This window comes from Stenotrophomonas maltophilia group sp. msm4 (assembly GCF_032025605.1).
GTDB lineage: Bacteria > Pseudomonadota > Gammaproteobacteria > Xanthomonadales > Xanthomonadaceae > Stenotrophomonas > Stenotrophomonas sepilia.
Genome location: NZ_JAVSKK010000001.1, coordinates 622,556 through 676,897, shown reverse-complemented (window position 1 = coordinate 676,897; position 54,342 = coordinate 622,556). Strand labels below are relative to the sequence as shown.

Sequence of the window (54,342 nt, the reverse complement as noted above, 5' to 3'; positions counted from 1 at the left end):
CCGCGGCCTGGCAGGCACTGGTCGATGAATCGCTGGCGTTGTCGCAACAGGGCGACGTCAGTGACCGGATCGGCTTCCTGGAGCACCAGCTGCGCGAACTGGACCGCGAGGACCTTGAACCGGAATCGATTGCCGCGCTTGGCGCCAGCCACCGTCGCCAGGCCCACGCCAGCGCCCTGCTGAGCGCCTGCCAGGCGGCCAGCAACCAGCTCAACGGCGACGACGGCAGCTCTGCGCTGGACCTGCTGCAGCAGGTGCGCCACGAGCTGTCGCGGCTGGTCGAGCACGACCCGCGCCTGGGCGAGGTGGACGGCCTGATCGAGAACGCCTCGATCCAGCTGCACGAAGCCCTGTCGCTGCTGGACCGGGTGCATGACGACCTCGACGCCGACCCGGAACAGTTCGAGGAGAACGAGCGCCGCCTCGGCCGCCTGCACGACCTGGCCCGCAAGCACCGCGTGCCGATGGACGAACTGGGCGCGCAGCGCGAGCGCATGCATGCCGAAGTGGAGCAGCTGCGTGGCGCCGACGAGCGCCTGCAGCGCCTGGCCGGCGAGATCGACAAGGCCGCCGCCGCCTGGCGCGTACAGGCTGAAGTGCTGACCGCCAGCCGCCGCAGCGCCGCCGCCGAACTGTCGGCCACCACCACCAGCATCATCGCCGAGCTGGGCATGGGCGGCGGCCAGTTCCTGATCGAACTGGAGCCACAGGACAGCGGCAAGCCCGACCCGCAGGGTGCCGAGCGCGTCGAGTTCCTGGTGGCGGCCAACGCCGGCCAGCCGCCGCGCGCCCTGCGCAAGGTGGCCTCGGGCGGTGAACTGTCACGTATCTCGCTGGCCATCGAAGTGGCCGCGCTGGACCTGGATGCCGTGCCGACCATGGTGTTTGACGAGGTCGACTCCGGCATCGGCGGCGCGGTGGCTGACATCGTCGGCCAGAAGCTGCGCGCGCTCGGCGAGAAGCGCCAGGTACTGTGCGTGACCCACCTGCCGCAGGTCGCTTCCAAGGGCCATGCCCATTACCGGGTCAGCAAGGCCCCGGTGGAAGGCATGACCCAGAGCGCAGTGGAAAAGCTGGACAACAAGGCGCGCGAGGAAGAGCTGGCGCGCATGCTCGGCGGCGTGGAAGTGAGCAAGGAAGCGCGCGCCGCCGCCCGCAAGCTGCTGCAGGCCTGAGGCCTGTTCACGGTTATCCACGCATGGCGTGGATCTACAACCCACCCGCACGGTAGTGCCGGCCGCTGGCCGGCAACCCAACACCGGTGGACGATGATCGTGAGGTTGCCGGCCAGCGACCGGCATTACCCCCGTGGCCGCGCCAGATCCACGTTCTCCACCAGGAAATCGAGGAACGCGCGCACCCGCAGCGGCAGGTAACCGCCCTGCCCCAGGAACACCGCGTGCACCTCTTCCAGGTCACCGGGATTGGCCTCTTCCAGCACCGGCAGCAAGCGCCCGGCAGCAATGTCCTCCTGCACCTGGAATGCCGCCAGCCGCGCCATGCCCAGCCCGCCCAGCACCAGCTGGCGCAGCGCATCGCCGTTGCTGGCGCGGGCATTGCCACTGGGCAGCAGCATCCGCTCGCGCCCCTCCTGCAGCAACGGCCACCCCTGCATCGCACGCGCGTGGCCGATGTCCAGCCGGTTGTGCGACTGCAGTTCCTCGGCAGTGCGTGGCAGCCCGTGCCGCTGCGCGTAGGCCGGTGCAGCCACGATCATCATCCGCGTCGCGCCCAGCCGTCGCGCCACCAGACTGGAGCTCTTCAGCGGCCCGGCCCGCACTGCCACGTCGGTGCGCTGCTCAAGCAGGTCGATCACCTCGTCGTTGAGGGTCAGGTCCACGCCCACCTGCGGGTTACGCTCAAGGAACGCCGGCAGCAGCGGCAACAGGAAATGGCGGCCAAACGGCACGTTGGAGTTGACCCGCAGCCGCCCGCGCGGCTCGGCATGGGCGCTGGCACAACGCTCGGCCTCCTCCAGGTCGGCCAGCACGCGCAGGCCACGCTCATAGAACGCGCAGCCTTCCGGGGTCAGCTGCAGCTGGCGGGTGGAGCGTTGCAGCAGGCGCGTGCCCAGCCGATGCTCCAGCCGCGCCACCAGCTTGCTGACCGCCGACGGCGTCATGTCCAGCGTGCGAGCCGCAGCGGAAAAGCCACCGGTCTCGATCACGCGCACGAACACTTCCAGTTCGCCGGATCGGTTGATGTCAGGTCGCGCCACGGCAATGAATCCAGTTCACAGATGATTGTCCATGCGCAGTCTAGTTCACAGATAAGCACGGAATCACCATGGCGGTCCCTCCACTCGGGACTGCCCGATGAACCGCTTGAGCCAGCTCACCGCCACCGCCCTGCTCGCCGTGTCCGGCGCCGCCAGTGCCGCATCCGCCCCGCACTGGGTGGCCAGCTGGCAGGCCAGCCCGCAGCCGGTCTGGAACGCGGATTTCCTGTTCCCGACCCTGGTCCCGGCCACACTGCAGGACCAGACCTTCCGCCAGACGGCGCGCATCAGCCTGGGCGGCCCGCGGCTGCGGGTGCGGCTGAGCAATGCCTACGGCACCCAGCCGCTGCGGATCGGAGCAGCCAGCGTGGCCGCACGCGCGGGCGCCATCCCGCAACCGCTCAGCTTCGGCGGCCAGCCCGGGGTGTTGATCGGGCCCGGTGAGGAACAGCTGAGCGATCCGCTCCCGCTGGCCACGGATGACCGCCAGGCAGTGCAGGTCAGCGTCTTTGTGCCGGGGCCGGCAACCGTTCAGACGTTCCATTGGGCAGGCCGCCAGACCAGTTGGATCGCCCCCGGCGACCAGAGCCGGGCCCAGGCCCTGAACGCAGCCAGCAGCACCACCGCCCGCCTGCTGCTGACCGGAATTGACGTCGAGGCCGGCGCCGACGCGCGCAGCGTGGTGGTGATCGGGGATTCGATAACCGACGGTGCCACCGCCAGCCTCGACCAGGACCAGCGCTGGACCGATCATCTGGCCGCGCGCCTGGCAGCGCGGGGCATAGCCGTGGTGAACGCCGGCATTTCCGGGGGGCGGCTGCTGCGCGACGGCATGGGTGAATCCGCCCTGGTCCGCTTCCGGCGCGACGCGCTGGACCAGCCTGCGGTATCCAGTGTGATCGTGCTGATCGGCATCAATGACATCAGCTGGCCTGGCACTGCATTCGCCCGGAACCAGGCCCGGCCCACGCTGGCCGAACTGCAGGCGGGGTATCGCACGCTGGCAGAACAGGCCCGCCGCCGTGGCGTGCGGATCATTGGCGCCACCCTGCCGCCGTTTGCCGACGCCCTGCCCGGCACGCCACTGGACGACTACTACCACCCGGACAAGGATGCCCTGCGCCAGCGGATCAATGCCTGGCTGCGCACGGACAGCCCGTTCGACGCAGTGATCGACCTGGACGCGGCGCTGCGCGACCCGGCCGATCCCTCACGGATGGCCGCCGCCTACGACTCCGGCGACCACCTCCACCCGGGTGATGCCGGCAACCGGGCCATGGCCGAGGCGGTCGATCTTGAGGTGCTCATGGGGCCATCCACGCATGGCGTGGATCTACCGTAAGCAACGAAAAACCCCGGCCAGGCCCGGGGTTTCGTCGCATCCAGCTGGCCGGAACGGCTTACTTGCGCTTCTTGCGCACGTACAGCACCAGCGAGTGCTCTTCCAGCTCGTAGCCATGGTCTGCGGCGATCTTGCGCTGCAGCTCCTCGATCTCGTGGCTTTCGAACTCGATGATCTTGCCACTGTCCACGTCGACCATGTGGTCGTGGTGGCCGCCACGGTCCAGTTCGTAGACCGCCTGGCCGCCCTCGAAATTGTGCTTGAGCACGAGGCCGGCGGCCTCGAACTGGGTCAGCACCCGGTACACCGTGGCCAGGCCGATCTCGTCGCCGTGCTCCAGCAGCTGGCGGTAGATGTCTTCGGCGGTCATGTGATGCTGGTGGTGCTGGGCATTGCGCTGCTCGAGCAGCGCCAGGATCCGCATCCGCGGATGGGTCACCTTCAGGCCGACTTTACGCAGGTCGTGGGTTTCCATAGGTCTCCGTTCATTGGCGATTTAGCGCCAGCTGCCTCGGATTGGGTCGCGGTGGCACGCCGGGAGTGTATCATCGGTTTGATTTCCCCAACCGCCAGTCCCGATGCGCAATCTCCTGTTGGTCGCCGCCGTCGCCCTGTCCACCACCGGGTGCGGCATCATCTACAAGCAACCCATCTATCAGGGCAACCTGATCCGGGAAGATGCCGTGGCCAAGCTGCAGGTCGGGCAGAGCAAGCAGCAGGTCACCGCGCTGCTGGGCACCCCGTCCATTCCCGACCCGTTCCACGCCCAGCGCTGGGACTACACCTCCAGCCAGCGCGTGAACCGCCTGGGCCGTACCGAAGTGAAGAACTTTGTGGTGTTCTTCGAGAATGACACCGTGACCCGCTGGGAAGGCGATTACTTCCCGGGCAACGACAAGGCCCTGGCCCAGCAGACCGTGCGCCAGTTCGGCCGCAATCTGCCGAAGGACAAGAAGAAGAAGGGCCGCTGAGCCCCCTGCCCGTCCGCAGGTACGGCTGCCGGAATCAACCGCCGAGCGCGCGACGCCGGCGGTTATCCTTCGGATCTGCCAGCAGCGGGCGCAGCAGTTCGATGCGGTCGCCGTCCAGCAGAACCTGGTGCGGGCGTGCCACTACGCCATGCACGGCGACGGCGGGACAATCGGCACTGCCTTCCAGTGCGGCCGCCGCGACAGCATCGGCGACGGTGGCCCCCTCTTCCAGCTGCAGGCGGCACGACAGCACCCGCTGCGGCCAGGCCAGTACCACCTCGACCTCGATCATCGCTCAGCCCTCGTCGGCGACGCGGACGAAATCGTTGACCATGCGATCGGCCAGCCCCTGGAAGCCGATTGCCAGCGCCGGACCGAGCAGGCGCGAGCTGGGTTCGAACTCCAGGGTCAGGGTGACCTTGCAGGCATCCTCGGCCAGCGCATGGAATTCCCAGCGGCCGTGCAGCTGCTTGAACGGGCCATCGCGCAGCTGCATATCAATGCTGTGCGGTCGCCGCAGCGTGTTTTCGGTCTGGAACCAGGTGCTGAAAGAGCCCAGGCCGAGGTCCAGGCGCGCCACCAGGCGGTCCTCGCCCTGCTCCATGATCTGGGCAGCCGAGCACCAGCGGAAACGGCTCGGATAGGCCTGGACATCATTGACCAGGTCGAACATGCGCGCGGCCGAATGTTCGACCAGGGCGCTGCGGCGGATAGTAGGCATGAATACAGGACGTTTCGGCAATCGACCGGGCGGGCCCGAATCGGAGACAATACGGAAATGAGCAAGAACAGCGGCAAGGATAAAGCAAAGAGCGCGACGGCCAACAAAACCATCGCGTTGAACAAGCGTGCCCGCCACGAGTACCACATCGAAGAGCGCTTCGAGGCCGGCCTCGCCCTGCAGGGCTGGGAGGTCAAGTCGATCCGCGCAGGCCGCGGCAACATCATCGACGCCTACGCCTATGTGAAGCGCGGCGAGATCTACCTGATCGGCGCACAGATCACCCCGTTGATCCAGGCCTCCACCCACGTGGTGGCCAATGACCGGCGCGAGCGCAAGTTGCTGCTGCACCGGAACGAGATCGACAAGCTGATCGGCAAGGTCGAGCGCGATGGCTACACGATCGTGCCCACTGCGATGTACTGGAGCAAGAACAAGATCAAGCTCGAAGTCGCGCTGGCCAAGGGCAAGCAGACCCATGACAAGCGCGATGCCGCCAAGGACCGCGACTGGGCGATCGAGAAGCAGCGTGTGATGCGTCGCGGCAACCGCGACGCGTAAGGCTGTAGCGCCGAGCCATGCTCGGCTTCGGCAAGAAGGGCAGCCGAGCGCAGGCTCGGCTCTACAAAAGGCGGGTCACCCCGCCAGCATGCCCTGCCCGCGCATGCGCGGTGCCAGCGCCGCGTGCATCACGGCCAGGTGCATCACCACTGCCAGTTCCGGGGCATGCCGGTCATCGCCCGCGCGCCACTGCTGTGCCATCTGGGCCGCATCGGCCGGCAACAGGGCCAGCAACTGGGCGTCATCCAGCGAATCGGCAGCGCCCTGCAACTGGCGCGCCAGCTGCCGCGACTGCCACACATGCACGCCGATGCTGAGGCTGGCCAGCGACATCAGGACCACGGCCAGCCCGTGCTCGAACCACTGCGACAGCACTTCCGGCCCCCACAGCAGGGCCGCCAACACCGCCATGCCGGGCAGACGCCAGCCCAGCCAATGGATGCGACCGCGTTGCGACCAATGCACCACCACCGCACTGGCGACCAGTGCTGCGGCCGCTGTGGCCGGCAGTTCGGTCAGCGCGGTGGCCGCAAGCAACGCCGCCAGTACCGCCCAGACCCAGCCGGGCGGCAGCGCGCGCCGCTGGTAGTCGGCCCCGACGGGCCCGACCAGCTGTCGCAGGCTGCGTTGTTGGCTTGCCTCGGTCACCCACAGTCTCCGTGTTTGTCCTGGCCCGGATGGTCGCCGCCAGTGTGTCGCAAATTCGTGCCCATGACGTTACCAATCCGCTATGACGGAGGCTCTACAACTTGTTGTGGATTGCCAAGGTGACTGTTCAGCTGTTTTGCCGTAGCATTGCCACTGTTGGGCAGGCACTGACCGTGGCGACACGAAACAGGCCTTGTACCTTGCAGAACTTGAAGAAACCGGGGGTGCATTGGTTTCGACGGGGGTTGTGAAGTCGCCTGGCGCATGCCGAGGGGGTAGCTTTCCTCGTAAATCCAGCTGCAAAACTCTAGTTGCCAACGACGACAACTACGCTCTGGCCGCTTAAGGCCTAAGCCTCGAAACCGCTTGTGTCCATGCTCGCGGTGTAGAGTCACTATCATGGAATCGCGCTGGACGGCTGCCTGTCAGTCCGGCACTAGAACACAACAGGCTGGTTCCCGGATGCGCTTTGCGCACCGTGCTGTTCGGGGACGAGATCCAACGGTGAGCTAAGCATGTAGTGCTGGGGATGGAGTGCCTTCGGACGGCGGTTCAATTCCGCCCACCTCCACCATCTGTAAGGCCTGTCGAGGCCGCAAGAAGCCGGATCTCCCGTCAACTGGGGTTCCGGCTTTTTTGTGCCTGCACGTCGCGCAGGAGGTGTGGCGCATAATCGGGATGACACCTCCAACACAGCAGTCCCTCCATCCGCGACCGCCAGAAGGATCTGCCATGAAAGCCCCCCTCGCGATGTCCCTGCTCCTCACCGCGCTCGCCGCAGCCCCAGCCACGCACGCCGCAGCCCCGGCCATCGCGCCGCCCGGCATCGCCACGCTGGAGGCGCTGCTGGCCTGCAAGGCAGGCTCGGATTTCAGTGCGGCCGACGCCATCGATGCGCTGCAGGCGGCCGGCCTGGCCAAGAAGCCGGGCGGCACGTTCGAGCCGGAGGACAAGCCGGTCGCGCTGTTTGGTGGCACGGTCACCAGTGCCGATGTGAACGTGGCCGAAGGCGAGAGGAGCCTCTTCGTGTACTTGAACGGCGTCGATCCCAAGCGCCTGGCCAGGGCCTGGTCGATGACCGAGGTCAACGAGCATGCCAATACCGAGGAACCTTCCTACGTGAAGCGCATCGACAAGCGCCACACCCTGCACGTGATCGCGGGTGACGACTACGAGGGCTATTCGGCGGCGGTGAAGTGCCAGATCAGCCGCTGATGGCGTAGCCGACGCTACAGCCAGCGTGGCACGCGATGACGGTACTGCGCGTACGCCTCGGGAAAGCGGACCATCAGTGCCCGCTCCTCCGGCAGGATCTGCAGCCAAGTGATGTACGCCAGGAACAGCGGCACCACCAGCAGCGCGATCAGGTTCTGCAGGTACACCATGGCACCAAACAGGACCAGCGCCTGGCCGAGATACATCGGGTTTCGGGTGCGGCGATAGATTCCGCTGGTAACCAGCGCGCTCGACGCCGAAGGTCGCAGAGGATTGACGGTGGTACCGGCGCGTCGGAAAGAGATCTTGGGCAGCAAGTTGAGCACGACACCCAGCGTCACCGTCACCCCTGCCAGCAGAACCGGCACCGGCACCCGAAGGTGCAAACCCGGCCACAGCCAGCGTGCTGCAAAGCCCATAGCGGCGAACAGCAGCATTACCACGGGCGGGGGAATACGGGTTTCCAGCCAGACCATCGCGATCACCGTGTCCTTTCCATTGGCCGCAGTGTCACACGGGAATGGCTGAATCACCCAAGGCGGCCAGGCCCAAACCGACCGTCCGGTCTATTCCGCTTTGACAGGCCCACCGCTAGAGTGGCGCCACCGCGCAGGAGCATCGCATGGCTACCACGGGCTTGGGCTTCATCGGCCGCACGACACTCATCATCACCGTGCTGCTCACCTTGGGCGGCTGCGCGACGCTTCGCCAGTTCGGGCCGTCGGTGCAGGTTGCCTCAGTCACGCCCGGCCAGTACATCGCGCTCAAGCGCGGTGACATCCTGACCTCCGGCAAGCTCAGCGCGGCGACCATCGAGACCCTGCGCGTGGCCGGGCTCGACGAGGGCGTCTGTGCCAAGCCCGGCCTGCCCTGCATCGAGGCGATGGAAGGCAGCATCGTGGTGCGCGAGGAAGACAAGCGCTCCAGCCTGGCCGAGTTGTGGCTGCAGTATGCGATGACCCTGCCGGCGCCAAAGCGCGAGTACTCGGCATCCGGCCGTGCCAAGACCGCCGTCACCGAGCTGGATGCCGACTTCCAGCCACGCCTCGATGCGTGGATGCAGGTCGCGCGCCAGGCCTATGCCTATCTGTTCTTCACCGAGCGCACGGCGAACCAGCGCGGCTTCGAAGACCGCCAGACCCAGGTGCGCGACTACTACAACCTGGCTGTGCAGGAAGCCTCGGTGCAGCTTTACAACGCCTATGCCACCGGGCGCGTGCACGGCCAGGCCAGCCATTTCCAACTGGGCCGCTGGACCTTCGTGCTGGCCCCTTCAGACGAAGCATCGGCGCTGGACCAGCGTACCCCCAGCGAGCTGGTACCCGCCGCCTCGCTCTCGTTCACCGGCACGCTGCGAAGCGTGCATCGCCGCGATGGCTTCGGTGCCGAACTGGTGGCAGTGATGGATGACCCGGCCGGCAGCACGGCCACCACGCCTCCGGCAGCGGCGCAGGCAACGCAGGCCAGCACTTCGGCCACGCAGAGCTGGAGCGAGATGCCCTCGCCATCGATGACGGTGCTATTGCGCTTCTCGGGGAAAAACCTGTGGGAGGTGCTGCACGATGACGAGCCGGAGCTGGAGATCCACGATCCCTACCAGGTTTCGGAAGTGACCCTGCACGGCCAGCAGGTGCCACTGGCGGCCAACTTCACTGCCGGCTATGCGCTGTGGCTGGCCCGCTCCAACTTCAGCCGACAGTCGCTGCGCACGCTGTTCGGCGGCAAGGGCGGCATCGACACGCCGCATCTGTACATGATGCAGCCCTATGACCCGAACCGCCGCGTGCTGCTGATGATCCATGGCCTGGCCAGCAGTCCGGAAGCGTGGGTCAACGTGGCCAACGAACTGCTGCGCGACGACGAGATCCGCCGGGACTTCCAGGTCTGGCAGTTCTATTACCCGACCAACATGCCCATCGCGATGAGCCACGATGCGATGCGCCACACGCTGGCTGAAGTGTTCAAGCACTTCGACCCCAGCGGCAAGGCGCAGGCCTCGCATGACATGGTGCTGGTGGGGCACAGCATGGGCGGGGTGATCGCACGGTTGATGATCTCCTCCTCCGGCGACCACCTGGTCGACACCCTGCTGGCCACCGCGCAGATGACGCCCGCCCAGCGCGAACTGCTGCGCACCAAAGGCGCACCGGTGCTGACCTTCCTGCCGGAGCCGGAAGTGTCCCGCGTGGTGTTCATCGCCACGCCGCATCGCGGCACCGACGTGGCGGGCACCCGCCTCGGCCGGTGGATCGGCCGGCTGGTGCGGTTGCCACTGACCGTGCTGGAAGACGTCGCCACCATCGCCAACGACGGCCAGATCGACCGCAATGACGGCAAGCACGGCTACCAGATGAACAGCATCCAGAACCTGGACAAGGACGACCCGTTCGTCCGCGCCGTGGCTGACCTGCCGATGTCACCGAAGGTGCACTACCACTCGATCATCGCCCGCGCCAAGGCCGATGGCCCACTTGAGAAGACCGATGACGGGCTGGTGCCCTACTGGAGTTCGCACCTGCCGCACGCGGATTCGGAGAAGGTGATCGTGTCCGGACACAGCGTGCAGGAAGCTACGCCGGCCATCGTCGAGCTGCGGCGGATCCTGCATGAGGACATGCAGGCACACGGGCGAACGGGAAAGTAAGCCGCCGTCCCGACAGATCAGGCACCGGCCGTACGCCGCGAGAACGTGCCATGCAGCGCCGCCGGAATCGCAAAGCCCTCCATGCGCACCTCGGGCCGATAGTCGGCGCTGGGGGTGAAGCGGAACTCGCGTGCCAGCAGCGCGCACAGCAGTACCAGCTGTGCATTGCCGACCGCCGACCCCACGCAGGAACGCGTTGGGAAGCCGTAAGGCACATAGATGCCGGCGGTACGCTTGCGCCGTTCGGGCAACCAGCGATCAGGATCGAACTGCAGCGGGTCATCCCAGTACTTCGCCGAGCGGTGCTGGATGAACGAACTCAACTCGAACACTGTGCCTTCGGCGATGGCCTCCCCTTCCACCTGCAGATCGCAGGCGGCCACCCGGCGGTTGTTGAAGGGCGTGGAGTACAGCCGCATCACTTCCTTCAGGAAGCGCATCGTGCAGGGAATCCTGGCGATCGGCAGCGCATGGATCTCCGCATCCGAGAGCGGCGCGAATTCCTCCTCGATGCGCTGGCGCCAGTGTGGATGCATCTGCATCGCCAACAGCAGGCAGGCGGCCATCATGCCGGGCACGCCGGAAATGGCGATCAGCTGCACGGTGACCAGGTAGGTGACCTTGTCCAGGCCGATGCGCTCTCGCAGGCTCAGCAATGACTGCGCGTAGTCCAGCGCCGAACGTCCGCTGCGGACCCGGCGCTTGAGTTCGGCGGCGATCGCCCGTGATTCGGCACGGCCGATGAGGAAGTTGCGCAGCAGGTGGCGCCGATGGATGACCTGCTCGACCTGGGTGGTGTAGCGCAGATGCAGGGCGCGTTCGATGGCTGCGGTGCCGCGTGCGTCGAGCCCATCGATCACCAGTGGCACCAGCGGATGCGCCATCACCTTCCACACGGCTGGCGTGGCATCCAGCTCGCGCCCGCACAGTGCGTCCAATGCCTGCCGCATGCGCGACTGCAACGCCTCCAGAGTCTGTGCACTGGTGAGTTCAGCACTGCGCGTGGCAATCAGGCTGCGCACTTCGCTCCAGCGCACGCGTTCGTGCCGGCGGAACAGGTCGGCCAGCGACTCGACCACGAACAGGTGCTCGGAATTCTCCTTATCGACCTTGCCGGCCAGTTCCGGGCAGAAAACCCCGATACCGCCGGTTTCCAGTTTCAGCACCGGCCCTTCGCGCTCCACGCGCGCAGCCAGGCGCTCGGCAGCAATGGCGCTGCCTTCATTCGACATCCCTTGCATGCAGTGCGTCTCCGGCAGGAAGGGACTCGAAAGACGAGTCCCTTCGTCTTGCTACCGCTAGATCGCGGGTTTGGCCCGCAGGATCAGAATTCGACCCACAGAGGCCAGGTATTCCACACGCTGCTCTTTTCGTTCGGATGAATATTCAGAGTGACGCGCAATGCTCGGGCGAATCTTTTCATTTTCATTCCTTTGCTTGCTGTGTGGTTATGCCGGGATTATCCCGGCACCGGCTAGATAACACGACATAATCCCGCTGTCCAACCGGCCGGGTGGCGCACTGCAGCATCCTGGTTGCGGCCGATTGAGGGGAATCCCTCATCGCGCCTGCGCGTCCGGCCTCCTATGCTGGGCTCACTTTCCCCCAACGGAGGTCTGCATGAACACGCAAGAGCCCAGCCGCCAGCCCAGCCCCGATCCGGCCGAGCGCGATGCCTTCTTCCCGTCGCCGTATTCGCTCTCGCAGTTCACCTCGCCCAAGAGCGACCTGTCCGGCGCCGACTATCCGGATGCGCGCCGCGATGGTCGCTGGAAGGTGCTGATGATCGCCGCCGACGAGCGCTATCTGCCGACCGCCAATGGCCACCTGTTCTCCACCGGCAACCATCCGGTGGAAACCCTGCTGCCGATGTACCACCTGGACAAGGCCGGCTTCGACATCGACGTGGCGACGCTGTCCGGCAACCCGGTCAAGTTCGAATGGTGGGCCTTCCCACACAAGGACAGCGAGATCGGCGCCCTGTACGAACGCTACCAGGCACGCTTCCGCCAGCCGTTGCAGCTGGACCAGGTGTTGGCCGGCCTGGGCACCGATTCGGACTACGCCGCTGTCTTCATTCCCGGTGGGCACGGCGCGTTGATCGGCCTCCCGGAAAGCCGCGCTGTGAAGGCCACCTTGCAGTGGGCCATGGCCGAGCAGCGCCACATCATCACCCTCTGCCATGGCCCGGCGGCGCTGCTGGCAGCGGGCGTCGACGAAGCCGAGGGTGACTCGTTGTTCCGTGGCTACCGCATCTGCGCCTTCCCCGACGCAATGGACCGGCAGACACCGGAGATCGGCTACATGCCCGGGCAGCTGCGTTGGTTCTTCGGCGAACGACTGGCCCAGCAGGGCGTGCAGATCGTCAATGAGGGCATCGATGGCAGCGTGCTGCAGGATCGCCTGCTGCTGACCGGCGACAGCCCGCTGGCCGGCAATGCGTTGGGCAAGCTGGCCGCGCGTACGCTGCTCGATGCACTGGCGGGGCGCTGAGCCCATGCCTGCGCTGGTGCCCGCGCTGCTGGAACTGGAACAGGCTCGGTCATTGCCTGCGGTGGGCGGCGTGCTGCGCGCCGCCGCCTCACCCTTGGGCTACGACCGCCTGCTGGTGTTTGCCACCGGAACCGGGCTGGAGCGCGGCGCACAGCGCGTGTACTGGATCGAAGGTGACTGGTTCGGTGACGGCAGCGATACCGCACTCGCCCGCTACCTGCATGCCTGCCCGGTCAACCGTCATGTGCTGGACAGCACTGCGCCGTTCTTCTGGAGCAAGCGCCAGGGCGTGCGCGGCGAACGCTATCAGGTGGTGAAGCAGCCGCGCGGCGATGGCCTGCATGGGCTGCAGGTTCCGGTGTTCGGCCCGACCGGTCTGGAGGGTGCGGTCAGTTTCGCCGGCACCTCGATTGATGCATCCGCCAGCGCGCGTGTGCTGCTGGACATGGTCGGCACCTCCGCCTTCCGTGCGGCGCGGCGTCTGGCCGAAGCGCCGGCCGACATCCGCGCGGGCGCGCTGAGCGCACGCGAACGCGAGGTGCTGCGCTGGGTCGCCGCTGGACGGCGCCAGGCAGAGATAGCGGCCACGCTGGGGCTGTCTGCGCGCACCGTTGAGAACCACCTGCGGCGAGCACGGCAACGACTTGGCGTGGCCACCACCGCTCAGGCAGTGCGCGCGGCAGGCCGCCGTGGCGAGATTGAAGACTGATCAGGATGGAGACACTTCCTGCTGCCTGATCAGCGTGCTGCATACGCGCTGGGCATCTGCGCGATTGCAGAAGGCAGGCGACGGGATGAGCTACGACCCGTGATCGCCGGTGCGCGGTCCACCGGGTGGGACGTTCATCGCCCGCCCGGCATCCGCGAGCCACCCATCCCTGCATAACGCTGTCCGCGCATTCGTGGCATGCTCTGTGAAACCGTTTTCATGGAATGGAGGGATTCCACGATGTTGTCGCGTTTCCGTCGCCCCGTACTCTGTGCCCTGCTGGCGCTTGCCCTGCCTGCGACCAGCGCCTGGGCCGCAGCCCCTGCGCCGTTGAAGGTGATGTCGTTCAATGTGCGCACCCCGGCCGATACCGAGCCCGGCAAGCGCTGGCCCGATCGTCGCGATGCGATGGTGAAGGTCATCCTCGATGCGCACCCGGCGGTGATCGGTACCCAGGAGCTGGTGCAGGAGCAGGCCGATTACCTTGCCCAGCACCTGCCCGGCTACCGCTGGTTCGGCGAGGGCCGCCGCGGCGGCAGCGGCGACGAGCACATGGGCGTGTTCTACGACAGCAAGGTGCTGGCGATCGAGGAATCAGGCAACTTCTGGCTGTCTGATACGCCCGATGTGCCCGGCAGCATCACCTGGGGCAACCTGTATCCACGCATGGTCACCTGGGCGCTGTTCCGCCGCATCGATGACGGCCGCCGCTTCTATTTCATGGATACCCACCTGCCCTACCGCGACGAGGACGAACCACGACGGGTGAAAGGTGCCGAGCTGATCGGCAGGCGCGTGGCCGGCCTGCCGGCCGACCTGCCGGTGGTGCTGACCGGTGACTTCAACAGCGAACCCGGCGGCGACACCTACAAGGCATTCACCCGCGTATTGCACGACACCCGTACCCAGGTGAAGACACCGCAGGGCCCGCGACTGACCTTCCACGATTTCACTGGCAAGGCCACCGCGCAGCTGGACTGGGTGCTGGTGCGCGGTTTCCACGCGCGCAGCTTCCTGACCGATGACCGCCGCATCGATGGCGTGCTGCCATCGGATCATTTCCCGCTGGTGGTCGAACTGGACTGGCCACAGCACTGACCCCGCACGGCAGCCGCAGCTACAGCGGCGGCTGCCGCGACAGCAGGCGATACAGGGCCTGATGCTGATCGCGCGCCTGGCAGATGCGGGCCCCTATCGCCAGGAACACCGCCACGCCGATCAGGCCCAGTCCCAGCATCGAATCCTGCAGGCGCAGGAAACCGACCGCTGCGGCCATCGTCGCCAGCACCAGCAGTACCACGACTGCCACTGACAGCCCCGCACCCGGTGGACCCGGATCGCCGAACAACATCCGTTGGGTATCCCGCCTTCCGTCCGCCATCGCCTTCCTCCCGAGTGCCTGACCCACTAGTTACACGGCGGGCCCGAAATCCGGCAGAGTCAGAAACGTCACGAAGGTGAAGACGTACGCGGAATGCACCGCGCTACCCTGCCGCGTACCCCTCGAAGTGCGGAGCAGCACATGGCACACCAGAGCCGGCTGGCTGGATTCATCATCGACTGCCAGGACCTTCCCGCCGACGAAGGCGCCCGTTTCTGGGCCGCCGCGCTCGGCCTGCAGGCACAGGCGGCGCGTGCCGAAGGGGGCGCCGAGTATGCCGACCTGCTGGGCGCACCGGCGGGCCTGGACGTTGAGGTCCAGCGGGTCGATCACCCGTCACGGGTGCATCTGGACATCGAGAGCGACGACATCGATGCCGAAGCCGACCGCCTGGAGAAGCTCGGCGCGCGACGGATAGGCTTCGTCAAGCGCTGGTGGGTGATGGAAGCACCGACCGGCCATCGCTTCTGCATCGTGCGCATGCGCGAGCGCGAGGTGCCGGCCAATCAGTGGCCCTGAAAGAGCAAAGGGACGGAAGCCACGGCCTCCGTCCCCCCTGGAGTCATTGCACCTGCGCCACGCTCGGTTGCTGCGGTGATTGCCCCCAGCCGCCCAGCGCCTTGTACACGCCCACCACGCTGACGTTGACCTCGGACTCGGCCGCCGCCAACGCATCATCGGCTGCCAGCTGCGTGCGCTGCGCATCCAGCAGGGTCAGGAAGTCCTCGGAGCCCTCGCGATAGCGAATCTGCGCCAGCGATTCGGCACGCCGTGCCGCCTGCGCCTGCTCGACCACGATCGCCAACCGTGCCTGCTGCTTGGAATAGCGGGTCAGCGCGTTCTCGGTGTCTTCCAGGGCCAGCAGTACCGCCTGCTCATACTGCGCGGCCACGCCTTCGGCTTCAGCCTTGCTGGCGCGCAGGCGTGCACGCACGGTGCCGAAGTCGAATGCCGCCCAGCTCAGCGACGGGGTCAGCGACCAGGCCTTGTTGCTGCCATTGACCAGGCCGCTGGCATCGCCGCCGAGGAACCCGACGAAGCCGGACAGCGACAACCGCGGGAACAGGTCCGCCGTGGCTACGCCCACGCGTGCGGTCGCAGCCGCCAGGCGACGCTCGGCCACGCGCACGTCGGCACGCTGGCGCAGTAGTTCGCGGGTATCGCCCAGCGGCAGTGCCTTGGCGAAGGCCGGTACGTCGTGCGGCGCGAGCATGTCAGTCAGCACTTCCGGGCGCTGGCCGAGCAGCACGGCCAGCCGGTTGCGCGACTGCGCCTCGGCCACTTCCAGCAACGGGATGTCAGCCTCGATCGCCTTCAGGCGGGCACGGCTGCTCTGCACATCCAGCTCGCTGCCTGCGCCCAGCTCCCAGCGCGCCTCAGTCAGCTTCTGCGTATCGCGCAGGTTTTCCAGCGTGTGCTGGGCCACCGCGATGCGCTTCTGCGTACCACGCAGCTCGAAGTAATTGCGTGCCACTTCAGCGGCGACCAGGACCTGCGCATCGGCCAGGTTGGCCTGCTCGGCACCGAGGTCGGCGCGCGCGGCTTCAGCAGCACGGCGCTTGCGGCCGAACAGATCCAGCTCCCAGCCGGCGTCGAAGCCGAGCTGGTAGCTTTCACTGAACACCCGCTGCCCACCCAGCTGCGGATCGGGTTGCTTGCGGCGGTCGTAGCTGCCGCCAGCGGTGACGTGCGGAGCCTGGTCGAGGCGGCTTTCCACGAACACCGCGCGGGCCTGGCTGACGCGGGCCACGGCCACGCGAAGGTCCAGGTTGTCCGACAGTGCGCCGTGCACCAGCTGTTCCAGCACCGGATCATCGAACTGCGCCCACCAGCTGGCGACCGGCGAAGCGGTACTGAACACCGGCTGCTGTGCACCCTGCAGGACCACCGGTTCCTGCACCGGGGCCTTGTAGTTCGGGCCGACGCTGACACAGCCCGCCAGCACCAGGCTGGAGACGGCCATCGCCAACGTGCGGATCACCATGGCAGCACCTCGCCCAGGTAGGTGAAGCTGCCGTTCGGGCCTTCATGGCCGATCAGCGCCATCTGCACGCTGGAGCGCGCGCCTTCGGCGATTTCGATTTCGCCGTGGCCGCCGTTCATGTCGGTCTTCACGTAGCCCGGGTGCACGGTGTTGACCTTGATCGGCGTGTTGCGCAGTTCGTGCGCCAGTGCCAGGGTCCAGCTGTTCACAGCGGCCTTGGAGGCGTTGTAGGCCGGAACCTTCATGTCGTAGATGCCCGACGCCGGATCGGCATGCAGGGTCTGCGAACCGAGGATGCTCGAGACATTGACGATGCGGCCTGCCTTGGCCTGCTGCAGCAGCGGCAGGAAGGCCTGGGTCACCGCGACCAGTGCGTAGACGTTGGTCTCGAAGGTGCGGCGCCAGGTGTCCAACGACTGCTCCGACGGCCGCTGCGCCGGATTTTCCAGCAACACGCCCGCATTGTTGACCAGGATGTCGAGGCGGCCGTGGCGCTCGCGCACCTGCTGCACCGCCTCGGCGATGCTGGCGCTGTCGGTGACGTCCAGCTGCAGTGCTTCCACCGGCAGGCCCTCGGCCTGCAGCTTCAGCGCCTGCTCCACGGCGGCCTCACGCTTGCGCCCGGCCAGCAGCGTATGCACGCCGTTGCTGGCCAGCTGGCGTACCGTTTCGGCGCCGATGCCACGGGTGGCGCCGGTAACCAGTGCGATCTTGTTCTGATGGGAGTTCATGGAGTCATGCCTTGATGAGGGGGAAAACCGACACCGACCGGGCGGCCAGTGTCAGCAACGTTCCCTGTCAGTGATGGATGGTCGGTTCGCCGTGCTGCACCAGCTGGCCACCACCGTTGCGGGTGACGAACTTGCGCAGGGCCACGTAGAACACGGGGGTGAGGAACAGGCCGAACAGCGTCACACCCAGCATGCCAGCAAACACGGTGATGCCGGTCACCGAGCGCACTTCGGCGCCTGCACCGTGAGACAGCACCAGCGGCACCGTGCCGGCGATGAAGGCGATGGAGGTCATCACAATCGGGCGCAGGCGCAGGCGGCAGGCTTCCAGCGCGGCTTCAACGATACCCTTGCCGCCCATCTCCAGCTCTCTGGCGAATTCGACGATCAGGATCGCGTTCTTGCACGCCAGGCCCATCAGCACCACCAGGCCGACCTGCACGAACACGTTGTTGTCACCGCCGGTCAGCCACACGCCGAACAACGCGGACAGCAGGGTCATCGGCACGATCAGGATCACCGCCAGCGGCAGCGACCAGCTCTCGTACAGCGCGGCCAGCACCAGGAAGGCCAGCATGATCGCCACCGGGAACACGATGAAGGCGGCCTTGCCCTGGGTTGCCTGCTGGTAGCTCAGGTCGGTCCATTCGGTGGTCATGCCCACCGGCAGCACCTTGCCGGCGATCTCGGTCAGCTTGGTCATCGCTTCGGCCGAGGACAGAAGGCGCGGGTCGGCTTCACCGGCCAGGTCCGCTGCCGGATAGCCATTGAAGCGCAGCACCGGGTCCGGGCCGAAGGTCTGCTTGATGGTGACCATCGAACCGATCGGCACCATCTCGCCGCGGTCGTTGCGGGTACGCAGCTTGCCGATGTCCTCGACCGTCTCGCGGTACGGACCATCTGCCTGGGCGATCACCTGCCAGGTGCGGCCGAACTGGTTGAAGTCGTTGACGTAGGCCGAACCCAGGTAGGTCTGCAACGTGTCGAACAGCTCGGTGAGCTGCACGCCCTGTGCCTTGGCCTTGACGCGGTCGACCTCGGCATCGAGCTGCGGCACGTTGGCCTGGTAGCTGGAAATCGGGAAGGCCATGCCCGGCGTCTGCGCAACGGTGCCCTGCATGGCCTGCACCGCATTCTGCAGCGCGCCGTAACCCAGGTTGCCACGGTCCTCGATGAACATCTGGTAGCCATTGCCATTGCCCAGGCCGAGGATCGGCGGCGGCATCATCGCGAACGCGAAGCCTTCCTGCAGACCGGCGATCTTCTGGTTGATCTCGGCATTGATCTGCGCGGCGGTGCGGCCATGGCGCTCGGCGAACGGCTTGAGCGGGATGAACGCCACACCGGTGTTCGGCGTATTGGTGAACTGCAGCGCGTTCAGACCGGGGAACGAGATGGTGTGAGCGACGCCATCGGTTTCCTGGGCGATCTTGGCGACCTTGCGCAGCATTTCATCGGTGCGGGCGATCGACGAACCTTCCGGCAGCTTCACACCGGCAATCAGGTACAGCTTGTCCTGGGTCGGAATGAAGCCCGGAGGCACCAGCTTGAAGATCACGCCGGTACCGACCAGCAGGATCGCGTAGACCACGAACACCGCACCGCGGCGGCCGAGGATGCGGGCCACGCCACGCTCGTACTTCTCCGAGCTGGACTTGAAGAAGCGGTTGAACGGACGGAACACCCAGCCGAACAGGCGGTCGATCAGGCGGCTCGGGCCGTCCTTCGGAGCGCCATGGGCCTTCAGCAGGCGCGCGGCCAGGGCTGGCGACAGGGTCAACGAATTGATCGCCGAGATCACCGTGGAAATGGCAATGGTGACCGCGAACTGCTTGTAGAACTGGCCGGTGACACCGGACAGGAAGGCCATCGGCACGAACACGGCACACAGCACCAGCGCGATCGCCACGATCGGGCCGGACACTTCGCGCATGGCCTGGTGGGCCGCGGCGGTGGGTGACAGGCCTTCCTCGATGTTGCGTTCAACGTTCTCCACCACCACGATCGCGTCGTCGACCACGATGCCGATCGCCAGCACCAGGCCGAACAGGCTCAGCGTATTGATCGAGAAGCCCAGCAGGTACAGCGCGGCGAACGTACCCACCACCGACACCGGCACCGCGATCAACGGAATGATCGACGCACGCCAGGTCTGCAGGAACAGGATCACGACCAGCACCACCAGGGCGATCGCTTCCAGCAGCGTGGAGACCACGGCCTTGATCGAGTCGCGCACGAAGATGGTGGTGTCATACACCGCTTCGTACTTCACATCGGCCGGCATGGTCTTCTGCATCTCGTCCATCGTCGAGATGACCTGATCGCGGATTTCCAGCGCGTTGGCACCCGGCGACTGGAAGATACCGATACCCACCGCGTTCTTGCCGTCCAGCTGCGAGCGCAGGGTGTAGTCGCCCGCACCCAGTTCCAGGCGGGCCACGTCGGACAGGCGCACGATCTCGCCATCGGTGCCGCTCTTGAGCACGATGTCGCCGAATTCCTTTTCGGTCTTCAGACGGCCCTGGGCATTGATCAGGGTCAGGAACTTGCTGTCCGGCAGCGGTTCGGCGCCGAGCTGGCCGGCCGAAACCTGCACGTTCTGCTCGCGCATGGCACGCACCACGTCGCTCGCGGTCAGGCCGCGCGAGGCCACCTTGTCCGGGTCCAGCCAGGCACGCATGGCGTAGTCGCCGCCACCGAAGATCTGCGCGTCACCCACGCCCGGAATACGCGCCAGCGCATCCTTGACGTGCAGGCGCGCGTAGTTGCGCAGGTACAGGGTGTCGTACTTGCCTTGCGGCGAGGTCAGGTGCACCACCATCAGGAAGGTCGGCGACTGCTTCTGCGTAGTCACGCCCTGCCGGCGCACGTCCTCGGGCAGGCGCGCCTGCGCCTGCGCCACGCGGTTCTGCACCTTCACCGCCGCTGCGTCCGGGTCCGTGCCCGGGCGGAAGGTGACGGTCATCTGCAGCACGCCGTCCGAGCCGGCCACCGACTTCAAGTACATCATGCCTTCGACGCCGTTGATGGCCTCTTCAAGCGGCGTGGCGACGGTCTCGGCAATGACCTTGGGGTTGGCGCCCGGATACACCGTGCGTACGACCACCGACGGCGGCACCACTTCGGGGTACTCACTGATCGGCAGGATTGGAATCGTGATCAGGCCTGCGGCGAAGATCACGATCGACAGCACCGCCGCGAAGATCGGCCTGTCGATGAAGAAGCGGGAAAAGTCCATGGAGGAATTCCTGGGAAAGGCATTCGGCGGGCAACAGCCACCCCGCCCCTCGCCGGGATGACGAAGGCAGGGAAGGCTGCCGCTGGCGCCGGCAGCTAAGCGGAAACGCGGATCAGGAGACGGCGGATCAGTGCTTCAGGGCAGCGGTGGCATCGCGGCCCGGTGCCGGCGCCGGCTGTGGCTGCATCGCCACCGCCTTGGCCTGCACCGGCATGCCCGGCATGAAGACCTTCTGCACGCCATCGATGATCACCTTGTCACCGGCGGCCAGGCCGTGCTCGACGATACGCAGGCCGTCGGCGGTGCGGCCGAGCTGGATGTCACGGCGCTGGGCCTTGCCATCCTTGTCGACCACGTACACGTACTTGCGGTCCTGGTCGGTCAGCACGGCCTTGTCGTCGATCAGCAGCGCCTGGAACTGGCCGCTGCCAAGCAGCTGCACGCGGGCGAACAAGCCCGGCGTGAACTGGCGATCGGCGTTGTCCAGCAGCGCGCGGACGCGGATGGTCCCGGTACTGCGGGCGACCTGGTTGTCGAGGAAGTCGACCTTGCCCGTGTGCGGGTAGCCTTCTTCACCGGACAGGCCGACCTTCACCGGCAGCGCGCTGTCACGCTCGCTCGAGCGCTCACCCTTGCGTGCCATCTGGGCGTAGCGCAGGAAGGTGCTTTCGTCGGCATCGAAGTAGACGAACACCGTGTCCAGCGAGACCAGCGTGGTCAGCACGCTGGCGCTGTCGCCGGCGGTGACCAGGTTGCCGGCGGTGACCATCGCGCGGCCGGCACGGCCGTCGATCGGTGCCCGCACCTTGGTGAACTCAAGATTGAGGCGGGCGGCATCCAATGCTGCCTGCGCGGCCTGCACGGCGGCGCCGGACTGGTCGGCAGCCGCACGGCGCTGCTCGGCGGTCTCGGTGGAGATCGCCTGCTGCTCGGACAGCCGCTTGGCGCGCTCGGACTCGCTGCGGGCCAGCGTGGCCTGGGTACGGGCGCGGGCCAGTTCGGCGGCTGCCCGATCGTACTCGGCCTGGTAACTGCGCGCGTCGATGGTGAAGAGCACTTCGCCCTTCTTCACTTCCTGGCCTTCAACGTAGTTGACCTTGTCGATGTAGCCGGACACGCGCGGACGCAGTTCAACGCTCTGCACCGCTTCGACGCGGCCACTGAACTCGTCCCACTGGCTGACCTGCTTGACCAGCACCGGCGCGGCGCTGACCTGCGGCGGCGGCGGTGCACCGCCTTCTTCGGCATGGCCGCCGCTGCAGGCTGCAAGCACGGCCGCGGCGAGGATCGACACGCCGGCCATCGCAATGCGATGGCCGAAACGATGTGGGGTGGTATTGGGGGAAGTCATGGCATGCATCCGTACGGAGGGGTGGTACAGCGATATGAGAACGTGTTGCAAAAATCGGCGGCGAATACTGCGACCTCAACCATGGTCGAGGTCAAGCGATGCCTGCGGTGTCGCGCCACAGCGGAGGAACTTCCAGGTGCAGCAGGCCACGCGGCAATTCGGCATCGCTGCTGTCGCAGCGGACGATGGCGCGGTTGTCGCGGCACCCATCAAGCAGGGAGACCACACGACGACCGACCAGCAGCGAGCTGGGCCACTCGATGCAGGCATTGGCCGCGTTGGCCGGGGTACACACCGGGCTGCAGACTTCCAGCATCTGCGCGCGCACGCCCAGCGCCTGCGCTTCCTGGTGCACCACCTGCGCGTACATGCGCAGTGCGGCGGTGGTGATCGAGGTCTCGCCGTAGCCCGCCCAGGGCTTGGCGTTGGCCGGGCTGCCGATCATCACGTAGCGGCGCGCATGCACGTTGTCCTGCAGCAGCGGCAGCAGGTGGCGCACGGCGTGCACGTGCGGCATCAGGTCGGCCTGCATCGCGCCCAGCAGCTCATCGCCCTTGCGGTCGATCACCCGGCCGCGACGGTAGGGGCCACCCATGGCCGCGATCACGGCGGCCAACGGACGCGGGCGCTGCGCGATGCGTTCGGCCAGCGCGCGTGCCGAGCCGTCATCGCTGAGCGAACCCAGCAGCGTCTCCAGTCCGGGCTCATCCGCGAACTGCTCATGCAGCGCGGCCAGCCGGCCCGGATCGCGGCCAACCACCAGCACCGGGCTGCCGGCTTCCAGCAACGCGCCGACCACGCCCTGGCCGACGGCACCGGTACCGCCAAGGACCAGGACTTCGGGCGTCAGTATCCCATTCACGGGACATTTCCTCCCAAATCCGGGATAGTCCCGATTCGACGCAGCCGGTCGCCCTTGTGCGGGACCAGGCGGATGGCACCGCCACGCTGCTGACGCATGGGCGCGGTAAACTCACGAAAGTCCTTGTGTACCAAGGAACTCGGACGGGCTTCGACGGTCATCGCCAGGTCCAGGGTGTTCTGGCCGGCGTTCCGGAGTCGGGCAAGAATGTTGCGCAGGCTCATGGCGGACGGGCTCCAATTAACGAATGGCGCCACGATAGACCTCAAACCTTTACTTGATTAGTCCTGATTAAGGGGAATAATCATCCCGCACCCGGTCCAATCGTTCTGTCACGATTGTCCCATCCCCGACGTCCAGGACCCCCGACCATGTCCCACGATCTCAACGAGACGCTGATCTTCGTCAAAGTGGTCGAGCAAGGCAGCTTCATTGCTGCTGCCAAATCGCTCGGCCTGCCCAAGACCACGGTCAGCCGCAAAGTGCAGGAGCTGGAAACGCGCCTGGGCGCGCGCCTGCTGCACCGGACCACGCGCCGCCTCGGCCTGACCGAAGCCGGTTCGATCTATCACGAGCACTGCCAGCGCATCGCGCGCGAGCTGGAAGAAGCGGAGAGCGCGGTGAGCCAGCTGCAGTCCGGCCCGCGCGGCTGGCTGCGCTTCACTGTGCCCTACTCGATCGGCATCACCTGGATTGCGCCGCTGCTGGGCCAGTTCCATGCGCAGTATCCAGAGATCCGCCTGGACATGCACATGGGCAACGAGAAGCTGGACCTGATCGCCGGTGAAGCGGACCTGGCACTGCGCGTGGGTGCCCTGCCCGATTCCAATCTGGTCGCGCGCAAGCTGGGCAGCCTGCGCACGCAGGTGTTCGCCAGTCCGGCCTACATTGAGCGCTATGGCGAACCGCTGCATCCGGAAGAGCTGCAGTTCCATCGCATCCTGGCGATGCGCAAGCCGTACCATACCGGCAACTCGCCGCGCTTCACCTGGCAGCTGGGCGAGAACGGGGGCGAACTGCGCGACTTCCCGGTCACCCCGCTGATGACCGCCAACGACATGTCTGCGTTGAATGGTGCATTGGTCTGTGGCGAAGGCCTGCTGCTGACCGGTGATGTGATGGCCAAGCCGTTCGTCGAATCGGGCATGGTGCGCCGCGTGCTGGCCGGCTGGACCGGCCCGGAAGTGGATTTCAATGCCGTATTCGCCGGCGGCCGCCTGGTCTCGCCGAAGGTGCGTGCATTTGTCGACTTCCTGGTCGAGAAGCTCAACTTCGATGCCAACTACATGCTGGCGCAGTGCCCCGGCGCGAAGCTGGCACAGCAGCAGAAGGCACAGGAAGATGCCGCGCTGGAGAACAGTGGCAAGCGGATCCTGGAGAAGGTGGCCGCTTCGGCGGCGTAACCTGCAACAAGAGCGCCTATCCATCTCCTGGTAGATGCCGACCTTGGTCGGCATGGCTTACAGAGGGAGTCGAGCGCGGCTCGACTCTGCATGCGCTGTCGGCGTGCCGAGCAACGCTCGGCACCCACAAAAATGCCGCCTGCAAGGGCGGCATTTTCGTTCCGGCCGATGGCCGGACCGGCTCAAGCAGCAACGCTACGCGTTATTGCTTGAGCGGAATCACCCGAATCTCGACGCGGCGGTTCTTGGCGCGGCCGGCGTCGGTGCTGTTGTCGGCAATCGGGTACGCCTTGCCGGCGCCCAGCGTTTCGATACGCACGCTCTGCACGCCCTGGCCGATCAGGTACTGCGCGACCGAGTCGGCGCGTTCCTTCGACAGGCGGTTGTTGACCGCGTCGCTGCCGATGCTGTCGGTGTGGCCAACCACCTCGATCATGGTCTGGTTGTACTCACGCAGCGTACCGGCCACGCCGTTGAGCGAGCCATAGAACTGCGGCTTCAGGGTCGCCTTGCCGAAGTCAAAGGTAATGCCGTCCGGGAGGTTCAGCATGATGTTGTCGCCCTGGCGCTGCACATCGATGCCGGTGTTGGCGGTGCGCTCGCGCAGTGCGCGTTCCTGGCGATCCTGGTACTGGCCGACGGCGGCACCGCTGAGTGCGCCGATACCGGCACCGATCAGCGCGTGCTGGCGCCGCTCGGTAGCACTGTCGCCGGTCAGCAGGCCGGCCGCCACGCCGATGGCGGTACCGATCAGCGCGTTGCGGCCGGTCCGGTTCTGCTGTTCGGTCGGGTTGCCGTACTGGTCACTCTGCACATAGGAGCCGCCGGTGGCGCAGGCCGACAGGACGGCCGCACTCATCAGGGCCAGTGCGACGTTGCGGGTGGTGTTGCGGATCATGAGGTTCTCCTTGGTTTCCGGTCGGCCGGCGGCTTGCGGGCGCAGAGAGGATAAACAGCCGAATGCGATGTCGGGATGATGATCCGGTGCGCCGACAGGGCCGCGTTCAGCTAACTGACCGGATCGCTCGGGTCACCCTTTACCCCGCCCCCGACTGGCGGTATGCCGCCAGCGCAGCATCGCGGCCCTCTGCCAGGTCCACCATCGGCGTGCGTGGGTAGTCAGGCGCGTGTGCGGCCAGGAGCAGAGGATGCTGCCACGGCGCAAACCGCGCCTTCACCGGCAGCGCCGCCAGCTCGGGCACCCAGCGGCTGATGTAGCGGGCCTGCGGATCGAACTTCTCGGCCTGGGTGACCGGGTTGAACACCCGGAAGTACGGCGCGGCATCGGCGCCGGTCCCGGCCACCCATTGCCAGCCCATCGTGTTGTTGGCCAGATCGGCATCGACCAGGGTGTCCCAGAACCAGCGCGCGCCATGCAGCCAGTGCGCGCGAAGGTGCTTGCACAGGTAACTGGCCACGATCATCCGAACCCGGTTATGCATGTAGCCGGTGTGCCTCAGCTCGCGCAGTCCGGCATCAACGATCGGCACGCCGGTGTTGCCGCGCTGCCAGTCGTGCAGTTGCGCTGCAGTCGGCGCCGCCCAGGGGAAGCGGTCAAAACGCGGATTGAGGTTGTCCGTGGGCGTCTTCGGAAAGTGATGCAACAGGTGGTAGGCGAAATCACGCCAGCCCAGTTGCCGCAGATAGCCGTCGATGTCGGCATCGGTGCCGGCACTGCGCCGTCTTTCCAGCGCATGCGCGATGCGCCACGGTGCGATCTCACCGAAATGCAGGTGCGGCGACATCCGCGAGGTGCCCACGCGATCGGGCAGGTCTCGCTGCTCGCGGTAACCGCGCAAGGCGCCGTCCTCGAACACCGACAGCGCCTCCAGCGCACCGGCTTCGCCCGGCTGCCAGTGCTCCCAGAAGCCGGTATCCCAATCCAGCGTCGGTGCAAGCTGTAGATCATCAATTGCGAGGCTGTCGACCGCGTGCGTCGCCAGTGCCTGCGGTGCGGCCTGCAGTGTCGGCAGGCGCCAATGACTGAGCACGTTGCGCCAGTACGGCGTGAACACCTTGTACGGCTGTCCCTGCTGGGTGGCGATGTCCCAGGGCTCGAACAACAGGCTGCCATTGCAGCTCTGCGCGTCGACGCCCTGCTCGCGCAGCGTGCGCTTGATGGTGGCGTCGCGAGGCTGGGTGGCCGGCTCGTACTTGCGGTTCCAGTACACCGCCTCGGCGCCGGTCTGCTCGATCAGCAACTGCAGGGCCGGCAGGCTGTCACCACTGCGCAGCACCAGCGACGAGCCGCGCGTGCGCAGGTCGGCATCCAAGGCACCCAGTGAACGGTGGCGCCACGCATCGGAGGCGGCACCCGGCGTCCACTCCCCCTCTTCATGCGGCGCGTGGATGTAGACCGGCACCACATGGTGACCGGCATCCAGCGCGGCCTGCAGGGCCGGATTGTCCTGCAGCCGCAGATCACGGCGGAACCATACCAACGCTACCGACACAGGCAATGCCTTCGTTGTGGAAGGCGCACATGATAGCCAGCGGTGGTGAAGGCGATGCGCGCAGACGCCGTCTGCTAGGCTGCACGGCCGCTACCCGATGGACTCTGACATGGATGATCTTCACGCCTCATTCGCCCGCTTCGGGCTGCTGCATGCCCAGCACGAGAGCGACTGGCAGGGCCCGTTCCCGCTGCCCCCGGTACTGGCACGCTTCTACGCGCAGGTCGGGCCGCTGGGCGAAGTGATCAATGCCCGGGTAGGCACCGCCGGCATCACCGTTCCCGGCCTTGATGTCTGGATACCGCCGCTGCAACGCCTGTGGAGCCATCAGGCCGGCTATCGATGGCATGGCATCAGCGGCGAACGGATCAACGACTGGCCCTCGAACTGGCTGGTGATTGCCGATCGCAGCGCTGATCCGTTCATCCTCGATCTGGACGACGGCCGTGTGCTGTTCAGCCATCACGGTGCCGGCCTGCTGGATGCCGACGAAATGGCTGCCGACGTGCCGACCCTGATGGCAGCTCTGGCTGCAGCAGGCACGGTGTACCTCGATGCCGGCGATGACCTTTACAACGACGATGACGATGGCGGCATCCGCCCTGAACACCAGGACGCAGCCGTACAGGCGGTGGCCCGGGTACTGGGCGACCGCCTGCAGGCCGAATCGTTCATCGAGACGTTGCTGGACTGAATCCACGCATGGCGCGGATCTACCTTTCGAAGCGCTTCATCGCTTCGCTGATCAGCGCCCGCGCCTCGGCGGCGTTGCCCCAACCGTTGAGCTGCACCGCGTTGCGCCCGGCCGGCAGGTCCTTGTAGACCCGGAAGAACGCTTCGATGCGCTGTCTTTCGATCTCCGGCAGATCGGCCAGGTCGCGGATGTTGGCGTAGGTCGGGTCAACCTTGTCGGTCGGCACGCCGATGATCTTCTCGTCGTGCTCGCCGCTGTCGATCATCTTCAGGTAGCCGATCGGCCGGAAGCGTACGATCACGCCCGGATGCAGGGGTTCACGGGTCAGCACCAGCGCGTCCAGCGGATCGTTGTCGCCAGCCAACGTGCGCGGCATCGAACCGTAGTTGGCCGGATAGGCGACCGGCATCGACTGGAAGCGGTCCACATGCACCAGGCCGTCTTCCTTGATCTCGTACTTGGTCACGCTGCCGGCGGGAATCTCCACCGCCAGATTCACCTCCTGCGGGGCTTCCCTTGGCTGGGCCACCAGGAACGGATGCAGCACGGTATCGGCAGCGGTCACCGCACTGGTCAGCAACAGCAGAGCGGCGCCGATGGCAGCGAGAGGAAGGATGCGACGGGGCGTGGTCATCGGCGTGTCCTCATTCCCAGCAGCGATCGGCGCGACCCTTGGCGGTCTGCGCACGCGGGCAATCACGCGGCGTGATGCGGCCTTCGGTCAGCTCCATGCGCTGTTTTCCCCCCTTGGCATCGCGGCGCAGTTCGAAGGCATCGTAGAGACGGCCGGTCACGGTGCGCGCTTCATAGCGCAGGCGCTGCGGGTCGATGTTCAACACCTGGAACAACTGGGTGTCTTCGGCCACTGGGTTCATCGTCCTGCGCGCTTCATCGGACAGGCGGTACTGCTTCGGTCCGGCTACAGTCACCACGTACTGCGGCGTCGCGGCCTGCCCCTCGCCACGACGGCCATAGGTGTGGTCGTGGCCCTGCAGCACCAGATCGACGTTGTGGCGGCGTACCACCGGCAACAGCACCTCACGCAGCGCGGCGTTCTCGCGCCCTTCGCGCGGCGAGTAGAACGGCTGGTGCAGCAACACGATGGTCCACGGCTGCGGATTGCCGGTCAACACCTTGTCCAGCCATTGCGCCTGTGCCTTGGCCGTGCCAAGGTCGAGTGCCGAAGTGCCATCGACCACCGCCACGCGCACGCCCTGCGCATCGAACCAGTAGCTGCTCTGCTGCGCAGCGCTGGCACCATTGCCCGGCAACGCGAACGTGACCGGCCAGTGGCGGCCCAGCACCCGGCGCTCCTGCGGGGTGTCCTCGAATTCCTCGAAGTACTCGTGATTGCCTATGGCCGGCGCCACCAGCATTTCCTGCGCCAGCCAGCCGACGGCGGCAAACCATTCGCCCCACTCGCTGTCATCCATGTTGTCGCCGCCGCTGACCAGGTCGCCGGCAAACAGGCTCATGCGTGCCTGCGGTGCGGCCTTCTGCGCGGCACGCACCACGCGGCTGACATGGCTGACGTTCTTGTTCTGGGTATCGCCGAAGTACAGCAGGGTCAGCGGCTGGTCGGCGGCAGCCAGCGTGCGCAGCTGGTTCCATGCACTCCAACTGCCGTTGCCCTGCACACGGTAGACGTACTGGGTATCCGGCTGCAGGCCATCGATATCTGCACGATGGTGGTGCGACAGGCCGTTCTCGGTCTGCAGCGCGCGGGTCGTCGCACGAACCTGGCGGATGCCTTCGATGGCCGGCGAATCTGCGGCCATTGCGATCTCCAGCAGCGGCGCCTGCACGCTGCCATCGGTGCGCCAGGCCACTGCGAACCCATGGCTGGAATCGGCCGCCGGCGAGGCGACGATGCGGTCCGGCACCGTCGTCGCTGCGTAGTGGCGGCTACCTGCCGGCACCTGGGTATTCGGTTCGGCCGCCGCGATCGACAGCGACGGCAGCGCCAGCAGCAGGCCCAGGGCCAGCGTGCGCATCACGAGCTGCCGGCTCATGCACCACACTCCAGCGGCAGCGCCAGTTGCTTGGCGATGCTTTCCCAGTCGAAGGCCACCACACCCTGATCGTCGTGTACGGCATACAGCGCGCCGTGCGGGAAGCGCGTGCTGGCTTGCTGCATCATCCAGATGCCGTCGGTGTTGGCCACGGTATTGCCCTGGAACGCGCCGACCGGCTTCAGCGTGTGCCGGTCGAACAGATGGAACACGCTGCGCTGCTTGCCCTGTTCGGTGGTGATCCACCAGCCATCCTTGCCGCAGGTGCGCAGGGTCACGCCTTCGGCCTGCGCCTTGAACACGTCGCGGCCGAAGGTGGTGCCGGTGAAGCGGCCCGCCAGGGTGTAGACCTTGAACTCGCTGGCGTAGCTCTCGTCTTCTTCGGCAATCAACAGGCGGTCGTTCTCGGGATCGCCCCAGATCGACTCGACCACGCGCAGCGCTCCCGCCTCGGTGGTATCGCCGATGCTGGCCACCCGCTTCGCGTCGACCTTCTCACCATTGCGGGTCACGTGATACTGGCGCACGCGCTTGTCCAGCTCGGCCAGCGGCGGCAGGACGTCACGCCCCTGTGCATCCTCGCCGTTGTCCCAGGAGTCGGTGACGTAGACGCTGTAGCCATCGGCACGACGGTCGACCCACAGTCCGTAAGGCTTGCGCAGGTCGTCCGCAGCGAACGTCGCCAGCGGCGTGAAGTCCGGCAGGCGCAGTACCTGCACGCGGTGATTGTCGCGCTCCACGATCCACAGCAGGTCGTCGATCACCGCGATACCGTTTGGGCGATCGAACTGCCCCGGTGCGGTGCCGCTGCTGCCGACGTCACGCAGGTGCTGGCCGGTGCTGCCGTCGTAGACCACCAGCTTGTCGGTGGCCTTGGCGGTGGCGATCAGCCACAGTGCGCCGTCCGGCGCGCGCCAGGCCGCCGGCGAGTCGATGTTGTCGGCCGGGGTCATCGGTGACAGGAAGGCTTCGGCGATGGTGGTCACCGCGCGCTCGCCCGCGGCGGCCGGCGCGGCCGCTCCCGCAACCGGATCGCTGCCGGTGGCCTGCATGCAGCCGGCGACCAGCGTAGCCGCCAGCGCGGCGGCCAGGACAGTGACGCCACGCCCCATCACAGCGCCACCTTCAGGCCCAGCGCATAGGTGCGGCCGTACTCTTCCAGCTGCAGGGTGCGCGAACGTGTGCCCTGGTACAGCTCCAACGGCTTGTCCAGCAGGTTCTGCGCTTCGAAGTACACGCTCACGCGCGGGGTGAACCTGTAGTCAAGCGAGAAATCGAGCTGGGTATTCGGCGCAACGTAGATATCGAACGCGCGGCCCTTGCCGATGCTGTCCAGGTACTCGCTGCGGTACACGGCCGCCAGGCGCGTGCTCAAGCCGTACTTCTCATAGCCGATGTGCGCGCTGTAGACGTGCTTGGAGGCGCGTGGCAGGGTGAAGTCCTCGCCCGCACGGTCCTTGATGCCGGCATCGAACTTCGTATCCAGCCAGGTGCCACTGGCGCCGACCAGCAGGCCATCCAGGCCGTCCGGCAGGAAGGCCAGCTGCTGCTGCCAGTTGAACTCCGCACCACGCACGGTGGCCTTGCGACCATTGATCGGCTGCGTCACATCGAATCCACCGTAGGCCGGATCATTGGTGCGCACGGTTTCGACGATGTAGCCATCGATCGACTTGTGGAACAGGCCCAGCGAAACGATGCCGCTGCTGCCGATGTACTTCTCCACCGACAGGTCGATGTTCTTCGACTCGTACGGATCCAGTTCCGGGTTGCCCAGGCGCACTTCCTCGTCACCGCGGCTGTAACCCACGCGCGGCGAGACGTCGCCGAAGGACGGGCGCGATACGGTCTTGTTGGCCGAGGCGCGCAGCACCCAGTCATCAGCCGCGTCATAGCGCAGGTGCAGGCCCGGCAGCACGTTGGTGTAGCTGCTGTTGGCCACGCGCGGGGTGACGGTGAAGCTGCGGCCGTTGGCGGCCACGTCCACCTGGTTGCCGATCGCCTTGAAGCGGGTGTTCTCCACGCGCACGCCGCCGATGATGCGCAGCGCACCCACGTCCCAGGTACCCATGGCATAGCTGGCGAAGATGTCCTCGCTGGCCACGTAATCCTCTTCCAGCGACGTCATCGCATTGCCGCCGACGTCCTGCGGGCGGGCGCTGTACTGGCTGCCGTTGGCTGCCCAGAAGGCACGCATCGCAGCCGAATCCATACCGTCGCCGAAGTTGCCGTGGCGATGTTCGGGCGAGGAGGTGGTCCAGCCCGCCAGCGTCACCTTCGGGCCGACGCGCAGTTCGCGCTCATCCACATTCACGTCGCGGTCGCGCCAGCGGCCCAGCAGACCGAACTTGATGCTGCTGCTGTCGCCGTCGAAGCGCACGTTGACCTGCGCGCTGTGCTCCTTGTCGTTCACCTGCTTGGGCGAAAGCACGAAGCGGTCGAACGCGTAGTTGCTGTTGTCCAGCCACTGCGGGTTGTCGAAGCTGTAGCTGGGCAGCCGGCTGCTCTGGTCCAGGCTGCCGTTGAACGCCTTGCCGTTGAGCTTGAAACGCGCCTCCATCTCGTCGTTCACGCGCTCTTCGGTACGGGTGTAGCCGATCCGGTAATCGACCACGGCGTTGGTCAACTTGTTCTCGCCGCCCAGGCTGGCCGCGAAGGTGTTTTCCTTCTTGGTGCGGTAGCGCATGCGCTTGTCGATCGAATCCTTCGGCATGCCATCCAGGCGGTACTGGTCGGTGCCGGTCTTGACCATCTTCGCGTCGTCGAAGTTGAAGATCACGCGCTGGCGGGTCTCCGCATCGTCGAACTGGCTGTACAGCGTGCGCAGGTAGTACCGGCTGTCTTCGTCCGGCCGCCAGTCGAGGTTGAGGTTGGCGCCGATGCGCTTGCGCTCGATCTCGTACTTGCGGTGCTGCAGGTTGATCGCGGTCACGTCACCGGGGGCGGCATCGTCCTCGCCGTCGTACTCCACTTCGGTGTTGTCCGACTCGAACCTGCGCTTCTGGTAGTTCACGCCCAGCGCCACGCCGAAGGTGTCGTTGAACACTTCGCTGTAGTTGAAGGCCGCCTTCGGGCTGGTCTCGCCGGACAGCTGCTGGTGACTGCCCTCGATCTTGCCACGCAGGCTGCGACCGTCGCGGTCGAAGGCCGAGGCCGATTCCACCAGCACGGCACCACCGATGGCATCACCGGGCATGTCCGGGGTCGGCGACTTCACCACGCGAAGGCGTTCGGTGGAATCGGACGGGATCACGTCCAGCGGCGCGGCACGGCTGGAATCCTCCGGCGTGCCCACGGCGATGCCATCCACGCTGACGCTGTTGAGATTGGCGTCCAGGCCACGGATGACCACGAAACGGCCCTCGCCCTGGTCACGGGTCACGCTGATGCCCGGCAGGCGCTGCAGTGATTCGGCCACGTTCTTGTCCGGGTACTGGCCCAGGGCATCGGAGGACACCGCGTCTTCGATGGCGTCGCTGCCGCGCTTGAGGTCGACCGCGCGGATCTGCGATTCGAGCTGGGCGCGCACCTCGATACGGTCCAGGTCGACCGCGTCGGCCGCCACGGCGCCGGTAGCGGCTACCGCCTGCTGCCCGGCGGCCTGCAGCGGTGCCGCAGCCCCCATCGCCAGGGTCAGGGTGATGGCAACGGCCAACGGAGTCTTGATATGCACTGGGAATCCCCATTCCTGTTAAGAATGGGTCTGCACGGTATGTCCGCAAGGTTGCATGGCCGTGACATGCCTCTGCACATTTCATGTACACCGGCCCCGGGCCCGGTTTGGGCTTCGCCCCGCCAATCCGGCAAAATGGCGGCCTCTCTCCCTATTCCCCTTCCCGACCATGAAGATCGTCGAAGTGCGCCACCCGCTGGTGCAGCACAAGATCGGCCTGATGCGCAACGCTGCGCTCAGCACCAAGGATTTCCGCGAACTGGCCAACGAGCTGGGTACGCTGCTGGCCTACGAGGCCACCGCCGACCTGGATACCGAGCCGCACACCCTGGCCGGCTGGGCCGGCCCGGTGACGGTACAGCGCATTGCCGGCGCCAAGATCACCGTGGTGCCGATCCTGCGTGCCGGCCTGGGCATGCTCAGCGGCGTGCTGTCGCTGATCCCGGCAGCCCGTGTCAGCGTGGTCGGCCTGCAGCGCGATGAAGAAACCCTGCAGCCGGTGCCCTACTTCGAGCGCCTGACCGGCCGCCTGGAAGAGCGCGACGCACTGATCCTCGACCCGATGCTGGCCACCGGCGGCACGCTGATCGCCACCATCGACATGCTCAAGCGCGCCGGCGCCCGTCGCATCAAGGGCATCTTCCTGGTGGCCGCGCCCGAAGGCATCGAAGCAGTGAAGGCCGTGCACCCGGACGTGGAAATCTACACTGCGGCCATCGATGCCCAGCTCAACGACAAGGGCTACATCCTGCCCGGACTGGGCGACGCAGGTGACCGCATCTTCGGCACCCGCGTCGGCTGATCCGGCAAACCGCGGTCGGATCCCTCTCCGCAGGAGAGGGCTCTGACCCGACAACCGTTCGCGGGCGCGCTTCGCCGCGGCACGTGAACGCCCGTGGACGCGGGTGTGGCCGACGCGTGATTCTTCACGTGGCCTTGCCGGCCGGAGGCGAATGCTCCGCGCACCCGCCACCCTTGGAGCTCGCGATGAAGGCCTCATTCCTGCTGGCCGCCGTCCTGCTGGCCGGCCTGCCCCTGGCTGCCAACGCCACCACCCCGCAGCAGCAACGCATGGCCGAATGCTCGGCCAAGAACAAGGGCTTGAAGGGGGATGCCTACAAGACCGCGCAGAGCTCCTGCCTCAGTGGCCAGGCTGCCGAAACCAAGCCGGTCAATACGCAGCAGGAACGCATGCGCAAGTGCAACGCTGACGCGGGCGCGAAGAAACTGGCAGGCGATGCGCGCAAGACCTTCATAAGCAGCTGCCTGAAGGCGTCGTAACGACGAGTGATGCAGAGCCGAGCCCACGCTCGGCTCTGCCATTACCCCAGGGCGCGCGCCTTCAGCTCGCCCTGTTCGTGCAGGGTCACGAAACGTCCCTTGTCATCACGGCCCAGCTGCGCCAGCGCCACCTGCGGGTCGTGGGTGAAGAACAGCCGCACGTTGCGCGCCAGCTTGTCCTCAAGGAACTGCCGTTTCTCGTCGATCAGCAATTCGGCATTGCGGTCATAGCCCATGGTGATCGGCACGTGCACCCATGAACGACCTGGGATGAGGTCGGCACAGAACACCACGCCACCGTGCGCATCTTCACCGGCATGCGCGTGGCCAACGATCTCGGCCAGCATCAGCCCCGGCGTATGCCCATCGCTGTAGCTGAAGCGCACGCTGCGGCCGAGCGCCTTCGAGTACTCGCCATCCACCACTTCCAGGCGGCCACTGGCCTGCAGCAGGCCGGGCAGCTCAGGTATGAAACTGGCCCGATCGCGCGGGTGTGGCTGCACGGCGCGCTGCCAATGCTGCGCACCAACCACATAGGTTGCGTTGGGGAACAGCAGCTCGGGCTCACGCCCTTCGCTCCATGCGGCAAGCAGGCCACCGGCATGATCGAAGTGCAGGTGGCTGAGCACCACCACGTCGATGTCCTCGTGCTCGAAACCCGCTTCGCGCAGTGAATCGATCAGCACGTGCTGGCTTTCCTGCACGCCGTAGCGCTCTCGCATGCGCGGGTCGAAGAACGCACCGATACCGGTTTCAAACAGTACCGTCTTGCCTTCCAGCGGACTGGCAAGCAACGCACGGCAGGCCAGCTCGATGCGATTGAGCTCGTCCGGAGCCGCCCATTTTTCCCACAACGCACGCGGCGCGTTGCCGAACATCGCGCCGCCGTCCAGGCGCTGCGAGTTTCCACGAATAGACCAGAGTTTCATGCGTCGATTATCGGCGCCGGACCGTTAAATAATCGCTAGAAAGGAAACAGGAAACCCCGCCGGTTGGCGGGGTCCTGGTGATCTGCGGATTGCCGGCCAGTGGCCGGCACCACCACATCAGTGGGCCGGCACGACCTGGGCACTGCCCACCGGATTGCGCGGGTCGCTGCCACCGAACAGCTTGTTCGCCTTGCGGTCCCATTCCACGGTCTGCAGGTTGCCCCACACGTGGCTGGAACCGCGACCGCCGGCGGCGACATCGCCCGGCAGGTCGATCCTGTGGCCCATCGCCTGCAGCTGCTTCACCGTCGCCGCGTCGAACGCATCATCCTCGGCTTCGATCAGGTCCGGCAGCCACTGGTGGTGGTAGCGCGGCAGCGCGGCAACCTGCTGCGCGTCCAGGCCAGCGTCGTAGCCGAGGATGCCCAGCAGCACCATGGTGATGATGCGGCTGCCACCCGGGGTGCCCAGCACGATCACCTTGTCGCTGTTTTCCATGAAGGTCGGCGTCATCGAGCTGAGCATGCGCTTGCCCGGCTTCGGCGCATTGGCCTCGTAGCCCATCACGCCGAAGGCATTGGGCGTACCCGGCTTCAGCGCGAAATCGTCCATCTCGTTGTTCAGCAGCACACCGGTGCCCTTGGGAATGAGCCCCGAGCCGTACAGCAGGTTGACGGTCTGGGTGGCGCCGACGCGGTTGCCGTCGCGGTCGATGATCGAGAAGTGCGTGGTCTCGTCGTCTTCCAGCGGCGTCGGGTTGCCCGACAGCAGGTCGCTGGGCGTGGCCTTCTCTGGATGGATGGTCGCACGCAGGCCCTGTGCGTAGTCCTTGCTGGTCAGCACCTTCTGCGGGATCTGCACGAAGTCCGGATCGCCGAGGAAGAACGTACGGTCGCGGTAGGCACGACGCATCGACTCCACCACCAGGTGGGTACGGTGCGCCGGATCCATCTTCCTGATGTCCCAGCCTTCCAGGATCTGCAGCATGCTGGCCAGCGCAATGCCACCGGACGACGGCGGCGGCGCGGTGGTGATCTTCCAGCCGTTGTAGTTGAACACGATCGGCTCGCGCTGCTTCACGCGATAGCCGGCCAGCTCTTCGGCGGTCCACTTGCCACCGGCCTGCTTGACGCCCGCCAGCAACAGCTTTCCGGTCTGGCCCTTGTAGAAGCCGTCGAAACCTCCAGCGGCCAGGCGCTCCAGCGTCTGCGCCAGCTCCGGCTGCTTGAATAGGTCACCGCTGGCGATCGGCTTGTCGTTGCGCAGATAGACTTCACGCGTGCCGGGATAGCGCTCCATCACTTCACGGCGCGACGCGTAGCCCTTGGCCATGCGGTCGTACACCGGGAAGCCTTCGCGTGCGATGCGGATCGCCGGCTGCAGCGAGGCCGACAACGGCAGCTTGCCGTGCCGGGCCGACAGTTCGACCAGCGCTGCGGGCAGGCCGGGAATACCCGCCGACCACGCACCGTTGACCGAGCGGTCGCGGTCCAGGTTGCCCTGCTTGTCGAGGAAGGCCTGCGGCGTAGCCGCCGCCGGTGCGGTCTCGCGTGCATCCAGCATCACGTCCTTGCCGGTGGCCGCGTCGTGCAGAAGGAAGAAGCCGCCGCCGCCGAGTCCGGAACTGATCGGCTCGACCACCGCCAGCGTGGACGAGACCGCCACCGCAGCGTCGAAGGCGTTGCCGCCCTGCGCCAGGATGTCGATGCCGGCCTGGGTGGCCAGCGCATGGCCGCTGGCAATGGCTGCGCCGTCGGGGCGCTCGGCACGGGCCGGGCTGTCGGCCCAGGCCATCGGGCTCAGCAGCAGGCCGAGCAGCAACAGGGGGCGGACGATCAGCGTCTTCATTCGGATGGGGGCTCCGCATAGAGTTCGGGGTGATCGTGCTGCAGCTGGCGCAGCTTGGCCAGCAGCTGGTCTTCCGTTTCCACGATCTCCGGATCCGGGTCGATGCACTCGACCGGGCAGACGACCACGCACTGTGGCTCGTCGAAATGACCCACGCATTCGGTGCAGCGCGCAGGGTCGATCACGTAGATGGTTTCACCCATCGCAATGGCCTGGTTCGGGCAGGCCGGCTCGCAGACGTCGCAGTTGACGCAGAGCTCGTTGATTTTCAGCGACATGGCGATACTCCTCGCCCGCGCCTTGGGACAAAGGACCGGCCAGCGCGGGCGCGCGGGCCGGTCAGGTCATCAGCGGCGCCCTGGCAGGACGCCGCCCGGGCCATGCCGGAGCATGGCCGCCATGGCTCGGTATTACTTGGCTTCGACGAAAATGTACTCGGCACCGGTCGGCTGGATCGCAGCCTGCACGCGGGCGTTGTCGGCCGACTGGCCGATGAAGACGACGCGCACGCCCTTCATCGAATCCGGCGACACGTCCTTGAACACGGCCTGGATCATGTCAGCCATCTTGCCCGAGGCCGACGAACCGAAGGCCAGCATGTTGCCCGGCTGCACGCCACGGGCCACGGCCTGGGTCGCGCTCTCGGTCTGGCGCTCGTACTTGGCCTGGAAGTCCGGATCCGATTCCGGCGAGAGGTAGTACAGGAACGGGCTGTTGGTGATGTTGCCCATGTTCTGGATGGCCACTTCCTGCAGGTACTTCTTCCAGCCTGCATCGTCGTCCTTGGCCGGGGCGACCAGGGCCTGCTTGGCCTCGTCGACCGGAGCGGCCTCTTCCTTCTTGCAGGCGGTGAAGGCCAGGGCCAACGAAGCGATCAGCATCGCGCGCATGGTGGTGTTCATGGATTTCCTCCCGGAATGGTGCGTGGTGTTGTACGTAATGGGGTGCAGGTACGGCGGGCTTACGACTGTGCCGCCTTCGCTTCGCGGACCTTGCGGAGGGCTTCGAGCACCGCGGCCGGCACGAAACCGGACACGTCGCCGCCCAGGCGCGCGATCTCGCGGACCAGCGAGGACGAAATGAAGCTGTGCTGCTCGGCCGGGGTCAGGAACAGGGTCTCGACCTCGGGAATCAGGTGGCGGTTCATGCTGGCCATCTGGAACTCGTACTCGAAGTCGGACACCGCGCGCAGGCCGCGCAGCAGCACCCCGCCCTGGACCGAACGTACGAAATGGGCCAGCAGGGTATCGAAGCCGATGACTTCGACATTGCCATGGTGGGCCAGGGCGCCACGCGCCAGCTGCACGCGCTGTTCCAGCGGCAGCGCCGGGCCCTTCGACGGGCTCTGCGCCACGCCGACCACGACCTTTTCGAACAGCGGCGCGGCCCGGCTCACAAGGTCGATGTGACCGTTGGTGATCGGGTCGAACGTGCCGGGATAGACGGCGATGCGGCGGTTGGCCACGGTCATGGGCGGTAGCAGATGTTCAGATGAGGTCAAAGTGTAGCAGTGGCACGGCGGTACAGGGCAAAGCGCACCTCACGGGTGCCGCCCTCGCGGTGCAGCAGCCAGCCCTGCGGCAGCACCGGCACGTGGCCGGCCGGCGACTCCAGGTACAGCCAGGCGTCGGCGGCCAGGTGCCGCGGCAGCTGGGCCAGCACGTCCTGCCACAGGCCATCGGCGAACGGCGGGTCGATGAACACCAGATCGGCCTGCTGCGCGGGCGCACCCTGCAGCCAGCGCAGGGCATCGGCCTGCACGACGCTGATCTGGTCGCTGGCCTGCAGCTTGGCGACGGCGGCGGTCAGGTTGCGTCCCAGCTGCGCATCGCGCTCGACCAGGGTGGCGTGGGCGGCACCGCGCGAGACCGCTTCCAGGCCCAATGCGCCGCTGCCGGCGAACAGGTCCAGCACACGGGCCCCGCCGAGCTTGGGCATCAGCCAGTTGAACAGGGTTTCGCGCACACGATCGCTGCTGGGCCGCAGTCCCGGCAGGGTCGGCACCGGCAGGCGGGTATTGCGCCAGCGACCGCCGATGATGCGGACCTGCCCGTCGTTGCCCCCACGGCCGCTCATTGGCGCCCCCGGCGGGAGGTATTCAAGAATTTCAGCATGAGTGGGATTGTAGTTCGGCCGGGCTTTGCCCGGCACCCGCAGAGTCCGAAGCAACGGCCGAAGCAACTTCAAAAGCTGGTTTCCTGTGGGTTGGCGGGGCGGGTCAGGTTGTGGGGGACGCCGTAAACCCGTCCATGGGGGCTTGGCCGCGGCATCCATGCCGCGGACACCCCCACAACCTGACCCACCCCGCCTTCGACAGTTTCCTGCGATCTGTCGGAACGGCTTTCTGCTCTCGTGGGTGCCGACCGTTGGTCGGCACAAATGAATTCATTCGATATCTGACAGATGTACCGACCAACGGTCGGCACCTACCAACAGCCGAGTGAACCTGTCAGAGGCGGGGCGGCGTGGGTTGGCAGGACCGTTGGCGCCATGGATGGCGCCATCGAGCCCCCATGGACGGGTTTACGGCGTGTCCTGCCAACCCACACCACCCCGCCATCCCAAGGATAGCCCGCTGTTGCTATTGCTGTTGCTGTTGCTTCGGCCCCGGCGGGTGCAGGGCTGCAAGCCCGGCCGAACAACCCCTTGATTTCGGGACAATCACCCCTACCCCTTGGCGAGGCCGCACGCGCTGGCGCGGCATTGCACATGGAGCCCTATCGATGACCGAGACCACCCAGACCGAAACCCTTGGCTTCCAGACCGAAGTCAAGCAGCTGCTGCAGCTGATGATCCACTCGCTGTACTCCAACAAGGAAATCTTCCTGCGCGAGCTGGTCTCCAACGCTGCCGACGCCGCCGACAAGCTGCGCTTCGAGGCCCTGACCCAGCCGGCGCTGCTGGAAGGCGACAGCGAGCTGCGCGTGCGCGTCAGCTTCGACGCCGCCGCCCACACCATCACCATCGAAGACAACGGCATTGGCATGAGCCGCGCCGAAGCCATCGCCCACCTCGGCACCATCGCCAAGTCCGGCACCGGCGACTTCCTGCGGCAGCTGTCCGGCGACCAGAAGAAGGATTCGCAGCTGATCGGCCAGTTCGGCGTCGGCTTCTACAGCGCTTTCATCGTCGCTGACGAAGTGGAAGTGACCTCGCGCCGCGCCGGCCTGGCTGCAGCCGAAGGCGTGCGCTGGAGCTCGCGTGGCGAAGGCGATTTCGAAGTGGCCACCGTCGACAAGGCCGAGCGCGGTACCCGCATCGTGCTGCACCTGAAGGACGGCGAGCACGACTTCGCCGATGGCTGGCGCCTGCGCAGCATCCTCAAGAAGTACTCGGACCATATCGGTCTGCCGATCCAGATGCCGAAGGAAGGTGGCGAAGAAGGCACCGCCGTCGAGTGGGAGACCGTCAACCGCGCCAGCGCGCTGTGGACCCGCCCGCGCACCGAGATCAGCGACGCCGAGTACACCGAGTTCTACAAGCACGTAGCGCACGACCATAGCGACCCGCTGGGGTGGAGCCACAACAAGGTCGAGGGCAAGCTGGAGTACACCTCGCTGCTGTACGTGCCCGGCCGCGCGCCGTTCGACCTGTACCACCGCGATGCGCCCAAGGGCCTGAAACTGTACGTGCAGCGCGTGTTCGTGATGGACCAGGCCGAGCAGTTCCTGCCGCTGTACCTGCGCTTCATCAAGGGCGTGGTCGATTCCAACGACCTGTCGCTGAACGTCTCGCGCGAGATCCTGCAGTCCGGCCCGGTCATCGATTCGATGAAATCGGCGCTGACCAAGCGTTCGCTGGACATGCTGGAGAAGCTGGCCACCGACAAGCCCGAGCAGTACGCCACGTTCTGGAAGGAGTTCGGCCAGGTGCTGAAGGAAGGCCCGGCCGAGGACTACAACAACCGCGAGAAGGTGGCCGGCCTGCTGCGCTTCGCCTCCACCCGCGGCGACGGCGATGCGCAGAGCGTGTCGCTGGCCGATTACATCGGCCGCATGACCGAAGGCCAGGACAAGATCTACTACCTCACCGGCGAGAGCTACAGCCAGGTACGCAACAGCCCGCACCTGGAAGTGTTCCGCAAGAAGGGCGTGGAAGTGCTGCTGCTGACCGACCGCATCGACGAGTGGCTGATGGGCTACCTGACCGATTTCGACGGTAAGGGCTTCGTCGACATCGCCCGTGGCGATCTCGACCTGGGCGCACTGGAAACCGATGCGGACAAGCAGGCACAGGAAGCGGCAGCAAAGGACAAGCAGGGCCTGGTCGAGCGGCTCAAGACGGTCCTGGGTGACGAAGTGGCCGAGGTGCGCGTGTCGCACCGCCTGACCGATTCGCCGGCGGTGCTGGCCATCGGCGAGCAGGACCTGGGCCTGCAGATGCGCCAGATCCTGGAAGCCAGCGGGCAGAAGGTGCCGGACAGCAAGCCGGTGCTGGAGATCAACCCGGGCCATCCGCTGATCGCCAAGCTCGACGCCGAAGCCGATGGCGCGCGCTTCGACGACCTCGGCCGGGTGCTGTTCGACCAGGCCGCACTGGCCGCCGGTGACAGCCTGAAGGACCCGGGTGCCTATGTGGCGCGCCTGAACAAGCTGCTGCTGGAGTTGTCGGCCTGATCGACAGATCGGGTGCCGGGCAGCGTCCCGATGGAGGCCAACCCTGGTTCACGCGCATTTGTAGAGTCGAGCCATGCTCGACTGCTCCATGAGTGCCGACCAAGGTTGGCACCTGCCAGGGGCAGCGGTTGGCACCGGCCAAAGCGGTGCTGCTCAGGTCTCCCGATCCAGCAGCGAGCCCAGCATCTGATCGTGTCGGCGGATCACCGAGGCATTGGCGGCGAAGGCCACTACCTCGGCTTTCGCCGCCAGCAGATCTCCGAGCGGTGCACCGACATCGGCGCCGGCGGCAGTCACCGAGGCCTGCACCCCGCCCTGTCCAGTGGCACCGCGCTGCAACTGCAGGCGCTGCGCATCGGGGGTCGCCAGATTGGCCACGTTGTGCGCGGCCACCTGCACGCCCTGCTGGGCCGCACGCATGCCGCCTAGGGCGATTCCCATCACGTTGTTCATGGCGGTCTCCGGGCCGCTCCGCGCAACCCTCCGGACCGGTTAGCGGCCGGCCGGCCGCGATCTTGAGTCCACATCGGCCCGACAGGCCCGAGTGGTAGCATATCCCTCTGATTTCAGCGCCTTTTGCCAATGCTCAGTTTTTTCCGCCGCAAGAAGCCCCAGGATGCCCCCACCACGGAGGCGCCCAAGACCCAGCACTACTCGGCTGAAGAGCTGGCGGCGGCGTTCCCGTCGGCCGCCCCGGCCGAAGACGCACCCACCGCCGCGGTGGTCGAAGCCAAGGCACCGGAACCGGCCACCGTCGCCGTACAGGCCCCCGTCGCCGAAGTGCCTGCCGTGCCAGCTGCGCAGCCGGCCATTGCGCCCGAGGACGTCCAGGCTGAAACGCTCGCCGCGGCCGCTGTGCTGGCTCCTCTGGCTCCGGTCATTCCGGTCGAGGAACCAACCGCCCCGGCCACCGATCTGCCGGCGCTGGTGGATGCCCTTCCGGCGCCCGCCGGCAAGCCCGGCTGGCGCGAACGCCTGCGCAACAGCGTCATCGCGCGCAGCTTCGGCGGCCTGTTCTCGCGCAACCCCAAGCTCGACGACGATCTGCTGGACGAGCTGGAAACCGCCCTGATCACCGCCGACGTCGGCGTGGGCGCTACCACCGATCTGGTTGAGGGCCTGCGCAAGCGCATGAAGTCGCGCGAGTTCGCCGACGCCAATGCGCTGCTGGCCGCGCTGCGCGCCGAGCTGATCGCAATCCTGCAGCCGGTGGCCAAGCCGCTGGTGATCGACCGCAACGCCAAGCCCTTCGTGGTGCTCACCGTCGGCGTCAACGGCGTCGGCAAAACCACCACCATCGGCAAGCTGGCCAAGCGCTTCAAGGATGACGGCCACAGCCTGATGCTGGCTGCCGGCGATACCTTCCGCGCCGCCGCCGTGGCCCAGCTGCAGGCCTGGGGCGAGCGCAACGGCGTGGCCGTGGTCGCGCAGGGGCAGAACGCCGATGCCGCTTCGGTGGCATTCGACGCACTGCAGGCCGGCAAGGCCCGCGGCACCTCGGTGCTGATCGCCGATACCGCCGGCCGCCTGCACACCCAGTCAGGCCTGATGAACGAGCTGGGCAAGATCCGCCGCGTGCTCGGCAAGATCGATCCCACCGCCCCGCACGAAGTGCTGATGGTGATCGACGGCACCACAGGCCAGAACGCGCTGTCGCAGCTGCGCCAGTTCAATGCCGCAGTGAACGTGACCGGCCTGGTGGTGACCAAGCTGGACGGCACCGCCAAGGGCGGCGTGGTATTCGCACTGGCCCGCGAGTTCGGCATTCCGATCCGCTTCGCCGGCATTGGCGAGCGCCCGGAAGACCTGCGCGTGTTCGACCCGGAAGCCTTCGTCGACGCCCTGCTGCCCGAAGCATTGGGCGCCTGATAGACCGCGCAGCCACCGCAATCTGGTGGAGCCACCCATGGGTGGCTCCACCAGGGCGAAGCAGAGCCACCCCATGGGTGGCTGCCTCCTTCCGGAACACTCATGCCCCGCCAGCCGCACGCCAGCGCCGACACTGCCCAGGAAGACGACTTCGTCGCCCGCCTCCTGCACTGGTTCGACGACCACGGTCGCCATGATCTGCCCTGGCAGCATCCGCGCAGCCCCTATCGGGTCTGGCTGTCGGAAATCATGCTGCAGCAGACCCAGGTGGCCACGGTCATCCCGTACTTCCAGCGGTTCCTGCAACACTTCCCGACCCTGCCCGACCTCGCTGCCGCCAGCAATGACGCAGTGATGGCGCAGTGGGCCGGGCTCGGCTACTACGCCCGTGCACGCAACCTGCATGCCGCGGCAAAGCGCTGCGTGGAACTGCACGACGGCGACCTGCCGCGCGATTTCGATGCATTGCATGCCCTGCCCGGCATCGGCCGCAGCACCGCTGGCGCGATCCTCAGCCAAGCCTGGAACGACCCGCTCGCGATCCTTGACGGCAACGTCAAGCGCGTACTCAGCCGCTATCACGGCATCGACGGCTTCCCCGGCCTGCCGGCCATCGAGAAACAACTGTGGGCGATTGCCGACGCGCACGTCGCGCAGGTGCCGGCCGGGCGCATGGCCGATTACACCCAGGCGCAGATGGACCTGGGCGCGACGGTATGCAGCCGGGCCAAGCCGGCCTGCGTGATCTGCCCGCTGCAGGACGCATGCGTGGCGCGGCGCGAAGGCCGCACCGCTGAACTGCCCACGCCCAAGCCCAGCAAGACCCTGCCCGAACGCGAAGCTGTTGCACTGCTGCTGCGCGACGCCCAGCAGCGCGTGCTGCTGCAGAAGCGGCCGGACACCGGCATCTGGGCGCAGCTGTGGACGCTGCCGCAGGCCGAGGCCGGCAGCGACCTGCAGGACTGGTTCGACGCACATGTCGACGGCTCGCTGGAAGATGCAGAGGAACTGCCGGTGCTGCAGCACACCTTCAGCCACTACAGGCTGCACCTGCAGGTACTGTCACGGAAGGTGCGCGGCCTGCGCGTGGAAGAACCCACGCTGCGCTGGGTCGCCAACGACGAGCTACCCGCATTGGGCCTGCCGGCACCGATCCGCAAACTGCTCGACGGCGCCACGATCAAGACGCCGAAACGAAATTCCAGCAAACCCCGCAACCACGAGTGAGTTCCATGCCCCGAACCGTCTTCTGCCAGTACGAACAACGCGATGCCGAGGGCCTGGACTTCGTGCCCTACCCCGGCGAGCTGGGCCAGCGCATCTTCAACAACATCGGCAAGCAGGCCTGGGCCGCGTGGCTGGCCCACCAGACCATGCTGATCAACGAGAACCGGCTGTCGCCGCGCACGCCGGAACATCGTGCGTTCCTTGAAGGCGAACTGGTCAAGTTCCTGTTCGAGAAGGACGCGGAAAAGCCGGCCGGCTTCACCCCGGAAACCTGACAGACAGGCAGGTCGTGCAGGCCGCTGGCCGGCAATCTGGCATCTGCGCGATGCCGGCCAGCGGCCGGCACTACCACGCTATTTCGCGTTTTCCTCGCGCTCCTGCACCTGCGCCTGTCGCAGCTCCTGCTCGGACGCACGTAGGGCCTTCACGTCCAGCTTGCGGATGCTGTTGATGAAGCACGGCAGGCGCGGGCCGCCGGTGGGGTCGCGCACCAGCACCTTGTCGAAGCGCGACGACACGCGGCCCATGCTGCTGGTCAGGCCGATGGCGGTCGCATACGGCAGGTCCTGGCAGGGACCATTCAACTCCAGCAGATAGGCTTCGCTGGGACGGGTCCACACCGCCAGCGCACTGTCGCCCAGCTCGGTCCAGCCATTGAGGCTGCCAAAGAACTGCATGTCATTCTGCGGCGCGCCGGCGTGGGCACGGTACAGATCCAGTTTCTCGGTACTGCTGAGCCGGCCGGTGGTCGCACAGGCGGCCAGTGCCAGGCAGAGTCCGGCCATCAGGATCGGGGTCTTCATGGCGATCTCCTCGGGGAACTGTCGCCATCATGCGCCTGGGCTGGCAACGCCGGCGCGACGGCTCGCGCCCCATTCAGCCGACCAAGGCCGGCCTCTACCAAAGCGGTCCCAGCGCTCAGACGTCGGCGTGGGCCAATGCGTGCAGGCGCCCTTCGCGCAGCTCCAGCACCCGGTCCAGGCGCCGTGCCAGGCTGCGGTCGTGGGTCACCAGCACCAGGCTGGTATGACGCGCGCGGTTGAGCTCCAGCATCAGCTCGAACACGGTGCCGGCGGTGCGGTCATCCAGGTTACCGGTCGGCTCGTCGCCGAGTACGCAGGCCGGATGATTGACCAGCGCGCGCGCCACTGCAGCACGTTGGCGTTCGCCGCCGGACAGCTCGCCCGGCTTGTGGTCCAGGCGATGGCCGAGGCCGACCGCTTCCAGCAGCGTGGTGGCCCGGCTGCTCGCCTCGGCCACGGCGGTGCCGGCCAGCAGCACCGGCATCATCACGTTTTCCAGCGCGGTGAACTCCGGCAGCAGGTGATGGAACTGGTAGACGAAGCCCAGCGCCTGGTTGCGCAGCAGGCCGCGCGCGGTATCCGACAGCGCCGACATGCGCTGGCCGGTCACATACACTTCGCCGGCAGTCGGAATGTCCAGGCCGCCCAGCAGGTGCAGCAGCGTGCTCTTGCCGGCACCGGAGGCACCGATGATCGCCACCGTCTCGCCAGCAGTCACGGTCAGGTCCAGCCCATCGAACACCGGGGTCTGCATGCGCCCTTCGGCATAGGTCTTGCCCAGCGCTTCGGCGCGGATCACTTCATCGCCGCGGTTGACGACCTTATTCATAACGCAGGGCCTCCGCCGGCTGGGTGCGTGCTGCCCGCCAGGCGGGATACAGGGTGGCCAGGAAGCTCATCAGCAGCGCGACCACGGTGATCGCCACCACGTCGCCGGTCTGCATGTCGGTCGGCAGGCCGGTGATGTAATAGACATCCTCCGGCAGCAGCTTGACGTTGAACACGCTCTCGATGGCGCCGAGGATGCGTTCCAGGTTGAGGGTCAGGGTGATGCCGCCGATCAGGCCGGCCAGCGTGCCGAAGATGCCGATCAACGAGCCCTGCACCATGAACACCTGCATCACCCCGCCCGGGGTCAGGCCCAGGGTGCGCAGGATGGCAATGTCGGCCTGCTTGTCGGTCACCAGCATCACCTGCGAGGACACCAGGTTGAAGGCCCCCATGGCGATGATCAGCGACAGCAGGATGCCCATCACCACCTTCTCCATGCGCAGCGAGTGGTAGAGGTTGGCGTTCTGCTGCGTCCAGTCACTCACGCGGTAGGCACCGCCGAGGCTCTGCGCCAGGTCCACGCCCACTTCCAGCGAACGGTCCATGTCGTGCAGCTTCAGCCGCACGCCGGTGGCGCCGTCACTGCGCAGAACACGCTCCAGGTCCTGCATGTTGGCGAAGCCGACGCCGCGATCGACCTCGTTGTACCCGGCCTCGAAGATGCCGCTGACGGTGAAGCGCTTCATCCGTGGCACCGCACCGGCCGGCGTGCCCTGCACTTCGGCAAAGGTCACCAGCACCTGGTCGCCAACGTCCACGCCCAGCCAGATCGCCAGCTCCTTGCCCAGCAGCAGGTTGAAGCTGCCCGGCTTGAGGCTGTCATAGCTGCCCTTGGTGACCTTCCTGTCGATCACCGAGACGTTCGGCTCCAGCGCCGGATCGATGCCCTGGATGATCGCGCCCTGCACGCGCGGGCCGCTGATCATCGATTGGATCTCGATGTACGGCGCGGCACCCGCCACGCGCGGATCCTTGCGGGCGACATCAACCACCCGCATCCAGTCCGGCATCGGCTCGCCATCGCGGCTGATGGTGGTATGGGCGGTCATCTGCAGCAGGCGGCTGCGGATTTCCTTCTGGAAACCGCTCATCACCGCCAGGGTGGTGATCAGCACCGTAACGCCGAGCGCGATGCCCAGGATCGATGCCATCGAGATGAAGGAGATGAAGCCGTTGCGGCGCTTGGCGCGCAGGTAGCGCAGGCCGATGGCCACGGGAATGGGTTTGAACATGCAGGCACGCCGGTCAATTCAGCTTATGGTGCCATTGACCGGGGCCGACGGGAAACGCTGCGTGTGGCCACGGCCAGTCGCAGTTCACGTCGCTGCCCTGAATCGAGCACATCCGGCCAGAACAGCAGGCGCCGGCGGCGCCGATCCTCCCGCCACAGCAACAACAACCATGGGCCACGCACCACCAGCCGTGGCGTATCGACATCCCGTCCGGCCACCTGCAATGCCTCGGGAAGCGGAGGCAGAAGCACCTGCACGCGCGGCCTGCGCTGGCGCCAGGCCAGTTCGGCCAAGCCGACGCCCCAGGCCAGCAGCAGCGCGGGCATCAGCAACCGCGCAGGCAGATCCGAGGCGCGCAACAACCAGGGCGCGGCCAGCAGCACCGCCAACTGGGCGGCAGCCTGCAGCCGCGAGGGGCGCCACTCAAGGCTTGAGGGCGAGGATCTTCTGCATGAGGGGGATCGCGTGCGCATGCGGGCAGGCCTCATAGCCCATGAACCAGCGCCACAACTTATCGTCCTCGCAGTCGAGCAGGAACAGGAAAACCTCGCGCTCTCCGGTCGGTGCAGTGCTCCACTCACGGTCCAGGTAGCGGCCGAACAGCTGGTCCAGTTCGCGCATGCCGCGGCGGCAGCGCCAGCGCAGCTTCTTCAGCAGGACATCGTCTTCCATCGTGCTTCTCCAGATACAGCAAAGCCACGCATGGCGTGGCTCTACTGGGTGGTGCAGCCTCACGTGACGTGGCTCCACCGGGTACTGCCAGGCCTGTATCAGGCGCGGCGCTCCATCATCAGCTTCTTGATCTCGGCGATCGCCAGCGCCGGGTTCAGGCCCTTCGGGCAGGTCCGGGCGCAGTTCATGATGGTGTGGCAGCGGTACAGCTTGAACGGATCTTCCAGATCGTCCAGGCGCGCGCCGGTGTCCTCATCGCGCGAGTCGATGATCCAGCGATAGGCCTGCAGCAGGATCGCCGGGCCCAGGTAACGCTCGCCGTTCCACCAGTAGCTCGGGCAGCTGGTCGAGCAGCAGGCGCACAGGATGCACTCGTACAGGCCGTCGAGCTTCTTGCGGTCTTCCGGCGACTGCAGGCGCTCGCGGTCCGGCGGTGCCGGGGTCTGGGTGCGGATCCACGGCTTGATCGAGGCGTACTGCGCGTAGAAGTGGGTCAGGTCCGGAACCAGATCCTTGACCACGTTCATGTGCGGCAGCGGGTAGATCGGCACTTCCTTCTTGCCGCAGTCCGAGATGGCTCGGGTGCAGGCCAGGGTGTTGGTGCCGTCGATGTTCATCGCGCACGAACCACAGATACCTTCGCGGCAGGAACGGCGGAAGGTCAGGGTCGGGTCGATCTCGTTCTTGATCTTGATCAGGGCGTCCAGGACCATCGGGCCACAGGCGTCCAGATCGACTTCATAGGTATCGGTGCGCGGGTTGCTGTCGTCGTCCGGACTCCAGCGGTAGATCTTGAAGGTGCGCACGTTCTTGCCGCCGTTCTTGACGGGGAAGTGCTTGCCCTTCGTGATCTTGGAATTCTTGGGGAGTGAAAACTCGGCCATGGCTGCTCTCGTTGGCTCAGGCGGCCCGCGCCCGTGGGCGCGGATTGCATGGTAGGCGGGGTCGGATCAGTACACGCGCGGCTTCGGCGGCACCACGGACACGTCGTCGGTCAACGTGTACATGTGCACCGGACGGTAGTCGAAGCTGCACTTGCCCTTCTCGTCGACGCTGACCAGGGTGTGCTTCTGCCAGTGGACGTCGTCGCGGTCCGGATAGTCCTCGTGCGCATGCGCACCACGGCTTTCCTTGCGCTGTTCGGCCGAGTTGATCGTCGCCACCGCGTTGAGCAGCAGGTTGTTCAGCTCGTAGGTCTCGATCAGGTCCGAGTTCCAGACCAGCGAACGGTCGGAGACCTTCACGTCCTGGAACGAGTCGAAGATCTTGTCCATCTTCTCGCAGCCTTCCTTCAGCGTCTGGCTGGTGCGGAAGACGGCCGCGTCGGCCTGCATGGTGCGCTGCATGCGATCGCGGATGACCGAGGTCGGGGTATCGCCGTTGGCGTGGCGCAGCTTGTCCAGCAGGCCCAGCGCCTTGTCGCAGGCATCGGCCGGCAGCGGCTTGTGCGCGGCACCCGGCTTGATGGTCTCGGCGCAGCGGTTGGCCACCGCACGGCCGAACACCACCAGGTCGAGCAGCGAGTTCGAGCCCAGGCGGTTGGCGCCGTGCACGGACACGCAGGCCGCTTCGCCGATGGCGTACAGGCCCGGCACCACGGCGTTGTCGTTGTCGCCGACCTTCTGCACCACTTCACCGTGGTAGTTGGTCGGGATGCCGCCCATGTTGTAGTGCACGGTCGGAATGACCGGGATCGGCTGCTTGTGCACGTCGACGCCGGCGAAGATGCGGGCGCTCTCGGCGATGCCCGGCAGCTTCTCGTCGATCACGCCCGGGCCGAGGTGGGTCAGGTCGAGCAGGATGTGGTCCTTGTGCTCGCCGACGCCGCGGCCTTCGCGGATCTCGATGGTCATCGAACGGCTGACCACGTCGCGCGAGGCCAGGTCCTTGTAGTGCGGTGCATAGCGCTCCATGAAGCGCTCGCCGCTGCTGTTGCGCAGGATGCCGCCTTCACCGCGGACACCCTCGGTGATCAGGCAGCCGGCGCCGTAGATGCCGGTCGGGTGGAACTGCACGAACTCCATGTCCTGCATGGCGATGCCGGCACGCATGGCCAGGCCGCCACCGTCGCCGGTGCAGGTGTGCGCCGAGGTGGCGCTGAAGTAGGCACGGCCGTAGCCGCCGGTGGCCAGCACCACGCCCTGGGCGCGGAACAGGTGCAGCGTGCCATCGGACATGTCCAGGGCCAGCACGCCGCGGCAGGCGCCTTCGTCGTCGAAGATCAGGTCGAGCGCGAAGTACTCGATCATGAAGCGCGCATCGTGCTTCAGCGACTGCTGGTACAGGGTATGCAGCATCGCGTGGCCGGTACGGTCGGCCGCCGCGCAGGTACGCTGCGCCGCCGGGCCTTCGCCGTACTTGGTGGTCATGCCACCGAACGGACGCTGGTAGATCTTGCCTTCGGCGGTGCGCGAGAACGGCACGCCGTAGTGTTCCAGTTCGATGATGGCCGGGATGGCCTCACGGCACATGTACTCGATGGCGTCCTGGTCGCCCAGCCAGTCCGACCCCTTGATGGTGTCGAAGAAGTGGTAGCGCCAGTCGTCCTCGCCCATGTTGCCGAGTGCGGCCGAAATACCGCCCTGGGCGGCAACGGTGTGCGAACGGGTCGGGAAGACCTTGGTCAGGCACACGGTCTGCAGGCCCTTGGCGGCCAGGCCGAACGTGGCGCGCAGGCCGGCACCGCCGGCGCCGACCACGACCATGTCGTACTTGTGTTCGGTGATCTTGTAAGCGGACATCTAATCTGGATTCCTGTGTAGGTGCCTGGGCTCAGGCAACGCCGAGGGCGATGCGGCCCACCGCAAACACACTGACGATCATGCCGAGCACGGCGACGAACTTCACCGCGGTCTGCAGCACCAGGGCCAGCAGCGATTCGTGGATGTAGTCTTCCAGCACGACCTGCATGCCGAGCTGCGCGTGCCAGAACATGGCGATCAGCAGGCCGATCAACGGCACTGCATTCCACGGCTTGGCCACGGCGGCGGCGGCGGTCGCGTAATCCGAGCCCAGCAGGCCCAGCACGAAGACCAGGAACCAGATGCCCAGCACCACCAGCGCGGCGGCGGTCAGGCGCTGGTGCACGAAGTGCTCGGTGCCGGTCTTGGCCGAGCCCAGGCCGCGCACGTTCTTCAGCGGGGTACGGAACTTGCTCACGCGGCACCTCCGAACATCACATAGGCCCACACCAGCAGGGTGATCACCAGGCTGCCGATGACCGACAGCCAGCTGCTGCGGATGAAGGCAGGGATGCTGAAGCCGATGGCGAAGTCCTGCACCACATGGCGGATGCCATTGCACAGGTGATAGGCGAACGACCATGTCCACGCGAACAGGAACACGCGGCCATACCAGGCCCCGGCATGGCCGGTGAAGCAGTTCCAGGACTCGGGCCCCATCATCAGGGCCAGCAGGCCGGCAGCGATGATGAGGGCACCAACAGACAGAAAGATGCCGGTGGCTCGATGCAGGATCGAGGTGGCCATCTGAATCTGCCAGCGATACACCTGAAGGTGCGGGGAAAGTGGGCGTTGTCTGGTCGCCATTCGCTGGGCTCGTTGTCTCGGCTGGGCGGCACGCGGCCGCGTTGGCTCAATGCTGATCAGAAATCGATGCAGCGTCCGTTTTTCTCCCAATCGCCATACCGCACCGGATCAAGTCCGCCGCGGCCGCCGAATTCCTCTGCTTTTTCCTGTTCCACGGGCACGGGTGCCGCGGGGACCAGCGGGGCTTCAGATTCGTCGTCGGGAGTGGGGGTTGTTTGGCCTATCATGTTCGGTCTCGCAACGCACAAATTTTAGACCTCGTTCACGTGCCTGACAACCTGCCCCCTGCTTTCGTCGGATATCCGCGCCTGCCCGGCCACCAGCTGCTGAGCCTGCAGGGCCCGGATGCGGCCGCCTTCGCCCACGCCCAGTTCAGCAGCGATGTCACCGCCCTGCCCCTGCTGCACTGGCAGTGGAGCGCCTGGCTGAGTGCCAAGGGCCGCACCCTGGCAGTGTTCCAGCTGCTCCGGCTGGCCGACGATCACGTGATGCTGGTGTTGGCCGACGGCGATGCCGATGCGATTGCGTCGCAACTGCAGCGCTTCGTGTTCCGTCGCAAGGTGAAGGTACAGGTGCGCAGCGATCTGGCCGTGGCCGGTGCGTTCACTGCACCCGAGGCTGCCAGCGGCGCCGCGATCGCGCACGCTGCAGGTGACGGCTGGGAGCTGGACCTGGGCAGCGACGCCCTGCCGCGCACCCTGCGCATCGGGGCGACGGATGCCGTTGCATCCGGCAGCGAAACCGATGAGGCCGCCCTCGCCTGGCGCCAGGCCGACCTGCGCTACGGATTGCCGCGCTTGGACGAAAGCCAGCGCGAAGTGTGGACCCCGCAGCAGCTGGGCCTGGACCGCCTGAATGGCTACAGCGTGAAGAAAGGCTGCTACCCAGGCCAGGAAATCGTCGCCCGCACCCACTTCCTCGGCAAGGCCAAGCGCGCGGTGCAGCTGCTGCATACCGCGGCACCGGCACAGGCCGGCGATGGCGTGCTGCAGGACGGCGCGACGCTGGGCACGGTCGCCAGCGTGGCCGGCAACCTGGCGCTGGCGGTGCTGCCGCTGGAAGCCAGTGACGCCGACCTGCAGGTGGGCGGCGCCACCGCCCAGCGCGTGCCATTGCTGGACGGGCTGGCGCGCTGAATGAGTGGTAGTGCCGGCCGCTGGCCGGCAACCTCAACCAGGTGTGGTTGCCGGCCAGCGGCCGGCACTACCGGTTACAGGCGCTCGCCGCTCTCTGCGTTGAAGAAATGCAGGCCCTGCGGGTGAATCGCCACGCGGATCTGCTCGCCCACTGCTGGCAGCGACTGCGGTGCCACGCGCATGGTCAGCGCATGCTGGCCACTGCTCAGATTGACGAAGATCTCGTTGCCGACCGGCTCGATGCCTTCGATGCGCGCGGTGAATGCATGCGCATCATCGGCAGCCGCCGGCTGCAGGTGCTCCGGGCGCACGCCCACCGCGATCGGCTTCTGCAGCCACGCCGGATCGATCGTCGCCTGGCCCAGCGGTGCACGCCATTCGCCGTCGACCACGCTCACGCCGCCGGCATCGCCCTGCAGCGTGCCACGCAGCACGTTCATCGCCGGGCTGCCGAGGAAACCGGCCACGAACAGGTTGGCCGGGCGATCGTACAGCGCCATCGGCGTATCGATCTGCTGGATGATGCCGTCCTTCAGCACCACGATGCGCTGGCCCAGGGTCATCGCTTCGACCTGGTCGTGCGTCACGTAGATCATGGTGGTGCCCAGCTTGCGGTGCAGCTGCGCGATCTCGGTACGCACGCTGTGGCGCAGCTTGGCGTCGAGGTTGGACAGCGGCTCGTCGAGCAGGAACACCGCCGGCTCGCGCACCAGCGCCCGGCCCAGTGCCACGCGCTGGCGCTGGCCACCGGACATCGCCTTGGGCAGCTTGTCCATCATCTCGGTCAGGCCCAGCGTCTGCGCCGCCTCGGCAATGCGCTTGTCGATGGTCGCCTTGTCATGCCCGCGCAGCTTCAGGCCGAAGGCCAGGTTCTCGGCCACGGTCATGTGCGGGTACAACGCGTAGCTCTGGAACACCATGGCGATGTCGCGATCCTTCGGCGCCACGTCGTTGACCACGCGATCACCGATGGTCAGCGTGCCGCCGCTGATTTCTTCAAGGCCCGCCACCATCCGCAACAGGGTCGACTTGCCACAGCCGGACGG

The 54,342-nt window shown here is 66.5% G+C and carries 57 protein-coding genes and 1 other RNA gene (2 of these 58 only partly in view); 20 read left to right on the top strand and 38 right to left on the bottom strand.

Annotation, left to right across the window (positions count from 1 at the left end; translation table 11 throughout):
• Positions 1–1,175 carry the 3' portion of a DNA repair protein RecN gene (gene recN / locus ROV93_RS03280; protein WP_072168304.1) on the top strand. Its footprint begins 487 nt before the window's first position, so 1,175 of the gene's 1,662 nt are visible here — the last part of the coding sequence; its start codon lies beyond the left edge, outside the window; the stop codon is at positions 1,173–1,175.
• Positions 1,176–1,300: 125 nt separating this feature from the next.
• On the opposite strand, the gene ROV93_RS03275 is transcribed toward recN, so the two are convergent.
• The gene (locus ROV93_RS03275; protein ID WP_072168305.1) at positions 1,301–2,218 is read right to left on the bottom strand and encodes a LysR family transcriptional regulator; all 918 of its coding nucleotides are present in this window, start codon (positions 2,216–2,218) and stop codon (positions 1,301–1,303) included.
• A 97-nt stretch (positions 2,219–2,315) separates the two neighbouring features.
• Here ROV93_RS03275 and ROV93_RS03270 point away from each other — a divergent pair, with 97 nt between their 5' ends.
• A complete protein-coding gene (locus ROV93_RS03270; protein WP_072168306.1) occupies positions 2,316–3,560 on the top strand; it encodes an SGNH/GDSL hydrolase family protein in 1,245 nt (414 codons plus the stop codon).
• Between the two features lie 58 nt (positions 3,561–3,618).
• On the opposite strand, the gene fur is transcribed toward ROV93_RS03270, so the two are convergent.
• Positions 3,619–4,035, bottom strand: a complete 417-nt coding sequence (gene fur, locus ROV93_RS03265; protein WP_014646807.1) for a ferric iron uptake transcriptional regulator — start codon at positions 4,033–4,035, stop codon at positions 3,619–3,621.
• A gap of 103 nt (positions 4,036–4,138) precedes the next feature.
• Between fur and bamE the strand changes: the two genes are divergently transcribed.
• Positions 4,139–4,531, top strand: a complete 393-nt coding sequence (gene bamE / locus ROV93_RS03260) for an outer membrane protein assembly factor BamE (RefSeq protein ID WP_005409234.1) — start codon at positions 4,139–4,141, stop codon at positions 4,529–4,531.
• A 34-nt stretch (positions 4,532–4,565) separates the two neighbouring features.
• Here bamE and ROV93_RS03255 read toward each other — a convergent pair whose 3' ends face one another.
• Both ROV93_RS03255 and ROV93_RS03250 read right to left on the bottom strand, forming a co-directional pair.
• Entirely contained in the window at positions 4,566–4,823 is a 258-nt protein-coding gene (locus ROV93_RS03255) for an RnfH family protein (protein ID WP_072168307.1), read from the bottom strand.
• A 3-nt stretch (positions 4,824–4,826) separates the two neighbouring features.
• Complete coding sequence (locus ROV93_RS03250) at positions 4,827–5,252, bottom strand: type II toxin-antitoxin system RatA family toxin (RefSeq protein ID WP_061477941.1); 426 nt, start codon at positions 5,250–5,252, stop codon at positions 4,827–4,829.
• Positions 5,253–5,309: 57 nt separating this feature from the next.
• On the opposite strand from ROV93_RS03250, the gene smpB reads away from it, so the two are divergent.
• On the top strand, positions 5,310–5,813 hold the full coding sequence (gene smpB / locus ROV93_RS03245; RefSeq protein ID WP_005416174.1) for an SsrA-binding protein SmpB: 504 nt from the start codon (positions 5,310–5,312) through the stop codon (positions 5,811–5,813).
• Between the two features lie 75 nt (positions 5,814–5,888).
• Here the strand turns inward: smpB and ROV93_RS03240 are convergent, their stop codons facing one another.
• Positions 5,889–6,461, bottom strand: coding sequence for a hypothetical protein (locus ROV93_RS03240; protein ID WP_061477942.1), 573 nt, complete (start codon positions 6,459–6,461; stop codon positions 5,889–5,891).
• 220 nt (positions 6,462–6,681) lie between these two features.
• On the opposite strand from ROV93_RS03240, the gene ssrA reads away from it, so the two are divergent.
• Positions 6,682–7,035, top strand: a transfer-messenger RNA (tmRNA) gene (gene ssrA, locus ROV93_RS03235).
• Positions 7,036–7,193: 158 nt separating this feature from the next.
• The gene (locus ROV93_RS03230; RefSeq protein WP_072168308.1) at positions 7,194–7,676 is read left to right on the top strand and encodes a hypothetical protein; all 483 of its coding nucleotides are present in this window, start codon (positions 7,194–7,196) and stop codon (positions 7,674–7,676) included.
• Positions 7,677–7,690: 14 nt separating this feature from the next.
• Here the strand turns inward: ROV93_RS03230 and ROV93_RS03225 are convergent, their stop codons facing one another.
• Positions 7,691–8,152 (bottom strand): isoprenylcysteine carboxylmethyltransferase family protein, encoded by a 462-nt coding sequence (locus ROV93_RS03225; protein ID WP_065179498.1) that lies wholly within the window; start codon positions 8,150–8,152, stop codon positions 7,691–7,693.
• Between the two features lie 146 nt (positions 8,153–8,298).
• Between ROV93_RS03225 and ROV93_RS03220 the strand changes: the two genes are divergently transcribed.
• Positions 8,299–10,320 (top strand): alpha/beta fold hydrolase, encoded by a 2,022-nt coding sequence (locus ROV93_RS03220; RefSeq protein ID WP_072168309.1) that lies wholly within the window; start codon positions 8,299–8,301, stop codon positions 10,318–10,320.
• A gap of 17 nt (positions 10,321–10,337) precedes the next feature.
• Here ROV93_RS03220 and ROV93_RS03215 read toward each other — a convergent pair whose 3' ends face one another.
• Positions 10,338–11,561: a cytochrome P450 gene (locus tag ROV93_RS03215; protein WP_072168310.1), complete on the bottom strand. Its 1,224-nt coding sequence runs from the start codon at positions 11,559–11,561 to the stop codon at positions 10,338–10,340.
• 379 nt (positions 11,562–11,940) lie between these two features.
• Between ROV93_RS03215 and hchA the strand changes: the two genes are divergently transcribed.
• The 3 genes from hchA to ROV93_RS03200 all read left to right on the top strand — a co-directional run bounded on the left by hchA (position 11,941) and on the right by ROV93_RS03200 (position 14,620).
• A complete protein-coding gene (hchA, locus tag ROV93_RS03210) occupies positions 11,941–12,813 on the top strand; it encodes a glyoxalase III HchA (RefSeq protein WP_312538542.1) in 873 nt (290 codons plus the stop codon).
• A 4-nt stretch (positions 12,814–12,817) separates the two neighbouring features.
• The gene (locus tag ROV93_RS03205) at positions 12,818–13,522 is read left to right on the top strand and encodes a PA1136 family autoinducer-binding transcriptional regulator (RefSeq protein ID WP_072168312.1); all 705 of its coding nucleotides are present in this window, start codon (positions 12,818–12,820) and stop codon (positions 13,520–13,522) included.
• 240 nt (positions 13,523–13,762) lie between these two features.
• Positions 13,763–14,620: an endonuclease/exonuclease/phosphatase family protein gene (locus ROV93_RS03200; protein ID WP_072168313.1), complete on the top strand. Its 858-nt coding sequence runs from the start codon at positions 13,763–13,765 to the stop codon at positions 14,618–14,620.
• 19 nt (positions 14,621–14,639) lie between these two features.
• On the opposite strand, the gene ROV93_RS03195 is transcribed toward ROV93_RS03200, so the two are convergent.
• The gene (locus tag ROV93_RS03195; protein WP_049414598.1) at positions 14,640–14,903 is read right to left on the bottom strand and encodes a hypothetical protein; all 264 of its coding nucleotides are present in this window, start codon (positions 14,901–14,903) and stop codon (positions 14,640–14,642) included.
• A gap of 141 nt (positions 14,904–15,044) precedes the next feature.
• Between ROV93_RS03195 and ROV93_RS03190 the strand changes: the two genes are divergently transcribed.
• Positions 15,045–15,422, top strand: coding sequence for a VOC family protein (locus ROV93_RS03190; RefSeq protein ID WP_005416164.1), 378 nt, complete (start codon positions 15,045–15,047; stop codon positions 15,420–15,422).
• Positions 15,423–15,465: 43 nt separating this feature from the next.
• Here the strand turns inward: ROV93_RS03190 and ROV93_RS03185 are convergent, their stop codons facing one another.
• The 6 genes from ROV93_RS03185 to ROV93_RS03160 form a co-directional block, all read right to left on the bottom strand.
• Complete coding sequence (locus ROV93_RS03185; protein WP_072168314.1) at positions 15,466–16,887, bottom strand: efflux transporter outer membrane subunit; 1,422 nt, start codon at positions 16,885–16,887, stop codon at positions 15,466–15,468.
• The gene (locus ROV93_RS03180; RefSeq protein ID WP_072168315.1) at positions 16,881–17,618 is read right to left on the bottom strand and encodes an SDR family oxidoreductase; all 738 of its coding nucleotides are present in this window, start codon (positions 17,616–17,618) and stop codon (positions 16,881–16,883) included. Before ROV93_RS03180 ends, ROV93_RS03185 begins: the two co-directional genes overlap by 7 nt.
• Before the next feature lie 67 nt (positions 17,619–17,685).
• Positions 17,686–20,856, bottom strand: coding sequence for a multidrug efflux RND transporter permease subunit (locus tag ROV93_RS03175; protein ID WP_072168316.1), 3,171 nt, complete (start codon positions 20,854–20,856; stop codon positions 17,686–17,688).
• A 127-nt stretch (positions 20,857–20,983) separates the two neighbouring features.
• A complete protein-coding gene (locus ROV93_RS03170; protein ID WP_312538540.1) occupies positions 20,984–22,207 on the bottom strand; it encodes an efflux RND transporter periplasmic adaptor subunit in 1,224 nt (407 codons plus the stop codon).
• A 91-nt stretch (positions 22,208–22,298) separates the two neighbouring features.
• Positions 22,299–23,069 (bottom strand): SDR family NAD(P)-dependent oxidoreductase, encoded by a 771-nt coding sequence (locus ROV93_RS03165; RefSeq protein WP_072168317.1) that lies wholly within the window; start codon positions 23,067–23,069, stop codon positions 22,299–22,301.
• Positions 23,066–23,293 (bottom strand): hypothetical protein, encoded by a 228-nt coding sequence (locus ROV93_RS03160; RefSeq protein WP_049414419.1) that lies wholly within the window; start codon positions 23,291–23,293, stop codon positions 23,066–23,068. The genes ROV93_RS03165 and ROV93_RS03160 overlap by 4 nt, the downstream gene beginning before the upstream one ends.
• Before the next feature lie 147 nt (positions 23,294–23,440).
• Between ROV93_RS03160 and ROV93_RS03155 the strand changes: the two genes are divergently transcribed.
• The gene (locus tag ROV93_RS03155; RefSeq protein ID WP_061477953.1) at positions 23,441–24,472 is read left to right on the top strand and encodes a LysR family transcriptional regulator; all 1,032 of its coding nucleotides are present in this window, start codon (positions 23,441–23,443) and stop codon (positions 24,470–24,472) included.
• 202 nt (positions 24,473–24,674) lie between these two features.
• On the opposite strand, the gene ROV93_RS03150 is transcribed toward ROV93_RS03155, so the two are convergent.
• Positions 24,675–25,370, bottom strand: coding sequence for an OmpA family lipoprotein (locus ROV93_RS03150; protein ID WP_005416156.1), 696 nt, complete (start codon positions 25,368–25,370; stop codon positions 24,675–24,677).
• A gap of 139 nt (positions 25,371–25,509) precedes the next feature.
• Entirely contained in the window at positions 25,510–26,925 is a 1,416-nt protein-coding gene (locus tag ROV93_RS03145) for a deoxyribodipyrimidine photo-lyase (protein ID WP_072168318.1), read from the bottom strand.
• Between the two features lie 109 nt (positions 26,926–27,034).
• Between ROV93_RS03145 and ROV93_RS03140 the strand changes: the two genes are divergently transcribed.
• A complete protein-coding gene (locus ROV93_RS03140; protein WP_053499158.1) occupies positions 27,035–27,619 on the top strand; it encodes an SMI1/KNR4 family protein in 585 nt (194 codons plus the stop codon).
• 19 nt (positions 27,620–27,638) lie between these two features.
• On the opposite strand, the gene ROV93_RS03135 is transcribed toward ROV93_RS03140, so the two are convergent.
• From ROV93_RS03135 to ROV93_RS03120, 4 genes are read right to left on the bottom strand one after another with little or no spacing between them, the layout of a single operon-like run.
• Positions 27,639–28,253, bottom strand: coding sequence for an inorganic diphosphatase (locus tag ROV93_RS03135; protein WP_072168319.1), 615 nt, complete (start codon positions 28,251–28,253; stop codon positions 27,639–27,641).
• Between the two features lie 10 nt (positions 28,254–28,263).
• Positions 28,264–29,613 carry a metallophosphoesterase family protein gene (locus ROV93_RS03130; RefSeq protein ID WP_227837561.1) on the bottom strand — a complete coding sequence of 450 codons (1,350 nt, stop codon included), beginning with the start codon at positions 29,611–29,613 and terminating at the stop codon, positions 28,264–28,266.
• Between the two features lie 14 nt (positions 29,614–29,627).
• A complete protein-coding gene (locus ROV93_RS03125) occupies positions 29,628–30,743 on the bottom strand; it encodes a phytase (protein WP_180890721.1) in 1,116 nt (371 codons plus the stop codon).
• Positions 30,743–33,304: a TonB-dependent receptor gene (locus ROV93_RS03120; RefSeq protein ID WP_072168322.1), complete on the bottom strand. Its 2,562-nt coding sequence runs from the start codon at positions 33,302–33,304 to the stop codon at positions 30,743–30,745. Before ROV93_RS03120 ends, ROV93_RS03125 begins: the two co-directional genes overlap by 1 nt.
• A gap of 169 nt (positions 33,305–33,473) precedes the next feature.
• On the opposite strand from ROV93_RS03120, the gene upp reads away from it, so the two are divergent.
• Both upp and ROV93_RS03110 read left to right on the top strand, forming a co-directional pair.
• A complete protein-coding gene (gene upp, locus ROV93_RS03115) occupies positions 33,474–34,106 on the top strand; it encodes a uracil phosphoribosyltransferase (RefSeq protein WP_005416149.1) in 633 nt (210 codons plus the stop codon).
• A gap of 185 nt (positions 34,107–34,291) precedes the next feature.
• On the top strand, positions 34,292–34,585 hold the full coding sequence (locus ROV93_RS03110; protein ID WP_312538537.1) for a PsiF family protein: 294 nt from the start codon (positions 34,292–34,294) through the stop codon (positions 34,583–34,585).
• Between the two features lie 41 nt (positions 34,586–34,626).
• Here ROV93_RS03110 and ROV93_RS03105 read toward each other — a convergent pair whose 3' ends face one another.
• The 6 genes from ROV93_RS03105 to rsmD form a co-directional block, all read right to left on the bottom strand.
• Complete coding sequence (locus ROV93_RS03105; protein WP_072168323.1) at positions 34,627–35,514, bottom strand: MBL fold metallo-hydrolase; 888 nt, start codon at positions 35,512–35,514, stop codon at positions 34,627–34,629.
• 117 nt (positions 35,515–35,631) lie between these two features.
• Positions 35,632–37,362, bottom strand: coding sequence for a gamma-glutamyltransferase (gene ggt, locus ROV93_RS03100; RefSeq protein WP_312538536.1), 1,731 nt, complete (start codon positions 37,360–37,362; stop codon positions 35,632–35,634).
• A complete protein-coding gene (locus ROV93_RS03095) occupies positions 37,359–37,640 on the bottom strand; it encodes a YfhL family 4Fe-4S dicluster ferredoxin (RefSeq protein WP_004153175.1) in 282 nt (93 codons plus the stop codon). The genes ggt and ROV93_RS03095 overlap by 4 nt, the downstream gene beginning before the upstream one ends.
• A gap of 132 nt (positions 37,641–37,772) precedes the next feature.
• Positions 37,773–38,264 carry a hypothetical protein gene (locus tag ROV93_RS03090; protein WP_005409092.1) on the bottom strand — a complete coding sequence of 164 codons (492 nt, stop codon included), beginning with the start codon at positions 38,262–38,264 and terminating at the stop codon, positions 37,773–37,775.
• Between the two features lie 59 nt (positions 38,265–38,323).
• Positions 38,324–38,833 carry a pantetheine-phosphate adenylyltransferase gene (gene coaD, locus ROV93_RS03085; RefSeq protein WP_005416145.1) on the bottom strand — a complete coding sequence of 170 codons (510 nt, stop codon included), beginning with the start codon at positions 38,831–38,833 and terminating at the stop codon, positions 38,324–38,326.
• A 26-nt stretch (positions 38,834–38,859) separates the two neighbouring features.
• A complete protein-coding gene (gene rsmD, locus ROV93_RS03080) occupies positions 38,860–39,438 on the bottom strand; it encodes a 16S rRNA (guanine(966)-N(2))-methyltransferase RsmD (RefSeq protein WP_072168325.1) in 579 nt (192 codons plus the stop codon).
• Between the two features lie 647 nt (positions 39,439–40,085).
• Here rsmD and htpG point away from each other — a divergent pair.
• On the top strand, positions 40,086–41,978 hold the full coding sequence (gene htpG / locus ROV93_RS03075; RefSeq protein WP_072168326.1) for a molecular chaperone HtpG: 1,893 nt from the start codon (positions 40,086–40,088) through the stop codon (positions 41,976–41,978).
• A gap of 153 nt (positions 41,979–42,131) precedes the next feature.
• Here htpG and ROV93_RS03070 read toward each other — a convergent pair whose 3' ends face one another.
• Positions 42,132–42,431 (bottom strand): hypothetical protein, encoded by a 300-nt coding sequence (locus tag ROV93_RS03070; protein ID WP_072168327.1) that lies wholly within the window; start codon positions 42,429–42,431, stop codon positions 42,132–42,134.
• Between the two features lie 129 nt (positions 42,432–42,560).
• On the opposite strand from ROV93_RS03070, the gene ftsY reads away from it, so the two are divergent.
• The 3 genes from ftsY (at position 42,561) to ROV93_RS03055 (ending at position 45,349) form a co-directional block, all read left to right on the top strand.
• Positions 42,561–43,847, top strand: a complete 1,287-nt coding sequence (ftsY, locus tag ROV93_RS03065; protein WP_072168328.1) for a signal recognition particle-docking protein FtsY — start codon at positions 42,561–42,563, stop codon at positions 43,845–43,847.
• A 102-nt stretch (positions 43,848–43,949) separates the two neighbouring features.
• A complete protein-coding gene (mutY, locus tag ROV93_RS03060) occupies positions 43,950–45,074 on the top strand; it encodes an A/G-specific adenine glycosylase (protein ID WP_072168329.1) in 1,125 nt (374 codons plus the stop codon).
• Between the two features lie 5 nt (positions 45,075–45,079).
• Positions 45,080–45,349, top strand: coding sequence for an oxidative damage protection protein (locus ROV93_RS03055; RefSeq protein WP_005416139.1), 270 nt, complete (start codon positions 45,080–45,082; stop codon positions 45,347–45,349).
• Positions 45,350–45,427: 78 nt separating this feature from the next.
• Here the strand turns inward: ROV93_RS03055 and ROV93_RS03050 are convergent, their stop codons facing one another.
• The 10 genes from ROV93_RS03050 to ROV93_RS03005 all read right to left on the bottom strand — a co-directional run bounded on the left by ROV93_RS03050 (position 45,428) and on the right by ROV93_RS03005 (position 52,387).
• Positions 45,428–45,877, bottom strand: coding sequence for a DUF6491 family protein (locus ROV93_RS03050; RefSeq protein ID WP_065195830.1), 450 nt, complete (start codon positions 45,875–45,877; stop codon positions 45,428–45,430).
• A 115-nt stretch (positions 45,878–45,992) separates the two neighbouring features.
• The gene (lolD, locus tag ROV93_RS03045) at positions 45,993–46,706 is read right to left on the bottom strand and encodes a lipoprotein-releasing ABC transporter ATP-binding protein LolD (RefSeq protein ID WP_032954095.1); all 714 of its coding nucleotides are present in this window, start codon (positions 46,704–46,706) and stop codon (positions 45,993–45,995) included.
• The gene (locus ROV93_RS03040) at positions 46,699–47,940 is read right to left on the bottom strand and encodes a lipoprotein-releasing ABC transporter permease subunit (protein ID WP_005416136.1); all 1,242 of its coding nucleotides are present in this window, start codon (positions 47,938–47,940) and stop codon (positions 46,699–46,701) included. Before ROV93_RS03040 ends, lolD begins: the two co-directional genes overlap by 8 nt.
• 23 nt (positions 47,941–47,963) lie before the next feature.
• Positions 47,964–48,413, bottom strand: coding sequence for a hypothetical protein (locus ROV93_RS03035; protein WP_072168330.1), 450 nt, complete (start codon positions 48,411–48,413; stop codon positions 47,964–47,966).
• Complete coding sequence (locus ROV93_RS03030) at positions 48,364–48,612, bottom strand: succinate dehydrogenase assembly factor 2 (RefSeq protein WP_049413478.1); 249 nt, start codon at positions 48,610–48,612, stop codon at positions 48,364–48,366. Before ROV93_RS03030 ends, ROV93_RS03035 begins: the two co-directional genes overlap by 50 nt.
• Positions 48,613–48,710: 98 nt before the next feature.
• A complete protein-coding gene (locus ROV93_RS03025) occupies positions 48,711–49,496 on the bottom strand; it encodes a succinate dehydrogenase iron-sulfur subunit (protein ID WP_005409079.1) in 786 nt (261 codons plus the stop codon).
• Positions 49,497–49,562: 66 nt separating this feature from the next.
• Complete coding sequence (gene sdhA, locus ROV93_RS03020) at positions 49,563–51,353, bottom strand: succinate dehydrogenase flavoprotein subunit (protein WP_072168331.1); 1,791 nt, start codon at positions 51,351–51,353, stop codon at positions 49,563–49,565.
• A 31-nt stretch (positions 51,354–51,384) separates the two neighbouring features.
• Complete coding sequence (gene sdhD, locus ROV93_RS03015) at positions 51,385–51,771, bottom strand: succinate dehydrogenase, hydrophobic membrane anchor protein (protein WP_005409077.1); 387 nt, start codon at positions 51,769–51,771, stop codon at positions 51,385–51,387.
• A complete protein-coding gene (gene sdhC / locus ROV93_RS03010) occupies positions 51,768–52,160 on the bottom strand; it encodes a succinate dehydrogenase, cytochrome b556 subunit (RefSeq protein WP_005416132.1) in 393 nt (130 codons plus the stop codon). The genes sdhD and sdhC overlap by 4 nt, the downstream gene beginning before the upstream one ends.
• Before the next feature lie 56 nt (positions 52,161–52,216).
• Positions 52,217–52,387 (bottom strand): DUF1674 domain-containing protein, encoded by a 171-nt coding sequence (locus ROV93_RS03005; protein WP_005409075.1) that lies wholly within the window; start codon positions 52,385–52,387, stop codon positions 52,217–52,219.
• 39 nt (positions 52,388–52,426) lie between these two features.
• On the opposite strand from ROV93_RS03005, the gene ROV93_RS03000 reads away from it, so the two are divergent.
• Positions 52,427–53,296 (top strand): folate-binding protein YgfZ, encoded by an 870-nt coding sequence (locus tag ROV93_RS03000; RefSeq protein ID WP_072168332.1) that lies wholly within the window; start codon positions 52,427–52,429, stop codon positions 53,294–53,296.
• Between the two features lie 74 nt (positions 53,297–53,370).
• On the opposite strand, the gene ugpC is transcribed toward ROV93_RS03000, so the two are convergent.
• Positions 53,371–54,342: the 3' portion of a sn-glycerol-3-phosphate ABC transporter ATP-binding protein UgpC gene (ugpC, locus tag ROV93_RS02995; RefSeq protein WP_072168333.1), read on the bottom strand. The gene runs 111 nt beyond the window's last position; only the last 972 of its 1,083 coding nucleotides appear in the window; its start codon lies beyond the right edge, outside the window; the stop codon is at positions 53,371–53,373.

What these genes read in the sequence shown, in the direction of transcription:
- ROV93_RS03270 (WP_072168306.1), top strand. Translation starts at nt 2,316, where the DNA reads ATGAACCGCTTGAGCCAGCTCACCGCCACCGCCCTGCTCGCCGTGTCC.
- fur (WP_014646807.1), bottom strand. Translation starts at nt 4,035, where the DNA reads ATGGAAACCCACGACCTGCGTAAAGTCGGCCTGAAGGTGACCCATCCG.
- bamE (WP_005409234.1), top strand. Translation starts at nt 4,139, where the DNA reads ATGCGCAATCTCCTGTTGGTCGCCGCCGTCGCCCTGTCCACCACCGGG.
- ROV93_RS03255 (WP_072168307.1), bottom strand. Translation starts at nt 4,823, where the DNA reads ATGATCGAGGTCGAGGTGGTACTGGCCTGGCCGCAGCGGGTGCTGTCG.
- ROV93_RS03250 (WP_061477941.1), bottom strand. Translation starts at nt 5,252, where the DNA reads ATGCCTACTATCCGCCGCAGCGCCCTGGTCGAACATTCGGCCGCGCGC.
- smpB (WP_005416174.1), top strand. Translation starts at nt 5,310, where the DNA reads ATGAGCAAGAACAGCGGCAAGGATAAAGCAAAGAGCGCGACGGCCAAC.
- ROV93_RS03230 (WP_072168308.1), top strand. Translation starts at nt 7,194, where the DNA reads ATGAAAGCCCCCCTCGCGATGTCCCTGCTCCTCACCGCGCTCGCCGCA.
- ROV93_RS03225 (WP_065179498.1), bottom strand. Translation starts at nt 8,152, where the DNA reads ATGGTCTGGCTGGAAACCCGTATTCCCCCGCCCGTGGTAATGCTGCTG.
- ROV93_RS03220 (WP_072168309.1), top strand. Translation starts at nt 8,299, where the DNA reads ATGGCTACCACGGGCTTGGGCTTCATCGGCCGCACGACACTCATCATC.
- ROV93_RS03215 (WP_072168310.1), bottom strand. Translation starts at nt 11,561, where the DNA reads ATGCAAGGGATGTCGAATGAAGGCAGCGCCATTGCTGCCGAGCGCCTG.
- hchA (WP_312538542.1), top strand. Translation starts at nt 11,941, where the DNA reads ATGAACACGCAAGAGCCCAGCCGCCAGCCCAGCCCCGATCCGGCCGAG.
- ROV93_RS03205 (WP_072168312.1), top strand. Translation starts at nt 12,818, where the DNA reads ATGCCTGCGCTGGTGCCCGCGCTGCTGGAACTGGAACAGGCTCGGTCA.
- ROV93_RS03200 (WP_072168313.1), top strand. Translation starts at nt 13,763, where the DNA reads ATGTTGTCGCGTTTCCGTCGCCCCGTACTCTGTGCCCTGCTGGCGCTT.
- ROV93_RS03195 (WP_049414598.1), bottom strand. Translation starts at nt 14,903, where the DNA reads ATGGCGGACGGAAGGCGGGATACCCAACGGATGTTGTTCGGCGATCCG.
- ROV93_RS03190 (WP_005416164.1), top strand. Translation starts at nt 15,045, where the DNA reads ATGGCACACCAGAGCCGGCTGGCTGGATTCATCATCGACTGCCAGGAC.
- ROV93_RS03185 (WP_072168314.1), bottom strand. Translation starts at nt 16,887, where the DNA reads ATGGTGATCCGCACGTTGGCGATGGCCGTCTCCAGCCTGGTGCTGGCG.
- ROV93_RS03180 (WP_072168315.1), bottom strand. Translation starts at nt 17,618, where the DNA reads ATGAACTCCCATCAGAACAAGATCGCACTGGTTACCGGCGCCACCCGT.
- ROV93_RS03175 (WP_072168316.1), bottom strand. Translation starts at nt 20,856, where the DNA reads ATGGACTTTTCCCGCTTCTTCATCGACAGGCCGATCTTCGCGGCGGTG.
- ROV93_RS03170 (WP_312538540.1), bottom strand. Translation starts at nt 22,207, where the DNA reads ATGACTTCCCCCAATACCACCCCACATCGTTTCGGCCATCGCATTGCG.
- ROV93_RS03160 (WP_049414419.1), bottom strand. Translation starts at nt 23,293, where the DNA reads ATGAGCCTGCGCAACATTCTTGCCCGACTCCGGAACGCCGGCCAGAAC.
- ROV93_RS03155 (WP_061477953.1), top strand. Translation starts at nt 23,441, where the DNA reads ATGTCCCACGATCTCAACGAGACGCTGATCTTCGTCAAAGTGGTCGAG.
- ROV93_RS03150 (WP_005416156.1), bottom strand. Translation starts at nt 25,370, where the DNA reads ATGATCCGCAACACCACCCGCAACGTCGCACTGGCCCTGATGAGTGCG.
- ROV93_RS03140 (WP_053499158.1), top strand. Translation starts at nt 27,035, where the DNA reads ATGGATGATCTTCACGCCTCATTCGCCCGCTTCGGGCTGCTGCATGCC.
- ROV93_RS03135 (WP_072168319.1), bottom strand. Translation starts at nt 28,253, where the DNA reads ATGACCACGCCCCGTCGCATCCTTCCTCTCGCTGCCATCGGCGCCGCT.
- ROV93_RS03130 (WP_227837561.1), bottom strand. Translation starts at nt 29,613, where the DNA reads ATGCGCACGCTGGCCCTGGGCCTGCTGCTGGCGCTGCCGTCGCTGTCG.
- ROV93_RS03125 (WP_180890721.1), bottom strand. Translation starts at nt 30,743, where the DNA reads ATGGGGCGTGGCGTCACTGTCCTGGCCGCCGCGCTGGCGGCTACGCTG.
- upp (WP_005416149.1), top strand. Translation starts at nt 33,474, where the DNA reads ATGAAGATCGTCGAAGTGCGCCACCCGCTGGTGCAGCACAAGATCGGC.
- ROV93_RS03110 (WP_312538537.1), top strand. Translation starts at nt 34,292, where the DNA reads ATGAAGGCCTCATTCCTGCTGGCCGCCGTCCTGCTGGCCGGCCTGCCC.
- ROV93_RS03105 (WP_072168323.1), bottom strand. Translation starts at nt 35,514, where the DNA reads ATGAAACTCTGGTCTATTCGTGGAAACTCGCAGCGCCTGGACGGCGGC.
- ggt (WP_312538536.1), bottom strand. Translation starts at nt 37,362, where the DNA reads ATGAAGACGCTGATCGTCCGCCCCCTGTTGCTGCTCGGCCTGCTGCTG.
- ROV93_RS03095 (WP_004153175.1), bottom strand. Translation starts at nt 37,640, where the DNA reads ATGTCGCTGAAAATCAACGAGCTCTGCGTCAACTGCGACGTCTGCGAG.
- ROV93_RS03090 (WP_005409092.1), bottom strand. Translation starts at nt 38,264, where the DNA reads ATGAACACCACCATGCGCGCGATGCTGATCGCTTCGTTGGCCCTGGCC.
- coaD (WP_005416145.1), bottom strand. Translation starts at nt 38,833, where the DNA reads ATGACCGTGGCCAACCGCCGCATCGCCGTCTATCCCGGCACGTTCGAC.
- rsmD (WP_072168325.1), bottom strand. Translation starts at nt 39,438, where the DNA reads ATGAGCGGCCGTGGGGGCAACGACGGGCAGGTCCGCATCATCGGCGGT.
- htpG (WP_072168326.1), top strand. Translation starts at nt 40,086, where the DNA reads ATGACCGAGACCACCCAGACCGAAACCCTTGGCTTCCAGACCGAAGTC.
- ROV93_RS03070 (WP_072168327.1), bottom strand. Translation starts at nt 42,431, where the DNA reads ATGAACAACGTGATGGGAATCGCCCTAGGCGGCATGCGTGCGGCCCAG.
- ftsY (WP_072168328.1), top strand. Translation starts at nt 42,561, where the DNA reads ATGCTCAGTTTTTTCCGCCGCAAGAAGCCCCAGGATGCCCCCACCACG.
- mutY (WP_072168329.1), top strand. Translation starts at nt 43,950, where the DNA reads ATGCCCCGCCAGCCGCACGCCAGCGCCGACACTGCCCAGGAAGACGAC.
- ROV93_RS03055 (WP_005416139.1), top strand. Translation starts at nt 45,080, where the DNA reads ATGCCCCGAACCGTCTTCTGCCAGTACGAACAACGCGATGCCGAGGGC.
- ROV93_RS03050 (WP_065195830.1), bottom strand. Translation starts at nt 45,877, where the DNA reads ATGAAGACCCCGATCCTGATGGCCGGACTCTGCCTGGCACTGGCCGCC.
- lolD (WP_032954095.1), bottom strand. Translation starts at nt 46,706, where the DNA reads ATGAATAAGGTCGTCAACCGCGGCGATGAAGTGATCCGCGCCGAAGCG.
- ROV93_RS03040 (WP_005416136.1), bottom strand. Translation starts at nt 47,940, where the DNA reads ATGTTCAAACCCATTCCCGTGGCCATCGGCCTGCGCTACCTGCGCGCC.
- ROV93_RS03035 (WP_072168330.1), bottom strand. Translation starts at nt 48,413, where the DNA reads ATGCGCACGCGATCCCCCTCATGCAGAAGATCCTCGCCCTCAAGCCTT.
- ROV93_RS03030 (WP_049413478.1), bottom strand. Translation starts at nt 48,612, where the DNA reads ATGGAAGACGATGTCCTGCTGAAGAAGCTGCGCTGGCGCTGCCGCCGC.
- ROV93_RS03025 (WP_005409079.1), bottom strand. Translation starts at nt 49,496, where the DNA reads ATGGCCGAGTTTTCACTCCCCAAGAATTCCAAGATCACGAAGGGCAAG.
- sdhA (WP_072168331.1), bottom strand. Translation starts at nt 51,353, where the DNA reads ATGTCCGCTTACAAGATCACCGAACACAAGTACGACATGGTCGTGGTC.
- sdhC (WP_005416132.1), bottom strand. Translation starts at nt 52,160, where the DNA reads ATGGCGACCAGACAACGCCCACTTTCCCCGCACCTTCAGGTGTATCGC.
- ROV93_RS03005 (WP_005409075.1), bottom strand. Translation starts at nt 52,387, where the DNA reads ATGATAGGCCAAACAACCCCCACTCCCGACGACGAATCTGAAGCCCCG.